Origin of the sequence: Bacteroides intestinalis DSM 17393, from assembly GCF_000172175.1 — a bacterium.
GTDB classification, from domain to species: Bacteria; Bacteroidota; Bacteroidia; order Bacteroidales; family Bacteroidaceae; genus Bacteroides; species Bacteroides intestinalis.
In genome coordinates this window covers 1,555,725-1,613,395 of the sequence record NZ_ABJL02000008.1, presented here as the reverse complement: position 1 = coordinate 1,613,395, position 57,671 = coordinate 1,555,725, and the positions used below count along the sequence as shown (strand labels likewise).

The following is a 57,671-nucleotide window of genomic DNA, read 5'->3' as shown; positions in this document are numbered from 1 at the left end:
GAGTGAGTTTGATGCACTGGATGAAATGCTTGACAAGCAGATACAGACTTTGAAAGCAAAATATAAATAATCTCCGTTCTTTAACTTCTTTTTAGATATTACATTGCAGCATTCTACGGAAAGCTGCGTCTAACTAACAAACGACGCGAAGAGGCGTCCGTAAAAAATAGCACTGACATTGGAAAATGAAATAGAACTGATAGAGGGCTGCCGGGCAGGAAAGGATTCCGCACGTAAGGAGCTGTATACCCTTTATTCCAAGCAGATGCTTGCGGTATGCTACCGCTATACGGGCGATGAAGATGCCGCTCATGACGTATTGCACGATGGGTTCATCAAGATCTTTACCCATTTCACTTTCCGGGGCGAATGTGCGTTGGCAACGTGGGTAACAAGAGTAATGGTGACACAGGCAATAGATTATCTGCGAAAGCAGAAGCGTATCACCCAACTGGTGGTAAACGAAGAACAATTGCCTGACATACCCGACGAAGCAAGTATAGCAGATAGCGGTAGCCGCCTCTCTGAACAGCAGTTGATGGCATTTGTGGCAGAATTACCTGATGGATGCCGAACCGTTTTCAACTTGTATGTGTTTGAAGAGAAATCACACAAGGAAATAGCGGAAATGCTTGGGATTAAGGTACATTCATCCACTTCGCAACTGCATCGCGCCAAGAATTTGTTAGCAAAAAGAATTAAAGAATATACAGAGTATGAAAGGAAATGATGAAATAACCGGTTTGTTCCGTAATCGCCTCTCTGGTGCAGAGATGACGGTGCGGGATGGCTTTTGGGAGGAGCTGAAAAGCGACCTGTCAAGAGTTGAAACCGATGCAACCAATACTTCTGCAGCTGTTGCTTTCGGACAGAAGCAGAAACGTTCCGTCCTTACTCCACGCTTCTACCGGGTGGCTGCGGCTGCTTCTGTAGTATTAGTGCTTGGAGCTGCTTCCGCTGCATTCTGGTATTTCTCTCCGAAAGATGAGATTCAGGAAGCATTCACCAAGGTGGCTACGCTGACACCGGAAGGTAACCTGAACGGAGATGTGGTACAGGAAAAATTCCCCTCTATTCATGAGCCTAAACCTACAGCGCAGACTCCGGGACATAAACATCTGGCACCAGCGTCATCCGGTACCATACTTGTTGCGAATGGTGATGATGAAGAGACTGTATCTGTTACTGTTTCCATTACAATTTCCCAACGCGTATATGGCAATCACCACCAAGGTAATGGAATGTATGGTCAAACAGCTTCAGCTTCATCAAGGAATGAAAATAATCATCGTGCCACAACTACTGATCCTACTGCTACAAATTCCAATACAGAATTTGGCTCAGATTCCGATAAAGTACTCCCCGTTACCAATGCGGGTGGTTCTGCTAAAAAATGGGCTTTCAAAGCAGGCATAGGTACATCGTTGCCAAAGGGAGATTTCGGAATGCCGTTCACCGCAGGAGTTTCTGCCGAGCGTCGTTTGAGCAAACATTTTTCTCTGGAGGCAGGTTTGCAATACAACCGTCTTGACGGAGATCATACGATACATACACTGGCTGTTCCGGTGAAACTGAATGCAATACTGGCAAGCAACTCTAGAGTAGATTTTTACGCTACATTGGGTGGTGCTGCCGAGAAATGCATATCCGGAGCCAGGGACAATGGTTTTGAAGCAGAGCCTGTACAACTTTCCGTTGCGGCAGGTCTGGGAGTCCGTTATAAGTTGAACGACCGGATTGCTCTGTTTGCAGAGCCTACGGTATCTCATCATTTTGATACGGATTCGCAAACAAAAACGCTGCGAACGGAACGTCCAACGAACCTTAATCTACTTTGCGGTGTTCGTATGACATATTAACCTTAATACAATGCAACAATGAAAGCAATTTCTAATATACGTGCCGTAATGGCCATTTTGATATTCTTCTTTTCTCTTTCTTTTGTGTCATGCACGGAAGAGACGTTGGACTACAATAATCCTGACGTGGATTTATTCGTTAAGCAACTGAAGGCCGGAAAATATTCTGTTGAAAGTCCGGAAGGGCTGAACACTATCCCTCGGTTTACTGTTGATGACATAGGGGACTTGTTGAAGTATGCCGAAGATTTGACGGTAATTCCTTCTTTTCCGCTGGCTCCGGTTTCTTATTCCGCAGGTGGTAAGCTTCGTTTAGGTGAATGTATCTTGTGGACAGTAGAAACAATCCGTCTGGGGCAGAATGCTTCGATGGGATGCAAAATGGTACATGCGGATGCAGAGAATTATGAAGGCATTTACTTCTTGTCGGATGATGAAGTTTTGGATGCTTCTGCCCGTTATCGCCGCTGGTGGGAAAACCGCAAATACCCTCGTACGATGTGGACCATAGATCCTTGTTATGATGAACCGCTTTGTGGAAGCGGATATATGTGGTGGTAAGAAAATAAATAAATGAGAATATATTGCACTATAATCGGACTGCTTTTAGTAGTAGTCCTTCCCGTTTGCGCCCAGAACTGGACACCTCAGGACTCTCTGCGATTGCGCCGTCTATTGGACGGAGAAGGAGAGATTAAGCTGAATCCGGAAGTACTGAAAGAAATGGGAGTACAGGAGCCTCTGGGCAAACAACAGATGTCGCTGGAAAGACAATGGCTGGATTTCAATACAACACTTCCCGAAATACCAAATACACCGAAGAAGAAAGTTATTCTTACCTTGCGTCCATATACAGCAAATACGAAGTATAACTGGGATCCGGTGTATCAGAAGAAAATTAAAATAGATAAGAACACGTGGAGAGGAGATCCTTTTTACGAACTTAAAATGCTTCGTATTTATTCTGATTGGGCGAAGACTCCTTTAGAAAAGGGTATCCGTAAAAGCATAGATGAGATAGAAGCAACCGGATTGCGTTATCGAGTGACGGAACGTGCAAATAATATGGCCGTGGGTAGCTGGCAGGGTGCCAGTGGCGGTTCGGGATTCTCCGGTGATTTTATGACACCTTTTACAAAAGAATTCTGGAATGTCAAAGGACGTAAGCGCCGTGCCCGTACTCTGGAAGTGCTCCGTGCATACGGGGACTCGACTACAGTGTTGATTAAAGAGCCTGTCAAGGCGATTAAAAATTAGGATTTGTATAATTTGTACATCTGGCGATACCTATGTTGTAGATTCATATTTTTGGCTGTGTTTTTTATTACAATTCGTCTTTTCTTCCGAACCTTTCATACATTTTTCTTGTTTCTTCCTAATAATCCCTAAACGGAAAAACTATGAACAGAATTACTTCCCTTTTCGGAATTCAATATCCAATAATCCAAGGTGGTATGGTTTGGTGCAGTGGCTGGCGCTTGGCGTCGGCAGTAAGTAATGCGGGTGGATTGGGCTTGCTTGGAGCAGGTTCTATGCATCCTGAAATGTTACGTGAGCATATCAGTAAATGCCATGCTGCTACACATAATCCTTTTGGAGTCAATATTCCATTGATGTATCCGCAGATTGAAGAAATCATGCAGATAGTGGTAGAGGAAGGAGTCAATATAGTTTTCACTTCCGCCGGAAGCCCTGCCAAATGGACGGGATGGCTGAAAGAGCGGGGAGTGACAGTGGTGCATGTGGTCAGTTCTTCCCGCTTTGCGATGAAAGCCGAAGAGGCGGGTGTGGATGCTGTTGTTGCTGAAGGCTTCGAGGCCGGCGGGCATAACGGAAGGGAAGAGACTACCACTTTGTGCCTGATACCTGCCGTGCGTGCCGCTACTACCTTACCATTGATTGCTGCTGGAGGAATTGCTACGGGTGAGGCTATGCTTGCTGCACGGGTGTTGGGAGCAGAAGGAGTACAAATAGGTACGCGTTTTGCATTGACTCAGGAAAGTTCAGCTCATGAATATTTCAAGGAATATTGTTTGCGTTTGCAGGAGGGGGATACCCGGCTACTGTTGAAGAAGCTTGCTCCGGTACGTTTGGTGCGGAATAATTTCCGTGACGCTGTAGAGGCAGCCGAAGCCGTGGGGGCTACACAAGATGAACTTCGTATTCTTCTGGCTCATGGACGTGCCAAGAAAGGGATTTTCTATGGAGACCTGGAAGAGGGAGAACTGGAGATTGGCCAGGCCTCTGCACTGCTTTACGGTAAACAGATAGAGACGGTTGCTGAGGTGATGCAGGAACTGACGGAAGGATATAGAAGAGCGTGGGATGCGCTAAAGGAATAAGAATTTAGCTATATGAGACGACGAAATGCGTCCCAAACAAACCACTTTCTTACCGTCCAAAATAAAAAATGGGGCTGTACGTCAATCTGTACAGTCCCATTTTTATGTTTTCCGATTACGCCCCTATGATTTAGGTGTACCGGAATTATTTGTTGTACTAGTTGGATTTACGGTAGGATTTGCAGTTGGTGTTGCCGTAGCTGTGCTTGTTGTGCTTGCTGCAACTTTTGGTTGTTCTTCCCAATGGAAGGGCTCAAAGTTAGTGTTCGGATCAACCCAAGTCGGTTTCTTGCAAGCGTAAATGATGAACGGAGCTGCCACTACAACAATGGCACCGATAATCAATACGGAGAACCAAACTGTATTGCTACCCGTTGAAATCTGACTGGGCGGGATAAAACTCAGGATGAATGCCAACAGAGAACCACAGAAACCGAGTCCGCCGATGAACCACATCAAACCGTTACCACCCTTACCGATACGGAACGGACGGTTCAACTTCTTCATCTTGTAACGCAATACGATAGCTCCTGTAAACATCAACATATACATGATAAGGTAAAGAACTACTGTCAACTGTGACAGGATCTGATAGAAACTCTGTACGGAAGGCATTACTACGAACAAGAGGCTCAATACTGTTACAGCACCACCTTGTACGAACAGGATGTTCTTCTGTACACCCAGTTTGTTTGTCTTCTGGAAGAACGGGGGCATGTAACCTGCCTTACCTACGGCAAAAATACCTTTGGACGGACCGGCAACCCAAGTCAATACACCTGCCAGCACACCGAATGCAAGAGCGATAGCGATGATCGGTGATAACCAGGAAGCATGGATGTACTTGAAGTAATTGTCGAAACCAACCAGCAAGCTTTGTGTCAGACTGATGTCTTTGGCCGGAATGATAACACCCAGTGCGAAAGTACCCAGCACGAAAATGATAACTGTGATAGCTGCACCGATAAATACTGCTTTCGGATAATTCTTGAGGGATTTTCTATATCCTTAACGTGGATACCGCCCATTTCCATACCGGCATAAAAGAGGAAGATACTTGCGGCGAGTACGACGTTGTCGAAGTTCGTCAGATCGGGGAAGAAGCTGCTGTGAAAGTCCAAATTGGAGTGTCCGCCTGTAGCCAGATAAATGATACCTAGGATAATCAGCAAGGCTGCCGGGATAATGGTACCAACCATACCACCGACTTTGGCAACTTTACCTACCCATCCCATACCTTTCAATGAGATGAAAGTGGCGAGCCAATAGATGATGAGCACTACGGCGAGTGTGTAGTACTTGTTACTTGCCAACGACATATCGTGCGCGTCGTTCATTCCGATGAAGGCGATGGATACGGCACCGAATGTCAATACGGTGGGGTACCAGATGGTACTTTCAATCCATTGCACCCAGATGGCAAGGAAACCGAGCCGCTTACCGTAGGCTTCGCCTACCCAGCGGAACACACCACCTTGTTTGTCCTGGAACATCGCAGCCAATTCCGCAGCGACAAGTGATGTCGGTATAAGGAATACGATAGCTGCAAATAAATAGTAAAAGGCCGAACTCATTCCGTACACGGCCTCGGCAGGTAGTCCACGTAGGGATACTACTGCTGTTACATTCATGATTGCGAGGGTGAACACACCCAGCTTCACTGTTTGTTTAATATTTGCCATAAGTTAAGGTTTTAGGTGAAAAATATGTTTTAAAATCAGTCTCTATAACAACGACCCGGTAGAGTTGTTTTCGGGGATAAAGTGAAAGTTGGTAAATTAACACTTAAACAAATGTCTTGTGCAAGACGTTTTAGGGCAATCAGACAGAAATCAGTAATATATTAAATCAGAATAAATAATAGGTATTATTATGAAAATGGCTCTTTCAGAATTTGCATTACGAGAGAAGGGAATTTATGGTGTCTTACACATTGTGATTCTGTTACTTTCGTTGTTTTTAGTGGTTAGTATTTCAGTAGATACATTCAAGGGTATTCCTTTCTATACTCAGACGGTATTTATGAAGGTTCAGTTTGCGGTGTGCGTATTGTTTTTGCTGGACTTCATTTTGGAGTGGTTTTTAGCAAAGCATAAAGTACGTTATTTTGCCACTCACTTTGTTTTCCTTCTGGTAGCCATCCCTTACCAGAGTATTATTTCTTGGGCCGGATGGACGTTTTCCGAAGAAATCACTTACTTATTGCGTTTTATTCCTTTAGTGCGCGGCGGTTATGCATTGGCCATTGTGGTGGGGTGGTTGACGTATAACAAGGCATCCGGTCTGTTTGTTACCTATTTGACGACTTTGCTTGCTACGGTTTATTTCTCCAGTCTGGCTTTTTATGTTATGGAGCATGGGGTGAATACATTGGTTACAGGCTATGGGGATGCCTTGTGGTGGGCGTTTATGGATGTAACGACAGTTGGTTCCAATATTATTGCTGTGACGGTGACGGGGCGTGTACTGTCAGTTCTGCTGGCAGCATTGGGGATGATGATGTTTCCGATATTTACGGTGTATGTGACGAGTCTGGTGCAGAGGAGGAACCAGAAGAAACAAGAGTATTATAAGGAGTTGCAGGGAGGGGATATAAAGTAATGTTGTGTGTGTGTACTTTTTCTTTCGGCTTGTCCCGAAAGAAAAAGATACCAAAAAGAAAGGGACCCCGGCTACGTCTCCGGTGCTACTCCGACACTGCCATTCGCAGACGGGGCTCGAACTCGCTTCGCTCAAACAGATCGCCCCTTACCTGCGCCTGACAGTGCCTACGCTTACGCACCTGCGCCTATGCCGGAGGGCTGCGCGGTGGTAGGAGTTTGTGTTTGTACGGAAATGAGATAGATTACTGATGAGGTTTTGTTAGTTTGTTGATAATCAACAGATAATATTTACCGATTGTTTACTGCCTAATGTAAAAGCATTTACTGCCGTATGTAACGACCTTTACCACTTATTGTAACGCTCTTTACCTCGGTATGTAACGACCTTTACCTCGGCATGTAAATGGAGTTACTGTGTGGGGTTAACAAAGTTACCATTTGGGGTAAACAGAATTTCCATAATAGGAAGTGACTTACTTTACGCCGCATGGTCTCCCGACCTCACTGTAGGTGCGTAGGCGTAGGTGCTGTCAGACGCAGGTAAGGGGCGATCTGTTTGAGCGAAGCGAGTTCGAGCCCCGTCTGCGGATGGCAGTACCGGAGTAGCACCGGAAGTGCAGCCTTGAGTTTTTCTTTTGGTATCTTTTCTTTTGTCTCAAGACAAAAGAAAAGTACAAGCGCCGCCTATCCTCTCCGGACTGACGACGCCTTTTATTTATGAAAAAGAGAGATTGTCTTATTCTACAATAGTCACACGGTCACCATTGAACACGCCCAAACCCAATTTGTTCATGATATACTTGATGGCGAGTTGTGATTTAACAGAATTCCCTGCTTCGTCCAAAGGAGGTGCGAATGCAGCTGCGCCGAATACACCGGGCAGTACAGACATAACTCCACCACCTACACCGCTCTTGGCAGGTATGCCGGCAGTGTACATCCAGTCACCTGAATGTTCGTAGAAACCTACGGTAGAAATCATGGAAGTAATTTTCGGAGCTAATGAAGCTTCAAACACTTCTTTCTTGGTGACAGGGTTTACACCACTGTTGGCGATGGTTCCGGCAGCAATCGCCAGTTGTCCAGCAGTGATACCTAATGAACATTGACGAGTGTACAGGTCGAGTGCCATATCCGGATTATCGTAGATACGGTTGTAGTTCTTCAGTAACCATGCAATAGAGCGGTTGTTGAAGTTCGTAGCCGTTTCCGACTTATACAGCTCATCAATCAATTGTGGAGCTGAACCGCACAAATCAGTAATATTCTGAACGATAGCTTCCCATTTCTTATCCGAATTGCCCACAGGCTCAACCATGGAACATGCTGAGATGGCACCCGCATTTACCAATGGGGTAGAAGGGTGATCATTCTCCAGCAAAATGGCGATGATTGAGTTGAAAGGTAATCCTGTAGCATCTGCACCAATCATATCCAGCACCTTCTGTGCTCCGTATTGACGGAGGATAAGGATGGCTGTGTGTACTTTGGAAACAGATTCTATACCGAAGCGGTAGTCAGTGTCACCTATATTAATGATTTGTCCGTTCATCAGACAGATGCTGATGCCGAACAGATTCTTGTCGATGTTGGCAAGGTAGGGGATGTAATCGGCATTTTTTCCCCCGGTGTTACCCTTTACCTGTTCATAGGCTTCCTGGGCAACCTCTTTTAGTTGAGAGATTGAAATCTTTTTATCCATAAGTTTTCTTTTTAGAATTGACAAGGGGACGAGTTGGCTTGTCCCCTTGTTGATTGGTTCCCTTAATTATTTCGCTGCTTTGTGAGCTTTACAACCGTGATTGAACACTTTAGCTTCTACCGGCAAGTTCTTTTCCTGAGCCATGCGGGTAGGAGTAGGATAATCCAATTTCTCCAGTTCAGTGATAGCATTCTTGATGTCGCCCAGCAACATGTCTGCCATGTCGCGGCTGAAGCCCTGGCGTACTACCACACGCATTACGACGTAGTCGTCCAGTTTAGAAGGCAGGGTATAAGCCGGTACCATCCAACCATGTTGCGACAGTTTATCCTGAAGGTCGTACAACGTCCATTTAGCATTCTTGGCGTACTCCGGTTTCATGTACCAGATGAACAACGGGTTCACCACTTCTTCTGAATAGTTGACGAACGGTTCCATCTTGGCGATTTCATCATGGATATACTTCGCAATGGTCAGCGAATTATACTGCACTTCTTTATATCCCTGGAATCCTAAGCGAATGAATTGGTAGTACTGACCCAGGATTTGAGCAGCAGGACGGGAGAAGTTCAAGCCGACCTGAGTAATGTTTGCACCGAGGTAGTTTACGCTGAATGACATTTCTTCGGGCAGATATTCTTTGCCTTTCCAGCAAACCCAACCCAGACCCGGATAAACGAGACCGAACTTATGTCCGCTGACACTGATAGAAAGAACCCACTTCAAACGGAAGTCCCATTTCGTTTCAGGATAGAGGAACGGCAGGATGAAACCACCACTGGCAGCATCTACATGGATAGGAATATCGTAACCGGTCTTGGCGTTGTAAGCATCGAGAGCTTTGTCCAGTGCTTCTACGTCATCGTTCAGTCCGGTCCATGTCACACCCTGAATAGGTACGATACAAATGGTGTTTTCATCACACATCTTCAAGGCTTCTTCCGGATCAAGAGTAGTCTTGTCAAGGGTCAAAGGCACTTCACGCATTTCAATCTGCCAGAGCTGGGCGAACTTTTCCCATACTACCTGGAAACCGGTTGAGATAACGAAATTAGGTTTATCGAACGGTTTGCCCTGAGTCTGGCGTTTCTTGCGCCAACGCAGCCAAGCTGCCACGCCACCCAACATACATGCTTCACTTGAACCAATGGCCAGCGCACCTGTTTTCCAAGTATCCTTTTCAGGAGAGTTCCACAAGTTTGCTACGATGTTGATACATTTTCCGTTCATCACGGCGATACGGGGATATTCCGTTTCGTCAATGTAGTTAATGTTGATCGCCTCGTTCATCAGCTTGGTGGCATAGTCGTCCATATAAGTGGTAACGAATGTAGCCAGATTCAGACGGGGTTGAGTTTGAGCGAAAGTTTCGTCTTTTACCATCTGATAAGCAATCTCGGGAGTAGTAGGTCCGTCAGGGATCTTCTCTACCGGAGAGGGTTGCAACATTCTGTTTGATCCAAACACTTCTGTTTTGGCATCACCTTTTCTGAAATTTACATCTTCCATTTTACTAATATTTTAGTTTAGGTTTAGGCGGCGAGGATTTTCCCCGTCGAATTTCCCAGAACAACGGCGTTTGCAGAGGAAAGTTCCGGGGTTTTACATATTTTGGCGTTTATTAAACAGTTACGGGCTACGAGCTATTTGAACTTTCTATAACCATAATTGTTTCTCTTGCACTATTTCAAACCCTATAATATATATGTGTATATGAAAATCAATACCGGCCGGGGAACCATTCCTCTTATTACATTGATCGGCATCTGGTCTATTTCTGCATTGACCTCTTTGCCGGGATTGGCTGTTTCTCCTATTTTGGGACAGCTTTCCACTATTTTTCCGGATGCTTCGGAACTGGATATTCAGATGCTTAGTTCTTTGCCGTCGTTATTGATTATACCTTTTATTTTGTTGGCGGGCAAGTTGGCTGAGAAACGCGACTTTGTCCGTCTGTTACGCGCGGGGCTCTGGATGTTCGCCGCGAGCGGGGTGCTGTACCTGTTTTCCACAAAAATGTGGCAATTAATAGCTGTCAGCGCCCTGCTGGGAATTGGTGCGGGACTGATTATTCCGCTTTCTACCGGATTGATATCCCGTTATTTTACAGGAACCTATCGGGTAAAGCAGTTTGGATACAGTTCCGCCATTACAAATGTTACGCTGGTGGTGGCAACCGCTGTTACCGGCTATCTGGCAGAAGTGAATTGGCATCTGCCTTTCCTGGTCTATTTACTACCTTTGGTAGCCATCATACTCACTATCCATCTGAAAGACGAAAATATGGGTGGTGAAGCACAAGTCACGTCATCGGATAAATCTCCTGCCGATACTTCTTCATCGGTAGAAACGGCTGCTCCCGCTATCCCCGGTAAGTATGGTATTCATGTCCGTCATCTGCTACAACTGATGCTTTTCTACGGGCTTACCACTTATATCGTATTGATCGTGACGTTCAACCTTCCGTTCCTGATGGAGGCACATCACTTTTCCAGTGGGAACTCGGGGATGATGATTTCCCTCTTCTTCCTTGCTATCATGGCACCCGGTTTCTTTCTGGGGCATGTTGTAAAGTATCTGAAGGAAAAGACGAAGTTTTACAGCCTGCTGTGTATTGCACTGGGGTTGGCACTGATATGGATTTCTCCCAAAGAATGGCTGATCATACCGGGCTGCATACTGGTGGGATTGGGCTATGGGGTTATCCAACCGTTGATTTATGATAAAACGGTGGATACGGCTGTTCCCCAGAAAACCACGCTGGCACTGGCTTTTGTGATGGCAATGAACTACCTGGCTGTGCTGCTTTGTCCGTTTATTGTAGATTTCTTCCAATCATTGTTTCATGTACGTTCGCAGGAGTTTCCATTTATCTTTAACCTTTGTATTACGATACTTGCATTGATATGGGCATATAGGAGGAAGAAAGATTTTCTGTTTGGGGATAAGCTGTAAATCGCTAGTTTCACTTCAATGACTGATATCGACGGTTGAATAGCTAAAATAGCCGGTTCAGCATATAGTCACTCTGTGTATAATTCGGATAGTTTACTTTTGTGGAAAAACCAAAAGTATAAAACATGTTCGACGCTATCCTTCGATTCTCAGTAAAGAAGAAGCTTTTTGTGGGGCTTACCACTTTGTTTCTTTTGATTGGTGGAATTTATTCCATGTTGACACTTCCTATAGATGCTGTTCCGGATATTACAAATAATCAGGTACAGATTGTAACCGTGTCACCAACTTTGGCTCCACAAGAGGTGGAGCAACTTATCACAATGCCCGTGGAAATCGCCATGAGCAATATCATGAATGTCACTGAAATCCGTTCCGTCTCCCGTTTCGGGCTGTCGGTGGTGACGGTAGTCTTTAAAGAGAGTGTACCTACTCTGGATGCCCGCCAGCTGGTGAACGAGCAAATACAGAGTGTGGCTGGTGAAATTCCTTCCGAATTGGGTATGCCCGAAATGATGCCTATCACCACCGGGCTGGGTGAGATATACCAATATGTATTGAAAGTGGAGCCGGATTATGAAGATAAATATGATGCTATGGAGCTTCGTACCATTCAGGATTGGATTGTGAAACGGCAATTGTCAGGTATTCCAGGAATTGTTGAGATAAACAGTTTCGGAGGCTATCTGAAACAATATGAAGTAGCGGTTGATCCGGATGTACTTTTCTCTCTCAATATCACCATCGGAGAGGTGTTCGAAGCTTTAAATAAGAATAATCAGAATACGGGTGGCAGCTATATCGAGAAAGTAAATCGTGCTTATTATATTCGTTCCGAAGGAATGATAAGCCGCATTAAAGATGTGGAACAGATAGTAGTAGCTAATCGTAATGGTATTCCTATCCGTATCAGTGACATTGGTACAGTACGCTTCGGAGCACCCAAACGTTTCGGAGCCATGACAATGGACGGTAAGGGCGAATGTGTGGGTGGCATTGCTATGATGCTGAAAGGAGCCAATGCCAATGTCGTAACCGGAGAACTGGAGAAAAGGGTGGAAAAGATACAGAAGATATTGCCGGAAGGTGTTACTATCGAGCCTTATCTGAACCGCTCTGAATTAGTGAACCGCAACATTTCTACTGTTATCTACAATCTGATAGAAGGCGCGATCATCGTATTTCTGGTATTGATTGTTTTTCTGGGCAATGTACGTGCCGGACTGATTGTGGCTTCCGTCATTCCATTAGCAATGTTGTTTGCATTCATTCTGATGCGTATCTTTAATGTTTCTGCCAACCTTATGAGCTTGGGGGCGATAGATTTCGGTATTGTTGTCGATGGCTCCATTGTTATATTGGAAGGTATATTGGCGCATATTTACAGTAAGAAGTTTAAAGGACGTACTTTATCGGCAAAAGAAATGGATGCGGAAGTAGAGAAAGGTGCTTCAAGTGTGGTACGGTCTGCGACATTTGCTGTATTCATCATTCTGATCGTCTTTTTCCCTATACTGACGTTGACAGGAATAGAGGGGAAGTATTTCACGCCGATGGCTAAAACCCTGGTATTTTGCATTATCGGCGCTCTGTTCTTATCATTGACTTACGTTCCGATGATGGCTTCCCTGTTCCTGAAACATCATATTGTGACAAAACCGACTTTTGCTGATAAATTCTTTGAAGCACTGAATAAACTCTATGCCCGTGCCTTGTCATTTTGCTTGCGCTTTAAGTGGCAAACTGTTGCAACTGCGTTTGTGGCTCTGGTTATTTCTCTCTTTCTTTTCACCCGTCTGGGAGCGGAGTTTATTCCTACGTTGGATGAAGGGGATTTTGCCATGCAGATGACGCTTCCGGCCGGCAGTTCGTTGAGCGAAAGCATCGAAGTATCCAATGAAGCGGAGAAACTCCTGATGGATAAACTCCCGGAAATAAAACATGTGGTAGCCAAAATAGGTACGGCGGAAGTTCCGACAGACCCGATGGCAGTGGAAGATGCCGACGTAATGATTGTCATGAAGCCTTTCAAGGAGTGGACCAGTGCTGCCAGTCGTGCCGAAATGGTAGAGAAGATGAAAGAGGCTCTTGAACCGTTAGCTAACCGTGCGGAGTTTAATTTCTCCCAACCTATCCAACTTCGTTTTAATGAGTTGATGACTGGAGCCAAAGCAGATATTGCCATTAAACTTTATGGAGAAGACACACATGAACTCTATCAGAAGGCAAAAGAAGCTGCTGCTTTTGTAGAAAAGGTATCTGGGGCATCGGATGTGATTGTAGAACAGACAATGGGGTTACCTCAGTTGGTAGTAAAGTATAATCGTGGAAAGATTGCCCGCTATGGTATCAATATAGAAGAATTGAATACTATTATTCGTACAGCCTATGCCGGAGAGGCTAGTGGAGTAGTCTTTGAAAATGAGCGTCGCTTTGACTTGGTGGTTCGCCTGGATCAGGATAAAGTGGCTGATTTGAATCTGGATAAACTCTTTGTCCGTTCCAATGAAGGCATTCAGATACCGGTCAGTGAGGTAGCTACCATTGATTTGGTGAATGGTCCGTTACAGATTAACCGGGATGCAACCAAACGTCGTATTGTAATCGGGGTCAATGTGCGTGGAGCGGATATTCAGCAGGTGGTGCAGGATATACAGAAGACGCTGGACAAGAATATTCAATTGAAGCCCGGATATTATTTCGAATATGGCGGACAATTTGAGAATTTGCAGAATGCCATCAACACTTTGCTGGTTGTTGTACCGGTAGCTCTGATGCTGATTCTGTTACTATTGTTTTTCGCTTTCAAGAATGTTACTTATACATTGGTGGTGTTCTCTACCGTGCCTCTTTCATTGATTGGCGGTATTCTGGCACTATGGCTACGCGGTCTTCCATTCAGCATTTCGGCGGGAGTAGGCTTTATTGCCCTCTTCGGCGTAGCGGTTCTCAATGGTATTTTAATGATTAATCACTTTAATGATATAAGAAAAGAAACTATGTATGCTCTTTCCACCAGACGGGTGATTGCCCGTGGAACCGCTCATCTGTTGCGGCCTGTTTTCTTGACAGGACTGGTTGCTTCCTTGGGATTTGTTCCTATGGCCATTGCCACCTCGGCCGGCGCCGAAGTGCAGCGTCCGTTGGCTACTGTAGTTATTGGCGGGCTGATTGTATCTACTGTATTGACACTGCTTATTATTCCTGTTTTCTATCAGATTGTAAGCTATACAGTGGTATGGAAACGCCGTTTCTCTGCCAAAAAGTTCTTGTTCTTCTTTCTGTTGTTGGCTGTTATGTTGCCCTTTACGGCGAAAGCTCAGGAGAAAGTGACGATGGAGCTGGCTATAGAGCTGGCAAAGCAGAACCATCCCCGTTTGAAAATAGCTTCTGCGGCAATCCGCCAGGTAAAGGCGGGCAGGGGAGAAGTTTTGGAATTGTCTCCTACCGAGATGAACTATTCATGGGGACAACTGAATGGTGAACTTAGAAAAGACAAGCAGTGGGAAGTAACCCAAGGCTTAGGCTCTTTGTTGACTCCTTTTTATAAGAATGCTTTGGTGAACAGGCAGGTTGAAACGGGGACTTTCTACCGGCAGATCGCTGAAAAAGAAGTGGTGGCGGAAGTGAAGCGTGCATGGGCATATTATCTGTATGCTTGCAATCTTCGTGCCTTATATAGTGACCAGAACAAATTGGCCGGGCAATTACAGCGTATGGGTGAGTTGCGTTATCAGCAGGGAGAAATAACTTTGCTGGAGAAAAACATGACCACCAGTATGGCTGTGGATATGAAGAATTGCCTTTTTCAGGCACAAGAAGAGGAAAAATTGGCTTTGTCACGCCTGAATTGGGTCTGTTATGCAGACCGGCCATTGATTCCGGCAGATACGGCATTGGTACTATTTCCGGTAGATTATCAGGTGCCGTCTTTTTCGGAAGTCCATCTGAATTATTTTCAGAGTCAGGCTAATGAGGCTAAAGCACAATTGAATGTGGAGCGAAGCCGATTTTTCCCTGAACTTTCCTTCGGTTACGTACGTCAGGATATACTTCCACTGAAAGGATTGAATTCGTGGATGGTTGGAGTTTCCTTTCCGGTTTATTTCTTGCCGTGGCATAGCAAGATAAAGCAAGCGAAAGTGGCTGCCGTCATAGCAAGAACTGAAGCTGAGGCTAATACACAGAATCTATATAACAAAGTTTCGGAAGCTGTTGCCAGTTTGCGCCGCCAGTCTGAAAGTCTGCGCTATTATACAACATCGGCATTGAAAGAAGCGGATGAACTGTTGAAGGTGGCCAACCTGCAGTTGCAACATAGCGAAACTAATATAACTGAATTTATACAAGCCGTTAATGTGGCGCGTGACATTCGTCGCGGATACCTCGAAACGGTATATCAATACAATATAGCAGCCCTTGAATACGAACTTTTTAAATAGAATAATGACGATGAAAAAGATAACTTTCCCCTTAATTCTGCTGGTGCTGACAGCATGCGGCGAGAACAAAGAAGTACAACCGGCAGAAGAGGCTACTGCTGTTGCCGTAGCAGAAAACGTGACAGATAGCATTCAGGTAGATGCTATCACTTCAGCTACTTCTAAACCCAATCAGGTATCATTTAACGGTACAATGGTTATTCCTCCACAACGGATGGCGACGGTTTCGCTTACGATGGGTGGGGTTATTAAAAGTACTTCTTTGTTGCCCGGTGAACCTGTACGGCAAGGGAGTGTATTGGCTACTCTGGAAAATCCCGACTTTATAACTTTACAACAGACATATCTGGACAGTCATGCACAGACTGAATTTCTGGAAGCGGAATACCTTCGCCAGCAAGCTCTTTCTGCCGAACAAGCAGCCTCCCAAAAGAAACTTCAGCAAAGCAAGGCAGATTACCTTTCAATGAAAAGCCGTGTGGAGGCGGCAGCTGCACAGTTGAAATTACTGGAAGTGGAACCTGAAGTCTTGCTGAAGGAGGGTATTCAACCTTTTTTGCAGATTAAAGCTCCGATCAATGGCTATGTGGCAGATGTGAAAATGAATGTCGGTAAATATATGAATGTAGGAGATGCCCTTTGTGAAATAGTAGATAAAAGTCGGACTTTACTCAGATTGACAACCTATGAAAAGGATCTGGCAGATATGAAAGTGGGAAATCCGGTACAATTTCGTGTAAACGGAATGGGAAAAACAGTATTTAAGGCTACTTTGATATCTATCGGGCAGAAAGTGGATGAAGATACACGCTCTGTTGAAGTCTATGCCAGGGTAGATACTGTGGACAATCAATTCCGTCCTGGTATGTATGTCACAGCAAGGATTATGAAAGAGCAGGCTTCGGCTGAACAATAAGGTTCCTTATCTTTGAAAAAATAAGGATGTGATGGAATAAAATGTATCTTTGTATGTAAAATACTGCAAGCATGAAAAATCGGTATACTCTGTTCATACTCATCGTTTCCATTTCCGTGGCAACATTGATTCATTTTCCGGAATTGGTTTCTCTCTTTGATGTCTTCGAGAGCCAGACACTGTTTCCGGGCATGAGGCCTGCTGATGTGGCAAGTGAAGTGTTTTTCACTTTCATCTCTCTTGTGATTCTGTTTGAGGTGAACATTTTGCTGTTCCACTTTAACCAGCCGGCTGTAAAAATTACCTGGCAGAAGATGATATTGTCATTGATACTGACTTGGATTTTAAGCAGTTTGTTAGGGAAATGTTTTGTATTCCTGCATCACACTTTCGATATTCCGGCCATTGATGCCATGGTACATCATTATCTGCATCCTCTGCGTGATTTTATAATAACCTGTACCGTATCGGGAAGTTGCTATATATCCTACCTTATCCGGCGCCAGCAGGAAGTCGTTATAGAAAACCAACAATTGCAGGCCGAGAACATCCTGAACCAGTATGAGGCTTTGAAGAATCAATTGAATCCGCACATGCTTTTTAACTCTCTGAATACTCTCCGGTCACTGGTACGCGAAGACAAGGATAAAGCACAGGAATACATTCAGGAACTTTCCCGTGTTTTGCGCTACACCTTGCAGGGAAATGATTCGAAAAGTGTGTGTGTGAAGGATGAAATAGAATTTGTGTCGGCTTATATCTTTTTGTTGAAGATGCGTTTTGAAGATAATCTCTCTTTTGATATTTGTATTGATAATAAATATGCCAATTATTATTTGCCTCCTATGGCAGTCCAGATGCTGATAGAGAATGCAGTGAAACATAATGAAATAAGCGACAGGCATCCATTGAATATCCGTATTTATACCGAAGGGGAAGAATTAATCGTTACCAATCCGGTGCAGCCTAAACTGACTGTTACTACCGGAACTGGCATAGGACTGGCAAATCTTGCAAAACGCTATTATTTGCTTTACAAGCGGGAGATACAAATCAGCGAGAACGAGCAGTTTACCATACGTATTCCTTTAATACCGAGTGTTTCATGAAAGTAATTATTATAGAAGATGAGAAAGCGGCAGTTCGCAACCTGAAAGCTTTGTTACAGGAAGTGAAGCCGGAAGTGGAAGTAGAGGCTGTTTTGGACAGTATTGCAGCTGTGTTGGATTGGTTTGCCGTACATTCTATGCCGGATATGCTCTTTATGGATATTCATTTAGCTGACGGATCAGCCTTTGAAATCTTCGATCATGTAGATATTACCTGCCCTATTGTTTTCACTACGGCCTATGATGAATATGCTCTTCGTGCGTTCAAAGTGAACAGTGTGGATTATTTGTTGAAGCCTATTGGAAAGAGTGATATTGAGAAGGCTTTCCATAAGTTGGAGCAGTTGCATGGTTCGGAACAAGGGAAATCCCCTGACAATGCTTTGTTGCAATTAATTCATTCGCTGAAAAAGCAGGAAAGTTATAAAACGCATTTTCTCATTCCGGTGAAGGGTGACAAGTTGCTACCGGTTTCGGTGGATATGATTCTGCTGTTTTATATTCAGGACTGCAAAGTGAAGGTGGTTCTTGCCGATGGTAAGGAATATACATTTCCACAAACACTGGATGAAATAACAGAGTGTATCGATCCATCCCTGTTCTTCCGTGTCAACCGGCAATTTCTGATTTCCCGTGAGGCTATCAAGGATATTGATTTATGGTTCAACAACCGTCTGTCTATTAATCTTCGTTGTAAGGTATCGGATGAAAAAGTGCTGGTAAGCAAGGCACGTGTGCAGGAGTTTAAGGATTGGTTTTCCAAAACACATTGAGCATGTCGTGAAGAATTACAGGGAGAAAAAGGACATAAAATAATGTGCCAATCAATTCAACCGACGTTACATGAGCTACAAGCTACAAGTTACAAGTACTTTGCAGCGTGATAGCGCAGCCACTCGTAGTTCGTAACTTGTAGCTCCTATCTATTACCACTCTATCGGTTCATATTCCAGTCCGAATACATCCGCTACAGCTTTATAAGTAACTTTACCTTCTACTACGTTCAGTCCTAGTGCCAGAGCGGGATCGCCTTTACATGCTTTTTGCCAGCCTTTGTCTGCCAATGCCACGGTATAAGGTAGTGTGGAGTTCGTCAGTGCCATAGTTGAAGTGAATGGCACTGCTCCCGGAATATTAGCTACCGCATAGTGTACGATGCCATCCACTACATACGTTGGTTCACTGTGGGTGGTAGGATGAGAGGTTTCAAAGCATCCGCCCTGATCTATGGCAACATCCACGAGAACGGTTCCCGGTTTCATCAGCTTCAGCATATCTTTGGTAATCAGATGTGGAGCTTTATCTCCCGGAATCAGTACGGAACCAATCACGAGGTCTATGTTAGGCAGTTCCATCCTGATGTTATGCATAGAAGAATATAGAGTTTTTACATTCTTTGGTAACACTTCGCTAAGGTAGCGCAGGCGTGTCAGATTAATATCGGTGATCAGTACTTCCGCACCCATTCCGGCAGCCATCTGTGCAGCATTGGTTCCTACTACACCGCCCCCCAGAATTAATACACGTGCAGGACGAACGCCGGGTACACCACCCAGTAATTTCCCTTTTCCGCCTTGCGGCTTTTCCAGGAAACGGGCACCTTCCTGTGTAGCCATACGTCCGGCTACTTCACTCATGGGAGTGAGCAATGGGAGAGAGTGGTCTTCCTTCTCTACGGTTTCGTAAGCGATGCAGATGCCACCGCTCTCTATCATGGCTTCGGTAAGTATCTTATCGGCGGCGAAGTGGAAATAGGTAAATACCACTTGCCCCTTTTTAATCAGTTTGTACTCGGGGGCGATAGGTTCTTTCACCTTTACAATCATTTCAGCTGCGGCATACGTAGCTTCGATGGTTGGCAGCATTTTCGCACCCACTGCAGTGTACTCTTCATCAGGAAAACCGCTGTTTGTACCGGCAGACGCCTGTACATACACTGTATGACCTCTTTTCACCAACTCGGCTACTCCGGCAGGGGTCATTCCTACACGGTTCTCGTTGTTTTTGATTTCCTTAGGTACTCCGATAATCATAACCTTACAATTTTAATTGGGGGTTAAACATGTCGCAATGTAGCGATTTCCGTGTTTCGATGTACTTTGAGAGTAGGTGTTTTACAACAGTATTTTTATACAGGTTTTAATCTGAAATAATCGGATGCCCGCTGAGTTTCAATATTTTGCTCAGGAGGTTGTTCATGTATGAATATGAAATGATTAGTGCCTGTACCAGTCATATTTTTTTTCCTGGTCATCTGTTTTATTCTCTTTTTGCAGTTGCTTTTGTGCCTTGTGTAAACGACGTATGGTGATAATCATTATTATAAAGCCTATGGCAATAAGTATTGCTAAAACAAGGCATGTGTAGGTGAAAGTTGTATGGGTCATTGATGTTTATATAAGTGCTTATTATATAGTTTGCGTTGCAAAGATATGTCTTTTGGGGAATTATGCAAGTACAATTATGATATTTATTGCGGCAAAGATGGGGATATTTTTTATCTTTGCCTGCGTTTAAAAACAAAGATTACACCTATGAATAGATATACCAAATCTACTATATATTTATCTTTTTTATTTTTGTTCGGTGGGGTGCAGATTCCTGCCGCTGTTCATGCACAGGATGCTACCTTTACTCCGCCTTTCGATTTCCCCATTACTTTTTCCGGGAACTTCGGTGAAATACGTGCCAATCACTTTCATGGCGGACTGGATTTTAAAACAGGAGGCACTATCGGTAAGCCGGTGCATGCCTTGGCCGAAGGATATATTTCGCGTATCCGTGTCACACATGGTTCGGGTTATGTGCTTGATGTAGCCTATAATAACGGATATAAAACCATCAACCGACACCTTAGTACTTTTGTGGGCGATGTAGCCCGTAGGGTAGAAGACTTGCAATATGAAAAGGAGTCATGGGAAGTGGAGATTACACCCGAACCGGGTGAATATCCTGTAAAGGCAGGGCAAGTTATCGCTCTGAGTGGTAACACCGGTTATTCTTTCGGTCCACACCTGCACTTGGATGTGTTTGAGGCGGATACGGACGATTATATCGACCCGTTGCCCTTCTTTAAGAAGAAAGTGAAAGACAATACGGCTCCTCGTGCCGAAGGCATTATGCTCTTTCCACAGCCGGGCAGGGGAGTAGTGGGAGGAAATCAGAGGCATCAGGCTTTTCCACTTAATCCCAAACAGCCGATTACTGCCTGGGGACTGATAGGATCAGCTATTCGTGCCTATGATTATATGGACGGAGTGAGCAATCGTTATGGAGTACATACTGTCATTCTGGAAGTAGATAGTGTGGAAGTATTCCGTAGTGTGGTAGACCGTTTCTCGGAAAACGAAAACCGGATGATAAATTCGTGGACGTACGGGCAGTATATGAAGTCTTTCATCGAGCCTGGAAATACATTGCGTATGCTGCATGCTCCCAATGGTAACCGGGGATTGATTGAGATCAATGAAGAACGTCCCTATCACTTTGTTTATACGCTGAAAGATGCATTGGGAAACACTTCAAGAGTGCGTTTCACCGTACATGGAAAGCGTACGGAAATAAAACCTGTGGAATACCGGGAGAAATATGTTTTTCGCTGGGATAAGGTGAATATTCTGCAAGAACCTGGCTTGAATCTGATCATCCCCCGAGGTATGCTCTATGACGACGCATACCTGAATTATACTGTACGGGCTGATAGTGGGGATATCGCTTTCACCTATCAGTTGAATGATACACGCATACCTCTGCATGGCCGTTGCGAATTGAGTATCGGACTGCGTCATCGTCCGTTAGAAGATACGACGAAATATTACGTGGCAGGTGTGAGCAGCCGTGGCAAGAAGTATAATATCGGTGGCAGATATGAAGATGGTTTTATGAAAACCACTATCCGTGAATTGGGTACTTACACTGTTGCCATTGATACCATACCGCCTAAAATTACTCCGCTTAATCCGAAACAATGGGGAAGTACAGGGCGTATCGTATTCAAAGCAAAAGATGAAGAGACTGGTATCAGCAGTTACCGCGGAACCATAGATGGCAAGTATGCCTTGTTTGGTAAACCCAATTCTATCAGTGGGAATCTGGTGTGTAAGCTCGACCCGAATCATGTAAAAAAGGGAGGCAAGCATGTTGTGGAAATGACTGTAACGGATGGATGCGGGAATCAGACAACAGAAAAGTTTGAGTTTGTCTGGTAAATAACCCTGTGTCTGAACTTTGTCATCTCCGTACCATCTCCGTGTCTATAACTACGGACTTGACACGGAGTTGGTACGGAGTTGATACGGACTTGGTAGGTAGCTGCTTGTATGCGACATTTGATTTAATAATTAATATAACTGAAGTATGAAAAGTAAAAGACTGACTCTTTCCGTCTTAGGTATGGTAGTAGCCGTGGCAAATGCATTGGCTTGTACCAATCTTATTGTAGGTAAAAATGCCTCTACAGACGGTTCTACCATCGTTTCTTATTCTGCCGACTCCTACGGGTTGTTCGGTGAGTTATATCATTATCCTGCCGGTGTACATAAGAAAGGCACTCTGATGGATGTGCATGAGTGGGATACCGGCAAATATCTGGGCCGGATAGAGCAAGCTCGCCAGACTTACAATGTTATTGGTAACATCAACGAATTCCAGCTTACCATTGCCGAGACTACTTTTGGAGGTCGTCCGGAATTGGTGGATACTACTGGTATTATTGATTACGGTAGTCTGATTTACCTGGGATTGCAACGTGCCCGTACTGCCCGTGAAGCCATTAAGGTGATGACCGATCTTGTACAGGAATACGGCTATTACAGCAGTGGTGAGTCTTTCACTATTGCCGATCCTAATGAGGTCTGGATTATGGAAATGATAGGTAAAGGCCCTGGTGTGCGTGGTGCCGTATGGGTAGCTGTACGTATCCCGGATGATTGCATCTCTGCTCATGCCAACCAGTCCCGTATCCATCAGTTCGATATGAACGACAAGAATAATTGCCTTTATTCTTCCGATGTGATTTCTTTTGCCCGCGAAAAAGGTTACTTTACCGGCGTGAATAAGGATTTCAGTTTTGCAGATGCATACGCTCCTCTGGATTTCGGTGCACGTCGCTACTGTGAAGCCCGTGTATGGAGCTATTTCAATATGTTTACCGACCGTGGAGAAGAATTTCTTCCGTATATAGAAGGTAAAACCGATCAGCCAATGCCGCTTTATCTGAAAGCAAACCGCAAAATCTCCGTACAGGATGTGAAGAATGCCATGCGCGACCATTATGAAGGTACTCCGCTGGATATTAGCAAGGATTTCGGTGCAGGCCCTTACCACACACCTTATCGTCTTTCTCCACTTTCTTTCAAGGTGAACGACCAGGAATATTTTAATGAACGTCCTATTTCTACCCAGCAATCCGGTTTTGTTTTTGTATCTCAGATGCGTTCTTCTATGCCCGACGCTATCGGTGGTGTACTTTGGTTCGGTACGGATGATGCCAATATGACGGTGTTCACACCTGTATATTGCTGCACGGATAAAGTGCCTGTATGCTACTCACGCGTAGATGGCGCCGACTATATCACTTTCTCCTGGAATTCTTCTTTCTGGATTTTCAATTGGGTGGCGAATATGGTTTATCCTCGCTATGATCTGATGATTGAGGATGTACGTGCAAGCCAGTCGGAGATGGAAACGACTTTCAATGATGCGCAGGAAGGTATTGAATCAGCGGCATCCAAACTATATGCCAAAGATCCTGCCCAAGCAAAAGCATTCCTGACTAACTATACAAATATGACTGCACAAAGCACTCTTGATACCTGGAAACGTTTGGGCGAATTCCTTATCGTAAAATACAATGATGGTGTAGTGAAGCGTATGAAAGATGGTAAGTTCGAACGTAATTCCATCGGTCAGCCGGCAGGTGTGATACGTCCCGGATACCCGAAAGAATTCCTGGAAGAGTATGTTAAACAAACCGGTGACCGCTATAAAATGCCGGAATAATGCCCTGTTGCAGATTTCACAGGAACTTCATTTCTCCTGTGAAATCTGTACAATACAGTGTAAATCTTTCATGAAAATGTAGGATATTTGAACTTATTCGCCTACATTTGTGTCTTACAAATAACAGATATATTTTAACCTCTAAAATAACAATAATTATATGGAGAATCAGGAACTTATCAAACAGGTAACTGAGAAAGCCCAGAGATGGCTCACCCCGGCATACGATGCCGAAACTCAGGCGGAAGTGAAACGCATGTTGGAGAACGAAGATAAAACCGAACTGATAGATTGCTTTTATAAGGATTTGGAATTCGGAACGGGTGGTTTGCGCGGCATCATGGGCGCAGGAACCAATCGTATGAATATTTACACGGTAGGTGCTGCTACACAGGGACTTTCTAACTATCTGAACAAGTGCTTCAAGGATAAAGAGCAGATTTCTGTGGTGGTAGGTTATGACTGCCGCAACAACAGCGACAAGTTTGCTCAGATTTCTGCAGATATCTTCTCGGCAAACGGTATCAAAGTATATCTCTTCGATGATTTGCGTCCTACACCGGAAGTTTCTTTTGCTATCCGTCACTTCGGTTGCCAAAGTGGTATTAATATCACTGCAAGCCACAATCCGAGAGAGTACAACGGTTATAAGGCTTATTGGGATGATGGTGCACAGGTACTTGCTCCGCACGATACCGCTATCATCGATGAAGTAAATAAGGTGACTGTTGCCGACATTAAGTTTAAAGGTAACAAAGACCTGATTCAGACTATCGGTGCTGATGTGGATAAGATCTATCTGGATATGGTTCATTCCATTTCTATTGATCCGGAAGTGATCAAGCGTCAGAAAGATCTCAGCATTGTTTATACTCCGCTGCATGGTGCAGGTCGTGTTTTGATTCCTGCCTCTCTGAAAGAATGGGGATTTGAAAATGTAAATTGTGTACCTGAGCAGATGGTGAAGGATGGTAATTTCCCGACAGTGGTATCTCCAAATCCGGAAAATGCTGAGGCACTTTCTATGGCTATCGCTTTGGCGAAGAAGATCGATGCTGATATCGTAATGGCCAGCGACCCCGATGCTGACCGTGTAGGTATGGCTTGTAAAGATGATAAGGGTGAGTGGGTACTTATCAATGGTAACCAGACTTGTCTGATCTTCCTGTATTATATCATCAAGAACCGTATTGCAATGGGTAAGATGCAGCCGAATGACTTCATTGTGAAGACCATTGTAACTACTGAACTGATTAAGGCTGTAGCTGATAAGAATAAGATTGAAATGCGTGATTGCTACACTGGTTTTAAGTGGATCGCACGTGAAATCCGTTTGAGCGAAGGTAAGCAGCAATACATTGGTGGTGGTGAAGAGAGCTATGGTTTCCTGGCAGAAGACTTTGTTCGTGATAAAGATGCCGTTTCTGCTTGTTCACTGCTGGCTGAGATCTGTGCATGGGCTAAGGACCAGGGCAAGACATTGTATGACGTACTGATGGATATCTACGTAGAGTATGGTTTCTCTAAAGAAACGACTGTAAACGTAGTGAAACCCGGTAAGAGCGGTGCAGATGAAATCAAAGCCATAATGGATAATTTCCGTGCCAATCCGCCGAAGGAAATCGGAGGTTCACCTGTTAAACTGATTAAGGATTATAAGACGTTGAAGATTACTGATGCCGAGGGAAAGGTTAGTGAACTGGATATGCCGGAAGCTTCAAATGTGCTGCAATACTTCACAGAAGACGGTACAAAGATTTCTGTTCGTCCGTCGGGTACTGAACCGAAAATTAAGTTCTATATTGAGGTGAAGGGTGAAATGGGTTGCCCGAAATGCTATGCCAGTGCTGATGCGGAAGCAGAAGAGAAGGTGGTAGCAGTACGCAAGTCACTCGGTATTTGAGAAAGATAAACTGCTGATAGGCAGAAGGGAAGGTGTAATCCTGCGAAGGGTTGCACCTTTTCTGTTTTTTATCCGTTAGCGTGGACATTCTTTCCGCTTTAAGGTTCTTTTGCTTTCTTTAAGTCAACTCTGAAATCATTCTCTGTTAAATGCCGTTTTATATGCAACGTATGAACCTAACCTAAACCTTAGTTAATAGCCATCAGGATGGTAAAAGGGGATTTTGGCAATTAGTGGCGTAAGAACGTTTTCAATAGTGAAAGCACCAGTTGATATAAATTGCCATTATCCTCTTTTGTTTCTGATGGATATATTTAGAATGATTTGATGAAGGTCGGATGACCGGGAGATGAGAAGATATACAGATTGCGGTTGCATGCTAATTGGTTGATGTGAATGAGAGTCGTTTCATTCGTAGTTGTTCGTTTGTTGAATGCATGTCCTCCGCAATCTGTTTTTATTTGAATGTTTTTTGTCTTTTAATTATTGCTTAGCCACCAGTCTATCATCTTTCGTGCTATGCTCAATTTCCGTGGAATTTCCGGCATATTTTCTTTCGAATAGAATGCTCCGGCACTGAGTTCGTCTTTTTGCAACTTGATTTCTCCACTTTCATAATCGGCAATAAAACCTACCATTAGCCCGCTGGGATAGGGCCAGGGCTGGTTGCCGAAATAAGTGATATTCTTCACTCGCAATCCGGTTTCTTCCATTACTTCACGTTGTACACATTGTTCCAGAGTTTCCCCTACCTCAAGAAAACCGGCTACCAAGCCATAGAATGTTCCGCGGAAGTTATGGGCATGTACCAGTAAGATTTCTTCTCCGCGACGTATCAATACGATGATAGCTGTAGAAATAGGCGGATATATTTCATAGGCACACGAAGGGCACTTCTTCATGATAGGTGTCTTGTGTTCCGTAGGCATACCACATGCAGGACAAAAACGGCTGTGTTGGTCCCAATACAATATCTGATATGCTTTTCCGGCAGCTTTATATTCATCCAAGGTGATATATTCATAGGAACCCCGGAGATTGACCATAACCCATTCTTCCGTTTCCACAACGAGTTGTTCGATGGCGAATGTGCGTACCATTTCATCCGTAGGTAGAAATACTTCGTGAATCGTACTACCTGTACCGGGATTCAACGGTAGTTCTGTACCGTAAGGTACTCTGTATTTTATTTCTCCTTTTTCTGTTTTTTCCTTTTTCAGCAGCAGTTGGTCTTTAAAAAAGACGAACCACTGCGTAGGTTCTTGTTTCTCCGTATCTTCCATTATTCTATGATTTTTCTGTTTTTTGATTATTTATTCTGTGTATAACAGATTTATGTGAAAGCAATTATTGTTCAGACTATCTTTTGATATGCGATTCTTGCTGTACCATTAGATACATACACGATTCCACAGCGGATAAAGCCATTTCTTGTGAGCAGATTTTGCATGATAATATTGTCTTTATGTGTGTCCGCACGTAAATTAGGATGTTGCTTGGCGCACCAGTTTAAACAGATATCGCCGATACCTTTGTAACTTCCGTCGGAGGCGATGCGGTGAATCACATAATAGGAATCATCATTCAACCAGGCTCCGTCTTCGATAATGGCATAAAAGGGATCGGGACTCGGAACAAAACAGAATGTGCCGACGATTTTTCCGTGCTTATCTTCACATGCATAGCAATGTCCGTCGGTGATTTCTTTGGCAATCAGCTCACGTTGTGGGTAGCCATTGATCCACTGATTTCCATTTCCTACAGATGCCATAAATTTGCGGGCATGATCGAATATCTCCATCAGGCGGTCTAAATCTGAAAGCTGGCTGGGGCGAATTTGTATCATATCTGTAAACCTGTTAAGTTGCTTATTCCGGAATACAAAAGTACGTGATTATTTTGAAAAATGATAATTTACACTCTATCACCTCACCACTTTATCACTCTTTTCTTTTTCCTTTCATTAGAAATTCTTCAAAGAATGTATCGCGGTAGCTGTTACCTATGGCAATCTCATAATTACCTATGTAAATGTCATTGTTATCAAATGAATCGATGTGACGGGTATTGACGATATAGGACTTGTTTACCCGTAGGAACAGATCCTGGGGCAGGAGCTCGGAGATGCCTTTCATATTCATGCGGGTAATGATGCGCTGCTCCGGGAGTTGAAGAATTACATAGTCTTTCAATCCTTCGATGAAGAGAATATCAGTGTAGTTTACTTTGAAGTATTTCCGTTCGGATTTCACGAAGAAATACTCGGAAGAAACATTGGTTTCAATGGCCTCTTTCTCCTCTTTCATCAATAATGAATGATAGGAGAGGGCTTTCTGTACTGCCTTTTGGAAGCGTTCCGGTTCTATAGGCTTCACCAGATAATCGATAGCATCGACTTCATAGCTGTCCAATGCATATTCCGTATAGGCGGTCGTAAAGATGATGAGGGTTCGTTTGGAGACGGTATGTGCGAACTCTATGCCGGTGATACCCGGCATCTGAATATCCAGAAAGATAAGGTCGACAGAATGTTCTTCCATAAACTGTGTGGCGGATACGGCATTATTGAACATGCCCAGTAAGCAAAGCTCTTTATTTTCTTGCACCAGCATTTCCATGGCTTCGCGTGCTAGTGGTTCATCATCTATTATAATACAATTCATAAATCCAGTTTTAAAATTACTACATACTTATTTTCTGTCTCGGCTACTTCCAGTAAATAGCGACCGAGGTATAGGAGCTCAAGCCGGCGTCGGATATTAGTTAGTCCGATTCCCCCCACATGGCTTTTGCCTGTTGCTACGGCAGGCTTGGAGTTCTCACACTGGAATTCCAATTGATTATCCTCGACCTTAAAGAAAAGGTGAACGTATGACGGATGTTCGCTGTCGAAATTATGTTTCACCGCATTCTCTACAAAGGGAATGAATAGCAAAGCCGGTAATTGTATGGCATCGATATTACCTTCCTCTGTGATATTGTAATCAAAGTGATCGCGCCGTACCTTTTCCAGATTCAGATAGTCGTTCAGGAAATGGATATCGGAGCGGAGAGGTACATGTTCGCGGAAGTTATCATTCATCTGGTAACGCAATAAATCTTCCAGTTTGAATAAGACTTTGGATGCCTCCGCGGGATTTTTCCGAATGAGTACATTGGCATTATTCAGCATATTGAACAGAAAGTGCGGATTTATCTGATTTTTGAGAAATCTCAACTCAGAATGCAAGGTAGTAGATTGAATTTCATCTACCCGCTGATTATAGAGCATCCAGTGACGAAGCAGGAGTATGGCGGGCATCCCGGCTACGGTAAATCCCATGGCCAATACTCCCGATATGGCATTTACCACGATAGGCAACAGATTGTTATCGGATGCGGGCACTGAAATGTCGATGGTGAAAATTTGGAATATAGCTACAGCTATAATGACTATCAGACTTACTCCGGACACACCGAGCGCATATATCAACAGGCGGTTTTTCAGCAGGAAGCGAGGGAATAGCCAGTAAAGATTGATATAGAAAACTGCATCAATGGAAATGAAATAGATGGTCCATCCCAATAACCTTTGAGGGAAACTGAGGGGACGCATGGGGACATTCCAGAGTATGTTCACTGTAATCATAAACACTACGAATTGCAGAAACAAATGTCTTGCCGTACGGTAACGTGGAGCAAGCAGGAAACTGGTAAAACGGTTATTAATCATTTTCCACCTCCTTTCAATTCAAGCTGGATGTTCTGGCCGGTTAATTCCAACCGGTAATTCTCACCGTATTGCAAATCGAGGCGTTGCCGGATTTTATTCAATTCCTGCTCCGGTTCCAGGCAAGGCATGGATACCTGACAGTTGAACAGAATGGTCTCATCTTCCGCTTGCAAATGAATTTCAATGGATGCGGATTGTTCTTCCTGAATTTCTATTTGCTTTACTGTGTACTGGATAAAAGGTATAAAGAGCAATGGGAATACAAATGTACGCCCTGTCTCTCCCGAGGCACTCATGTGGAAATCAAATTTATTCGAAACAAGTTGTTCCAGTTCCAGATAATTGGAAAGGAATTTGATTTCCGTATTTAGCAGCACTTTCTCCCGGTTACAGTCATACAACTGATAACGGAGTATCTGGCTCAGTTTCATTAACATTTCCGACGCTTTTCCCGGATTTACCAGTGCCTGTTCTCCTGAATAGTGGAGTACCCGGAATAACATGGAGGGGCTAATTTGTTCTTTCAGATGTTCTATTTCGGACTGTAACCTGATTTTTTCTAGTTGCATCACCCGTTGGTTTTCCAGTATCCAGAGCCGCAACAAGACAGTCATACCGCCGCCCATGATGCTGAGAAGGGTTAATGGGAAAGAGGAAAGATAATCCATAACAAATGCCACCTTAGAATATCCCACGTAAATATTAGGTACAGAGAAGATATCGGATACAATATACTCCTGTGTAGCTTGAAAAATAAAAACTATGATTAAAGCACCTGATAGGGAAAGAATATACGTCAGATATCTTTGTTTGAGCAAGTAACGGGGCACCAGATAGAGCAAATTGAAATAAAAAATGCCACCGTAGAGCAGAAACATGTTGAAGATGAGAAGATAGATCCACTTTCCCAACATCTCTATATAACCCTGACAGCTGAATAATACCAGATTACAGGCTATGACAAACAGTGCCACGACGACAGTGGTATGTCTGGCTACCCGGAAGCGTGAGCTGACGAGGAAGCGGTATAGAAAAGAATCATCATTGCCTATAATTGGTATTACTTTCATGGGAGTATCTCTCATTTGAGGTGACGAAGATAGAATAAATTCATATAAAACACTGGATTATCCTGAATTAAAACTCTATTTTGTAGCTGATATTGGTCAGACCGGTTTTCTGTTCACTTGCCTCTATCTTTCCTGTTTTTATGTTATAGAGGTGCTGAATGAACTCTTTGCTGCCTGTAAAGTTGAGGCCTTTCACGGAGAATTCATGAGATACACGGCGTTTATTGATGCGGTAGCTTACCGTATAATTGCCAATCAGCATCGGAGAGCGTTGAATGGAATATGCCCGCGTTTCATCATACTGCACTTCTTTGTCGGGGTGGGCCATCGTTGCTTCCACATCTATCGGAGCATAGCGTTCTCCACTTTGCAGGGTAAGCTTCAGGTTGACACTGAGAATGTTTTGTTTGTTGCGTCCCAGCATCCACTCTTTACCGATCAGTCCGTTCAATACATATTTCCGGTTGAAGCGTGTGTTGTGCCAGATACCATCGCCACCGCAATAACGGGAATCGAACAGGGAAGCGGTTATCATATAATAGAGTCCTTTGTTCAGTGCCCGTTCCCAAGTGAAGTCTACACCGAAGTTGCGTCCTCGTCCTTTGTTCACTAAAGCGTTTTCCACGAAGAATTCATCTCGGTTAAGTACCGAAAAGGAGCTGTCGCGCATGACGGGTACATCGTATAGAAACTGAATGTAAGGTTCCACTTTCAAGCTTATATTTTCTGAAACCTTATAGGCGAATGAAAGCATCAGATGGTGTGCTTTGGTAAAATCGAGGTTTTTGTTTACTGACCGGTCACCGGTGCTTTGCGTCTTTACGAAGTAAACGTCCATCTTTTCCATACGGCTGTACATACCGTAAGCCAAAGCAAAGGAAGTTCGGGCATTGGTTTGCCATTTCAGGCTGGTGCGGGGTTCAAGGGTCCAGCGGTTATTTAGCGTGAGCAGTTGGCCGTGCAATCCGAAGTTCAGGCTTAGTTTGTCGTTTATTCCCCATGCAGAGCTGTTGTAGGCTGAAATCAGGCTGGTGTTTCCATCTCCTTTTGAGATTGTTTCCAACGGTTGATCGATGAATGGAGCAAGCTCGAAATTCATATTGTAGAACATTTGTGTAAAGGTGAATCCGGTTTTGTTGGTAAAACGGTTGCTTACTTTCCGGTTCAGTGACGAAGTCAGTATCAGGTTCGTGTTACTGCTGTTCTGTTCGATGTAAGGTGAAGAATTAAATTCTCTGTCGTAAGTGGTTTGAATGGCCTCTTGGTCGGAATAAGTTCCGGCAAGTGTGGTTTTCAGTAAGGTGTTTTCATTAAAGAAGTAGCGATGGGTAACACCTCCGGCTGCCATGTACTGGGTGGAACGCCCCTGTCCGGCATCTTCCAGGTAATCCCATTTATCCGGATTCTCTTCGAGTGAACTTTTGTATTTGTCAAGCAATGCAGTACCCCATACGGCAAAGGTACCTGCATGGCGGGTGGGGAAGTTTAGTTTGAAGTTCAGGTCCTGATAGTCCATCTTTCCACCTAAGTCAACGTTCAGTAGTCCCGTAGTGGAGTAGCGGTAATTGAAGATATATGAGGCTTTATGTTTCTTGCTTAACGGACCTTCGGAAGCGAAATCTATTCCCATGATGCCTACCTGGAATGTATTTTCATTTCGTTGGTTGTTCCCGTTGCGTAGCTTCATGTCGAAGACACCGGAAACGGCATTGCCGTATTCTGCCGGAAAAGCACCCGTGAAGAAGTCGGAGTTTCCTAAAACCTGTGCACTGAGTGAGGACAGAATTCCACCTCCCAAAGTGGCGATATCTGCGAAATGGTTTGGGTTTGGAATTTCCACATCTTCCAGTCGCCACTGCAATAAATGCGGTGCATTGCCGTGGATGGATATACCATTATTGGAAACGCTTGGCGTTACTCCGGCAAATGAGGCAACCAGTCGGGCCGGATCATCAAATCCGCCTGCATAGCGGCTTGCTTCCTCTACACTGAGCATACGTGCTCCTGCGACAGCCATTTTATTCATTGCTTCGTTCCGGTTGTGTGCATGCACCACTACTTCGCTCAGTTCGTTTACGCTTTCCTGCAAAGCTATTTCCAGATAAACTTCTTTAGCGGAAGTCACCAGAATCTCCCGTACGGTTGCCGGCTCGTATCCCATAAACGAAGCCTGCACGGAATGGCGGCCTACCGGAACTTTGGGAAGTGCGAAACGTCCGAGACTATCGCACATCATCCCTAAACCCGGAATGTCCGTCAACTGTATCGTTGCATAAGGGATAGGATGCCCCGACGCCCGGTCATTAACCACTCCTCGTAGTGTTTGTACAGGGCGCCCACTACTTTGTGGGATATTCTCATCATCGACTGATGCTTGTCCGGGGATATTAGATATTTCCTTTCCGAAAGAGCAAATTGAAATTAGTAATGCGGCTATTACTAATACTTTAGTTTTATCCATCTTTATCGTTTTTTGTTTAATGCGACAAAGATAGGTCTCTGCTATGCGTTACTTTTTTATTTGAGACGAACCGGATGGGTTTGTAGACGAAACTCGGAAATAGCAGCTAAAGCTTGCTCTGCTTTTTCTATACTTACTATCTTTCTAACTTAACCCATGATTTACAGTTTATTTCTTTCAGGAATTCCTTATCATGTGATATGGCAATCACCGTTCCTGTATAGTCCCGGATGGTTGCCGTAATAATCTCGATGCTTTCAATATCCAGATTATTGGTCGGTTCGTCCAGTATGAAAACATCCGGGGTATTATCTGCAATCATCAGACAACAAAAGGAGAGACGCATCTTTTCTCCACCACTAAGCAATTTGCAAGGCTTGTTCCATGTAGCTACTGGAAAAAGGTAACGGTTCAATATCGTTTTCAGTTCATGCTCCGGTAGATGACGACGGTTGAAATGGTCCGCCTGTTCCAGAATGCTATATTCATTATGGATAAGAGAGTATTCCTGATCCAGATAAACAGTGCTGAAATCAATGCGGTCGAGTGTTCCGTTGACGGCAGCGAGTTCGCCGCAAATCAGCTTTAGCAATGTAGTTTTACCACTGCCGTTATTGCCTTCAATATAGAAGCGGTCGCCACTCCGTAACTGAAAGCTTAACGGTGTTGTCCACATGGGGTGGGGAACATCCGGATATTGAAAGTTCATTTCTTTTGCAGTAGCCAATATTTTACCTTCGTGCAGAGTGGAGGCATTGAAGTTTGTTTTTAGTTTCTCTGCAAGGGGAAGAGTACTTTTTATGTTTTGCATATCCTGCTGTAGCTTTTCTGCTTTCTCGGTATGTACACTTTTTAGTTTATTGGTACTTACTTCTGCTCTGTTTTTCATGGCACCCATCATAATGCGGGGGATGCCTTTTTTGATGGCGGCCTTTTCGCCCCGTACATTCTGTTTTGCCTTTTGTTCCGCCAATTCACGGGCAGTTTTCCGGGCAAGCCGCAGGGCTTTTTGTTTTTCTTCCAGTTGCTCTTGCAGGGCATTCAGTTGGATTCCCTTTTGCTCCTTAAAGAAATCGTAATTGCCGCCATAGAAAGTTAGTCCGTTAGAGGATAATTCACAAATGGCAGGTAACCGGTTTAGTAAGGCGCGGTCATGGCTGATGACGAGTACAATGGCCGGAGTGCGCCGTACAAAGTCATATAACCGTTGCCGCCCCATTGCGTCCAGATGGTTTGTTGGCTCATCCAGCAGAATAGCGACAGGTGAATGTAATTCCATGCCGGCGAGGAAGATACGCGTTTTTTCTCCCCCGCTTAATCCGTCCATCAGACGGGAGAGGGGAATGTCATTCATTCCCCAGGCCGACAGGGCAGCTTGGGCACGTTCTTCAATATTCCAGTCATCATTCAGTGTGGCAAAATGCTTTTCGGATACATCTCCGTTCAGGATGGCATGCAAGGCTTCCAGTTTGCCATCTATTCTTAAAGCCTGTGCAATGGTTCGGTCATCATATTGCCCGAAATGTTGAGGCACATAATAGAGATGTTCCGGGTGGCTGACCGTTCCGGTTGTAGCAGATAAATCACCTGCAATAATCCGCATTAAAGTGGATTTTCCGCAACCGTTGTTTCCGGTTAGCGCCATTTTATCTCCCGGGTTGATAACAAGGTTCAAATGTTGGAATAAGACTTCTTTGTCGGAATGGACATAACTAAGATCTCTGATAATAATACTCATGGTAAATACTGTGTTTAAAGAGGTGAATACACTGTACCAAAAAGTGCTTTGGATACAATAAAATCTCGATTGTGGAGGGAATAGACAAACACAGTATTGGCTAAACATTCACGTTTGTGATGCTCAGCGTTCTGAATTATAAAGCATGTAAAAAGTGATGTTTACCGAAATGTTTGTCTTTACTTGGAAATTCTCATCGTAGTAATTATTAGTTAGTGGGTGCAAAGATAGGTATTTCTTTTGGATATTGCAATATTACTATCAAAAGGGGGATATTCTGAGTGCTTCGATAAGCTTTCGATTATTAGCCTTTTAGGTAAAATACCGTTTTTAAGAAGATTTTCTTAAATTGTAGAATAAAACCATATATTTGCCAAATAAAACTATATATTTGCAAAATATAAGGTGTATCTCGGCAGAGAACAATTAATCATTATATTTAATTTATCTCAATAAATCTCGTATGAAATCTACTGATTCCGAACAAGAAGGAGTCGGCATGGAACTGGAACAGTACCGTAACCGGCTCGAACAAATGGTCGAAGAAAAATCTAAGGACCTGATTGCCATTCAAGAGAATCTGGAAGCAACCAACCGGCGGCAGGCATTATTCATAAAAGTGTTGCAAATATTACAACTGGAACCGGATATACCTACAGCCATGAATATGGCACTTGCTGAAATAGGCCGTTATACCGGTGTTGACCGATTGGCAACATGGGAAAACCATCTTGACGGGGTCACATACGGATGCACCAACGAATGGTGCAACGATGGTATTGAGCCGGCCATAGATTACCTGCGGAGTATGACCATTGAAGCGGGAAAGCCGTGGTTTGATATGCTCGAAAAGAATCATATCATCTGTACGTCCGATATCTATTCGCTCGATCCCTTTATTACCCAGATGCTCGAAGTACAGGGTGTAAAAGCCATTGCCGTTTTTCCTCTGTCGCAGTTAGGGGTGCATTTCGGTTTCCTGTCATTTAACTTCTGCTGGAATAAGCAGTGGGATGAAAAGGACGTGGAGTTAATGAGTCAAATATCGCAAATTGTATCCACTGCTACAAAACGCTGGCAGGTAGAAACGTCTCTGCAATTGTCTCAACGAACTATGCAAAAGGTATTGGATAACATCAATGCCAATATTTTTGTTTGCGATTATGATACACAGAAGGTACTCTTTGCAAACAAACCTTTCCGCGAAGAAGCCGGACAGGTTTCGGAAAATGCAGAATGCTGGAAAATGCTGAATGCAGGACTGAATGGTTTGTGTGCGCATTGCCCGAAACCACAGTTACTCGATGCCAACCGTAAGTTCACAGGTGTTCATTTCTGGGAAGACTACAATCCCGTTACCGAACGCTGGTATACCATTCAGAGTATGGCGATAAAGTGGCTCGACGGACGATGGGCAATCATGGAATTGGCTACTGATATCACTACCCGTAAGCAGGTAGAATTGGAGTTGATTCAGGCTAAGGAAAAAGCAGAAGAATCAGATAGGCTAAAATCGGCATTCCTTGCTAATATGAGCCACGAAATACGTACTCCTCTGAATGCTATTGTGGGCTTCTCGAGCTTGCTTGCCGAAGCCGATGATGATGAGCGTGAATCGTATATGTCTTTAGTAGAGGAGAACAACGAACTGTTGCTCAACCTTATTTCTGACATTTTGGATATTTCTAAAATAGAGGCCGGTACGGTGGAACTCACTATAACAAGGGTGGATTTACCCCGACTTTGCCGTGAGGTAATTTCCACTTGTTCACACAAAAAACATGAGGAAGCGGTAGTACTGTGTTTTGACGAAAGCTCACCACAGATAATGGTTGATGCCGACAAGAACCGAATCATGCAGGTACTTTCTAATTTCGTAACGAATGCCTTGAAATTTACGACCAAGGGATCGGTTACTCTTTCCTATAGATTGGAAAATGACACTCAGGTGCGTTTCTGTGTGACGGATACCGGTAAGGGTATTCCTGCTGAACAGCAGCATGAGATTTTCAATCGTTTTGTAAAACTCGACTCATTTTCGCAAGGTGCTGGTCTTGGATTGTCTATATGCCAGAGTTTGGTAGAGCGAATGGGAGGAGAGATTGGAGTAGAATCCCGTGAAGGAGAAGGTTCGTGTTTCTGGTTCACACATCCATATACACTTGATGCCTCATTGGACTCGGATACTGTAATAAAGGGTGGTGACCAGGTTATAAAGATCATCTCAAGAAATTATAAACCTCTGATTCTGGTGGCCGAGGATATAGACAGCAACTATTTATTGATCGAGGCACTTCTCAGAAAGGATTATCGTTTGCTGAGAGCACATGATGGTAATGAGGCTATAGAGCTTTTCAATACTCAATCTCCTGATCTTATATTTATGGATATGAAGATGCCGGGTATGAACGGAATAGATACAGTCGTTATGTTAAGGGAAGGCGGTGCCCGGGTACCCATCATTGCACTTACGGCATTTGCTTATGACGATGATAGGGCATTGGCACTCAATGTGGGTTGCAATGACTTTTTGACCAAACCTGTTTCGCCACTTGAGTTACGCAGGATGGTCAGTAAATGGATAGAGAAAGAAACTAAATAAATCAGAAGGATTACTCCATGGAAGATGCGTCGAATGATAGAGGTAACAAAGCACCTACATTCTTCATTTCATAGATACCTTTTTTCCCGAAAAGTAAAATGCGCATGGGATGCTTGAATCGTTTTTCCGTTTCAAGCATTACCTGGCGGCATGCACCACAGGGAGGAATCGGATCATCCAGGAAATCCCGTTCATTGCATGCGGCAATGGCAAGAGTTTCTACTGCCTGGTCAGGATATTGGGAGTTTGCATAAAATAAAGTGGTACGTTCGGCACAAAGTCCTGACGGGTAAGCTGCATTCTCCTGATTGGTACCTGTGACAACTGTACCGTCTGCCAACCGTGCAGCGGCGCCTACTGAAAAGTGTGAATAGGGGGCATAGCTACGCCGGGTAGCCTCGCGCGCTGAATCTATGAGTTGGCGGTCGGCATCATTTAATTCACTATAATCGTATATTTTAATGTCAATTTGTAAGGTCAAATCTTTCATAAGGCAGTGATGTATATTGTAATTAATGTTACAAAGTTAGAAAAGAGATTGGTAATTCCAATTCTTTTTAAGATTTTTGTACCTCAACTTATATTGCTATGAATAGAATGAACGCTATCAGACTCACTGCAATCCTGGCACTTCTGGTTTGTACCGTTGCCGCTCAGGCGCAGCGCAAGAATGCCCGTTACGTGGAATATATAGAGAAGTATGCTCCGCTTGCCGTACAACAAATGAAGGAACACAAGATACCTGCCAGTATTACTCTGGCTCAGGGACTTCTTGAAAGTGGTGCCGGACAAAGTGCATTGGCACGCAAAAGTAATAACCATTTCGGTATTAAGTGCGGTAGTAACTGGCGTGGACGCACAGTGCGTCATGATGACGATGCCCGCAATGAATGTTTTCGGGCTTACAGTAATCCCAGAGATTCTTATGAAGATCATTCTGCTTTTCTGAAGCGGGGTGCACGTTATGCATTCCTGTTCGATTTGAAGGTTACGGACTATAAAGGTTGGGCACGTGGTTTGAAGAAAGCCGGATATGCTACTGATCCCTCTTATGCGAACCGTCTGATAACGATTATAGAGGATTATGAACTTTATAAGTATGACAGTCGCGGTATGAGTAATCGTGAAAACCGTAATTGGGAGAAAGAACTGAAGAAGAAACCCTGGCTGGCTAATCCGCATCAGGTATATATAGCTAATGATATAGCCTATATCGTAGCTCGTGACGGTGATACTTTCCGCTTATTGGGCAAGGAGTTCGATATCAGTTGGAAGAAGCTTGTGAAGTACAATGACCTGCATAAGGATTATACGTTGGAGGCGGGTGATATCATCTATCTGAAAGGTAAGAAAAAGAAAGCTTCTAAGCGGCATACTGTTTACATCGTGAAAGATGGCGACTCCATGCATACCATCTCGCAAAAGTACGGTATACGGTTGAAGAACCTGTATAAGATGAACCGGAAAGATGATGAATATATTCCTGAAGTGGGAGATAGGTTGAGGCTGAGATAACAGGCATTTCTGATTGGCATAAAAGGGGAATAGAATCTACTTGCTACGGATTAGATTCTATTCCACTAATTATTAATCTCCGTACCGCATCCAACTAATAATTAATTTCCTAATTATTATTCTTACAATATCTGTTGTAAGAAACTTATATAATTATTGTATGATACTTTTATATCTGTTGTAAGAAAGAAAAATATTTGTGGTAAGAATAGTTTTTAGTATCCGTGATATTAGTTTGTAGGCACTCCGATATTAGTTTCTAGTATCTTCGAAATTAGCTTTTAGTATCTTTGAAATTAGCTTGCTTCGTTGCCATTCAAAGGCTTATTGATTTATCCGAAAATGTACAGGGTGTTCGATATCGGACACCATTCTTTTTTCTCTATCTTCTTGTTTTCAGCTATTTACGTTTTTGGCACGCATTTAGTATATATAAATAATGTGAATAATATGCCTGTTCGTTTTTGAAAGCGGGCGAAGGCTGAAAACTTATAAAATAATAAATAACTCAATATTCAACATGGACAGAGAAATACCAAAAGCAGTGCGTAACAAAGAACGCAACAAGAAAATTATCCGTTACGGAGGCATCGGCGTGGCAAGTATAGTCGTTATCAGCGTACTCATTTCATTGATGCGTACGGGAGTGAAAGCAAAAGACCTGGTACTTTCCACAGTAGATAAAGGCACGATTGAAGTCAGTGTAAGTGCATCCGGAAAAGTGGTACCGGCTTTCGAGGAGATTATCAACTCTCCTATCAATACCCGTATCGTCGAGATATATAAGAAAGGTGGCGATAGTGTGGATGTAGGTACGCCGATCTTGAAACTTGACTTGCAAAGTGTAGAGACAGACTATAAAAAATTGTTAGACGAAGAGCAGATGCGCAGCTACAAATTGGATCAGTTGCGCGTGAACAACCAGACCAAACTGAACGACCTGTCTATGAAGATTAAGGTTTCCGCCATGCAGTTGAATCGCAAGAAAGTGGAGTTGCGTAATGAGCAATATCTTGATAGCCTGGGTTCGGGAACTACGGATAAAGTGCGCCAAGCAGAACTTAGCTATAACGTAGCCCAGTTGGAATACGAACAGCTGAAACAACAATATGATAATGAGAAAGAAGTGCTTGCTGCCGAATATAAAGTTCAGGAGTTGGATTTCAGCATCTTCCGCAAAGGTCTTGCCGAGATGAAGCGAACGCTGGATGATGCACAGGTTCGTTCTCCGCGCAAAGCTATCCTTACCTATATTAATAACCAGATCGGTGCACAGGTTTCTCAGGGAAGCCAGCTTGCCGTGATTTCTGATCTTAGCCATTTCAAGGTGGAAGGTGAAATAGCAGATACGTATGGTGACCGTGTGGCTGCCGGTGGCAAAGCGATTGTGAAGATTGGCAGTGAGAAACTGGAAGGTACGGTCAGCAGTGTGACGCCGTTGTCAAAAAACGGAGTGATTTCTTTCACTGTACAACTGAATGAGGATAATAACCGTCGTTTGCGTTCGGGATTGAAGACGGATGTATATGTGATGAATGCCGTGAAAGAAGATGTGATGCGTATCGCCAATGCTTCTTATTATGTAGGACGTGGCGAGTATGATCTCTTTGTGTGTGACTCTGATAAAGAAATCGTGAAACGTAAAGTGCAACTGGGTGATAGCAACTTTGAGTTTGTTGAAGTTATCAGTGGCTTGCAGCCGGGTGACCAGGTGGTGGTGAGCGACATGAGCCAGTATAAAAATAAGAATAAACTGAAGTTGAATTAGCTACAAGCTACGAGTTACAAGTACCTTTTGGGGTGAGGGTTGCAGCAACTCGTGGCTTGTAACTTATAGCTTGAAAATAAGAAAGATATGTTGAGGATATATTTGAAGCAAGCGTGGAGTCTGCTGAAAGAAAATCCGTTGGTTAGCGGACTTTCTATTGCCGGAACAGCATTGGCTATAACTGCTGTAATGATGATTATTCTTGTGATACAGGTGCGCCTGGCAGAGTATGCACCGGAGACAGAGCGTAGTCGTATGTTGCACATAATTGCAACCCGTTCTTTCATGAAAAGTAATGATGGGAACTGGAATAATGGAGGAATGGGAAAACGTGTGGTACGTGAGCTTTTCTATAATCTGAAAACTCCGCAGGAGGTGAGTGGCTATACCCGTAACACGGTATCCGTTAGTTCCGTTGCCAAACGTACCTTTACAAAATACCGGGCTACCTATACAGACGAACGTTTTTGGAAAATATTCGATTACACATTTCTGAATGGCGCTCCTTTTACATGCGAAGACAATGAAAGTGGCATTCGTAAGGCAGTTATCAGTGAGAAACTGGCACGCCGCCTCTTCGGTAAGACGGAGGTAAAGGGACAGAGATTACTTGTTAATCGGACAGAATACACGGTATGTGGTGTGGTGAAAGATGTACCTCGTACTGCCCGTTACGCCTATTCGGATGTATGGTTGCCCTATAATTCGAGTGCTGCTATGGAGACGGCTGCCAATGTGTATGAGGGGCTGGTAGGTCCTTTTAATGTTGTGATGCTGGCACATGACACCGATGATTTTACCGCTATCCGTGCAGAGGTGGATAAGGTTACCAAACAACTGAATACGAATACGTCGGAATATGCTGTCAGTTTCTTTAACGGACCGATGACTAATCTGGATCTGTTGGTTACCAATAATAGCGGTTTTGTTAATGAAATTCCCTATAGCAATTGGGTTTTGCAACAAGGCAGTTTCATGTTTTTCCTATTGCTGCTTCCGGCGCTCAATATGATTGGCATTACACTGGCTAACTTTCGTAAACGGCGTGCAGAGATAGGTGTTCGTAAAGCGTTTGGAGCGAGTGCAGGTAATGTTTTCCGTCAGGTCCTCGATGAGAATCTCATAATTACTTTCATCGGTGGTATATTCGGACTGATGTTCTCCATCGGTGTCTTGTTACTGACACGTGATATCTTCTTTCCGTCAGGTACGGAATTCAACGCGGAGATGCTGATACGTCCGGAAACATTTCTGGTGACTTTGCTTTTCATCTTCCTGCTGAACCTGCTATGTGCCGGCATTCCTGCCTGGCGTGCCGGAAAGTATAACATTGTCAAATCGTTGAACAATCAAGAATAAACCATGATACGTCATCTTATCACTCTGATATGGAACCAGCGCAAACAGAATGGCTGGATATTTGCCGAACTGGCATTGGTTTTACTGGCTGTCTTTATGATTACGGATGGCGGGTATAGTAAATACACTCTTTATAATGAGCCTTTAGGTTATAACATCGATCGTTGCTGGCGGCTTCATCTGGAGGAAATGGAATCTGATAACGAAGATTATACAGGCGAGGACGAGCGTGGAGCCAAATGTTGGGAACGTATCACGGAATTGACTCGACGACTGATGAATACCGGTGAGGTGGAGGCTGTGGGATGCAGCTTTTACAGTTGCCCCTACAGTCAGGGAAATTCGTGGACGAGCGTTGAACCGGCAGGTGCGGATAGCGTCAATGCTTATTCGGAATCTTTGCACCGCCAACTGGGTGATGTCGGTTTCTTTGAAGTTTTCGGCATTCATGACGTGAATGGAAAACATATCCGCGAACTGGAAAATCCGGCAAAAGATGAGGTTATCCTGACGGAGAAGGTAGCGCAGAAATTTTTCGGTGGGAAGGAACCGCGCGGGCGGTTGGTAAATACCGGCGAATTGGACGGGACGCCTGTACTGGCTGTTGCCCCTACTATTCGTGAGAATGATTTTGAACCGGCTACTCCCACGTTTTATATCAAAGCTTCCGGTTCTACGATGGAGGAGCTTTTCGAGTGGTATCGTCCTTCTTCATTGGAATATTCGCTACGCATGAAGCGTGACATGACACAGACTGAGATGGAAGAATGGCTTGCTTCTTTGGGTGAACGGTTGACGTCCGGCAATATCTATGTAAATGCTGTAACAGGTTTTAAAGAAATGCGTGCCGATCGTATAGATTATGTGATAACGGATTGGCAAATGGTACAACTCATTGTCGCCTTCTTGTTGCTGAATGTGTTTTTCGGCGTTACCGGGACTTTCTGGATGCGTACACAGGCACGCCGTTCGGAAACGGGATTGCGTATGGCTGTCGGTGCGTCGAAGGGGCGGGTTGTATTCTGGCTCAATACGGAGGGATTATTAATTCTGTTACTGGCGTTGATTCCTATCATTATTATCGTGTTCAATTTCCATCACATGGATTTATTGAGTACTAAAGTTCCTTATACGGCAGGTCGCTGGATTGTAGATTTTGCTATTTCATTGGGAACTCTCGCAATGATGATTGTATTGGGCATTGCGGTGCCGGCACGCTGGATTATGAAAGAGCAACCGGCGGAAGCATTGCATCACGAGTAGACAAATAACTTAATATATTCAGGGATGGTAAAAATCTATTTGAAGCAAGCATGGGTCTTGTTGAAGCAGAATCCGCTTTTCAGTACCCTTTATATAGTCGGTACAGGGCTGGCTATTGCTATGACCATGATTGTTGCTGTGATTTACTACGTTAAAGTAGCTCCGGTTTATCCGGAGGTGAATCGCATGCAAACGCTTTATCTGACTTCTGCAAGCTTTCAAAAAGGAACGGAGCAGAATAAACAGACTTTTCAATGGGCCGTTTCTTATCAGGCATTACAAGAGTGGTTTTATCCGTTGAAGAATGCTGAGGTTGTTTCGGGGTTCATGAATAACAGGTCAGATGACAATTATATTCAACCGGTCGACCGCAGTGGGGATTTTACAGTAAGTTTAAAGTTGGTTGACCCGAATTTCTTTCGCATCTATCCATTTAATTTCTCGGAAGGTAAGCCTTTTACTACGTCCGACCTTGAAAGCGGTATCTGTACGGCTGTCATAACAGAAGAACTGGCTCGTCGTCTGTTTGACACGGCCGAAGGTGTGGTGGGACGCTCATTCAGTTTGGATTATGTCAATTATCGCGTTTGTGGTGTTGTGCGTAGTGCAAGTTATCTGACTTCGGATTCATACGCTCAAGTCTATATTCCTTATAGTGTAATTCCTAAATATCGTGACTCCAATTATGGAATACCTTATTTAGGTGCATTTGGTGTTACTTTTCTTGTAAAGGACGATGCGCAAGCCGAAGCGTTGCGTGCCGAAATTCAGGAAATTGTCCGTAAGGAAAATCTGTTGCATGCGGATGAATGGCAGGTGAATCTTTGGGAGCAACCTACTTCCCATTTGCAGCGATTGTTTAAACCTTATCCTAGTATGACAACCGGTGCATGGGCACAGATACGTTATCTCCTTTTAATATTGCTGGTGCTCCTGCTGGTTCCTGCCTTGAATTTGAGCGGAATGATAGCGAGCCGTATGGAAAGCCGCTTGTCGGAGATGGGAGTGCGTAAGTCATTCGGTGCCGACCGTGGCGGATTACTTTCACAAGTGATGTGGGAGAACCTCTTATTGACATTGTTGGGTGGTGTATTGGGATTATTGTTGGCGTGGTTCGCCCTGTATACTTGTCGTGAGTGGGTATTTATGATATTGGAAGACTGGGCCGAACCGGTTCCGGAAGGAGTGAATGTGCTGGTTTCCGGTGAGGTGCTGTTTGCCCCGGCGGTATTTGTTGTTGCTCTTTTGTTCTGTATCTTGCTGAATTTATTATCAGCATTGATTCCGGCATGGTATGCACTGCGGAAGCCGATTGTGTATTCATTGAATGAAAAAAGATAAAGAATATGCTGAAACTTATATTAAAGAACCTGTGGGCACGCCGTCGCCGTAATGGCTGGTTACTGGCGGAATTGATTCTGGTCAGTATTGTTACGTGGATTATCCTTGACCCGGTTATCGTGACGACGTATGACCGCAGTATTCCTTTAGGCTATGACACCGACCGCCTTTGTCTTGTTACTCTCAGTACCTTGCAGCCACAAGCGCCCGGTTATGATGAAGAGGCTGAGGATTCGGCCATGATTATGAAATCTTACTTCAATCTGACGCGACTGGTTAAGGACTATCCCGGCGTAGAATCGGCTACTCCGGTATTGGGTTTCGCTTATCCCAATTCTACGGGGAATGCCAATACATCTATTCGTGCGGAAGGTGACACATTGGATTTGCCGGTAATGATTATGGAATTTATACCTCATACGAATTTCTTCGAAACTTATGGTTTTCGTTCCGGACGAGGCAGGACACCGGCCGAATTATCGGACTATGACTATACGGAAAATGACATCGTAATAACTGAAAATACGGCTGAACATTTGTTCCACACTAAAAATGCGGGTAATAAGCGTTGTTGGTCCAGAGAGGGGAATGATACAATTTATTCGCCGGTTATTGGTGTAGTGGGAAACTTTAAGGCAACCAGTGACTCCCGTCCGGCTCCTGTCATTTTTCGTCCTTTGATATCTATCGATATGGAAGATGCTTACGATGATATGCGGATATTGCTTTGTCTGAAAGAGAATGTGAGTATGAAGCGTTTCTTGCATGATTTTCAACCGTGGATGGTGAAAGAGTTGCGGGCCGGTAATCTTTTTGCCCGTAACGTCCGGTCTTATGAAGCATTGATAACGAAAAATGAGTCTTATGATGTTACGCCGATGTATCGGCGTAATCTGGCAATGGCGGCATTCTTTTTAATTAATCTTTGCTTGGGTGTTATCGGTACTTTTTGGTTACAGACACGTACTCGCCGCGAAGAAGTGGGAGTGATGCTTTCCTTTGGCGGTACGCCGGGATATATTGTCCGCTTGTTGATGGGTGAAGGAGCGGTGTTGACGTTTGTAGCTGCACTGACGGGCTGCTTGCTTTATTTGCAATATGCTGTCAAAGAAGGACTGGAGAGGGGGAACAATTGGAGGCAGATTATTAATGAATGTTGGGTTACGGATTTCACGCAGCATTTTCTTATCGTGTCGTTCATTGTTTTCTTTATCCTGTTGGCGGTGATATTGATCGGGATCTATATTCCTGCTCGTAAGATTAGTCGTATTCCACCGACAGAAGCATTACGTGATGAATAAATAAAACACAATATTATGATTAAACTTTATCTGAAACAAGCTTGGACGCTGATAAAGCAGCATCGTCTCTTTACCGGCATCTATGTGGTGGGTACAGGGCTTTCAATAGCTCTTGTCATGACAATGTTCATCATCTTTTATGTGAAGTTTGCGCCTATATATCCCGAATATAATCGCAATCGGATGATCGTATTGAAAATGATGAAATCTTATCCTAAGGATGATGATAAGAGTTGGAATTGCTCCAGCGTCAGTTACGATGTGGTGAAAATGTTACAAGAATTGCCGCACTTGGACGCTATCGGTGCCGCATCAGGCAGCTATCGAGAATATTACGTGGAAGTTCCTGACAATAATGAGCCTATTGGCATTACTCCGCTTTATGCCGATGCAGGATTTTGGCAGGTCTTTACCTTTCGTTTTCTGTATGGAAAGCCTTTCACACAAGCGGATATCGATGCGAAACGCAGGGAAGTGGTAGTTCCGGTAAGTCTGGCAAGGAGGCTGTTTGCTGCAGATGATGTGGTGGGCAGACGCTTTAAGATGGATGCGCAGGAATACCGGGTTTGCGGTGTGGTAGAGGATGTTTCTGCTGCTACGCCTTCTACCGTGGGAGATTTATGGATGCCAATAACGCTTAACTCTTGGATTAAGTCGGACAATTCCGAAAAGTTGGTTGGTAGTGCGGATATATATATGACGGCTCCCACTGCTACCGACAAAGAAGCTTTGAAGGAAGAAGTGCGTGAGGTTTTTCGGAAATTTAATCTTGCTGCTCCTAAATATATGAATGACCTTATGGGACAACCCGATGACTACTGGGCCAGCACATTCCGTGTAAATTCTTGCGGAGCCCCTGACCTGGCATCCGAGTTGAGGGGATATCTTTATATGTTGCTTGCTCTGCTTTTCATCCCTGCCATGAACCTGAGCGGCATGATGTCTTCGCGCATGGACGAACGCCTTTCCGAGTTGGGAGTACGCAAAACATACGGTGCTACCAACGGAAGCCTCATAAGGCAAGTGTTGTGGGAGAATCTTCTGCTCACCTGTATCGGTGGTTTGCTTGGCTTGCTAATTTCTTATCTGATAGTGCTGACGGCAAGCGATTGGATACTGACCCTGTTCGACAGTTATACGGATGCTGGGAAGACTCCTTTCCTCTCGTTTGAGATGCTATTTAATCCGATGGTTTTCTGTACGGCATTCGGACTTTGTGTGCTGTTGAACCTCATTTCTGCACTTATTCCTGCAATATGGGCATTGCGCCGCAACATTATTCAATCGTTGAACTCTAAACGTTAAGATGCTATGATAAAGATAATAAGACACCAGTTATGGAATCAGCGCCGGCAAAATGGGTGGATATTTGTGGAATTAGTCATCGTGAGCTTTTTCCTCTGGACGGTAATTGATCCTATCTATGTGCTGACTTCCAATCTTGCCCTTGACCCCGGTTATGATGAAGAACGGGCATACGCGCTTTATATGGATTATTATGATGAACTGCATGGTAAGTTTGACAAGGCACAAGATAGTGTTGCCATCAGGCAGGAAAATCTTTATCGCATTACCCGCTTGGTAAAGAATTGTCCCGAAGTGGAAAGTTTTGCCTTGGTGACTAATGCTAGTTTCCCAAATTGTAATTCGTGGAATGGCGGACAATACTTCAATGACACACTGAAGGTGCATTCGCAGTATTACCAGTTTGTGCAGGCAGAGGGTGGCGATGTATTCCGTACATTCGGCATGAAAGATGCCAAGAGTGGGCAGATCATGTCTTTGCCCGAAGACTGTGCTGCCCGTGAGGGAGTGTTTGTATCCGAACGTATGGCAAAGGAGCTTTTTGGCACTGCAGATGCAGTGGGCAAGAGGGTGCGATATGGCGACAGTACTTTCCATGAGGTGATGGGGGTGTTGCAGGACTATAAACATCGGATTAATGAACAGCCGGGTAACCTGTTGATACAAGTGAATGGCAAGATTCCAAACCATAACTGGATTCAACGGATGTATATGGTCACTTTTCGGTTAAAGCAGAATGTGGATGTTGCTGTTTTTGAGAAGCGCTTCAAGGCGGAAGTGGTTCCACAACTCAATGTCGGTAATTTCTATTTCACGAAGTTGGGACGCTTCGCTGATATTCGTCGTCAATATGAAAATGAGAGTGGGGTGACGAATACTTTACGTCTGCAATATTCATTGGCGGGATTTGCCTTGCTGTGCGTGTTTCTCGGTATGGTGGGCACGTTCTGGATACGTTGCAATGCACGGAGGCAAGACATCGGGCTGATGCGAAGTATGGGAGCTACCCGGAAAGGAATCTGCAATCAGTTCCTCACGGAGGCATGGCTGCTGGTGACGGTGGCATTTGTTGTTTCCCTGCCATTGACAATACACCGTGTCTATGCATCCGGTTTTGCCAATCCTACTATGGATGGAAACCCCGATTACTGGCAAAATCAGCCGTATACGCATTTCTTTATTGTCAGCCTGCTGACTTATGTGGTATTGCTCATAATTGCTTTATTGGGTACTTATGCACCCGTCACCCGGGCAGCGAAGATATTGCCTGCTGAGGCTTTGCGTGATGAATAGGACAGAAGCGGACAATTGAAAACGAACAGGGTGTTCATTTTCGGACACATGCTTGTGAACTTAATTGGCTGATAATGAGTATATGTCTTTTTTGGCATATCATTTGATTAATATATGTGAAGAACAAATAAATAGGAATTGAATCAATTAATAACAATTAAATACTTACCATTATGATTAAATTGACTGAGATAAACAAGATTTATCGTACGAATGAGATTGAAACCGTGGCATTGGAAAATGTAAACCTCGAAGTAGAGAAAGGTGAGTTCCTCAGTATTATGGGACCTTCCGGTTGCGGAAAATCTACGTTGCTGAATATTATAGGCTTGCTGGATGCCCCTACAAGTGGTATTATTGAGATCGACGGTACCCGTACGGATGGTATGAAGGATAAGGAACTGGCCGCTTTCCGTAACAAGAAGTTGGGTTTTGTATTCCAGTCTTTCCACTTGATTAACTCATTGAATGTGCTCGATAATGTAGAACTTCCTTTATTATATAGAAAGGTGTCCGCAAAAGAACGCCGCCGTTTGGCAGAAGAGGTATTGGCAAAGGTGGGTTTGAGTCATCGTATGCGCCACATGCCGACACAGCTTTCCGGTGGTCAGTGCCAGCGTGTGGCTGTGGCCCGTGCCATCATTGGTAATCCTGAGATAATCCTCGCCGATGAGCCGACCGGTAACCTGGACTCTAAGATGGGTGCTGAAGTAATGGAACTACTGCATCAGTTGAATAAGGAGGACGGACGTACCATCGTGATGGTAACCCACAATGAAGAACAGGCAAAACAGACAAGTCGCACGGTACGCTTCTTCGATGGTCGCCAGGTGGAATGACGGGGCAAATGAAAGAGTGAAAAGTGAAAGAATGAAATAGTGAAACAATGAAACTATGAAAGGAAGGATATAATGATGCAAACGATTCGTCAGGCTTTTACGATTCTGAAGCAGAATCCGTTATTGAGCACTATATCCATACTGGGTACGGCTTTCGCCATTACCATGATTATGGCTATCGTGATTACCTGGCAAACGAAATATGCTGATCTGGAACCGGAAGTGAACCGGAGCCGTTGTCTTTATTTCTCTGCTATGCATGTACAGGGAAAGGAGAATAAGGATTGGAACAACTTTGGCAAGCCTTCGGCTGCATTTATGAAGGAGTGTATACAACCGCTTCCGGAAGTAGAAGCCTGTACGGCTTTCAGTACAGCAGATGTGGCGCTGGTATCTCTGACTGATGGGAACAACCGTTTGAAAGTGGATGCCATGAGTACTGATCCCGATTTCTGGAAAATCTTCAAACTGCAGTTTCTTGATGGAAAAAGTTTCACGGAGGCGGAACGGGGAGGAGATATGCAGTCAGTGGTTATTTCCGCTTCTGTTGCCCGTAAGCTATTTGGAACGACGGAGGCGGCGGGACGGCAGATGTTGTTGAACAGGGAGGTGGTACGGATCATTGGAGTTGTGAAAGATGTTTCGGTTACGGCTAAGGACGCTTATGCACAAGTATGGAGCATGTACCATTCCAATGAATTGAACGTGACCGGTTGGTGGAGCTATAATGGAAATAGGACTATTGCCGTATTGGCGCGTACTCCTGATGATTTCCCTGCTATCAAACAAGGAGTCGAGAAACGGGTGAAAGACGTCAATGCCGGTTTGGAACAGAGGCAGATAGATATTATGGAACAACCCGATAACATTGTAGCACACGTAAACCACGTATGGTCTAATATAGGACCCAACTTGCCGATGCTTTATCTGCAATATGGAATTGCCTTGTTCATTATCCTGCTGGTACCCTCGCTCAATCTGTGCGGGCTGAGTAATAGCCGCATGCAACAACGTGTCAGTGAGTTGGGTGTGCGCAAAGCTTTTGGAGCTACGGATGGTACACTTGTCCGTCAGATATTGAATGAAAATCTGGTATTGACATTGATAGGAGGTGTGGTAGGTTTGATATTCAGCTACCTTGCTGTTTACGCCATGCGTACGTGGTTGTTTACCAACAGCGATAACATTGGTACGGCGGGCGATTTCAGTCTGAGTATGGGTGCATTGTTCAGTCCGGCGGTGTTTGTGCTGGCCTTTGTCTTTTGCCTGTTGATAAATCTGCTGAGTGCAGGACTGCCTGCCTGGCTTGCCACTCGCCGCACGATTGTGGACTCATTGAACGATAAATAAGAAAAGGAGATCTTATGAAATTTATATTACATAATTTACACATGATTTGGTCGCGCCTGCGCAGTAATGGATGGGTGTTGGCTGAACTCTTCCTGGTATTCATCGTGATGTGGTTCCTTTGCGATTCTCTGGGCTGTCTCAAGTATACTTTCTACCGCCCTTTGGGCTATAGCATAGACCACGTTTACCAGCTAAACACAATTATAGGAGGTGCCACCAGTGACACCACCTTGACGAATGCCGACAGATACCTGCGTGCATTGCGGAAATTGGAGCAGGAACCCAGCGTTGAGGCGGCTGCCCTGTGTTATTGGAGCCTGCCGATGAGCGGAAACAACAGCGACAACTCACTGGCCGCGCAGGACACCATCGGAGTGAATGCACGCATTATCCTGACTACCGGCGGATATATTGACGTCTTCCGCATGAGTGACGACCCGCAACGCCCCTTTGCCAAGACTCCTGCGGGGGAGAACAACGTGATGCTGAGCCAGGCAGCTGTGGACCGTTTCAAGAAGAGAATGCCGACCTTCTCACTGGATACACCGCTGAGTTACTATGGCGATACCACGTCGGTCGTTACGCAAGGCGGAAAGATAGAAGCCTTCCGTAGCTATCGTTACGGAAGCGATGCCTCGTGGTTTTTCTTTCGTCTGGACGAAAACCTGATTAAAACGCGGTTTGCCGACAATTGGGCGCAAATCGTTTTTCGTGTGAAAGCTGTTGCCGATGGCTCGGACTACCGTGCGAAGTTTATCCGTGAGATTGCACCACGGCTGGATGTAGACGATTTGTTTGTGGCTGATGCCGTGCCTTATACCGAACAGCAGTTACAATTTGAAGTCATGAATGGAGATACGGACAAGGTGAACAGTCAGGCAATTGTAGTGCTTTTCCTGTTGGTAAATGTATTCCTGGGATTGATCGGAACGTTTTGGTTCCGTACCCGTCGCCGCCGTGGTGAGATAGCTTTGCGCTTGGCTATGGGTAGCACAAAGAATCAGGTATTCCGCCTCCTGACAGGCGAGGGACTGTTGCTGCTTGCACTGGTGACGTTGCCCGCAATGATTATTTGCTATAATATAGGTATAGCGGAGTTTACCGTCGGACGGTCGGAACTGATTTCCACATGGCCTGTAGAGTGGAGTTTTCTGCGCTTTCTGTTTGGTTCTTTTGGGGCATGGCTGCTGGTAGCTTTGATGGTAACGATTGGAATTTGGTTTCCGGCACGGCAGGCGATGAAGATACAGCCGGCCGAGGCATTACATGAAGAATAAGAAATAAATTGGTATTAATCATTAATATGAGAAAGATTATGAAGGCTTTATTTATAACCCTGAGTTTATTATTTGCCGCAGTAGCCGGTACAGTTTATGCAGCTAACGAAAAGGACCCGCAGGTTAGTGAAATTCGTAAAGTGGAGGCTTTCTCTTCTGTTGAGGTGACGTCTGTAGCAACAGTGTACTTCACGCAGGGCAATAACTATTCTCTGAAAATAGAAGGAAGGGAAGAATATGTCACCACCACGACTACGGAAGTGAAGAATGACTGTCTCATCATCGGTTTCAAAAATAAAAAGGATGGTAACAACAACCGTAATAAAGGCGTGAATATCTACCTGACTGCTCCCGACCTAAAAAGTGTGAAATTCAGTGGTGTCGGTTCATTCAACTGCAATGAAGCTCTGAAACTGGATGATGTGAAGTTTGAGATAGAAGGCGTAGGCAAGGTAAATGTGGAAGATCTGACGTGCAATTCACTTGTAGTAAAAATGGAAGGTGTAGGCAAGGCTGATATTCACGTGAATTGTGACCGTCTGCGTGCCAGTATGGAAGGTGTAGGCAGCGTTACGTTGAGCGGACGCGCCGGACAAGCCGATATTTCAAAAGGCGGTATCGGTGGTGTGAATACACGTAACCTGAAAGTAGGAGAGTGACAATGGTCATTGTAAACTGTAAGCAAATAATATGATTAAACAATATTTTACGCAAGCATGGGCGCAGCTACGGCAACAGCCGATAATCAGTGCTGTCAGCATAGCCGGTACGGCACTTGCCATCTTTCTCATCATGTTGGTGGTGATGATGCAACAAGTCAAAGTGGCACCTTTTGCACCGGAAAGCAACCGCGACCGCTTCCTGCACGCCCATTATATGAGCATTACAAACCAAAATTGGGGGGGCGGAAGCAGCAACGGTCCTATGAGTGCGAAGACTGCACGCGAGTGCTTTCAGATATTGAAAACTCCCGAAGCAGTAACTATTTATACTTGTATGGTAATCTCCACTCCGGTCAACCTTCCGGGACAACCTTCCATAGGTATCGACCTGTTGCAGACGGATGATATTTTCTGGCGTGTGTTCGATTTCTCGTTTATCGGCGGGAAGCCTTATGATAAGGCAACGTTCGATGCTGGGCTGCCGGTGGCGGTTATTACGGAAAGTGTGGCAAAGAAACTGTTTCAAAGTACGGATGTTGAAGGACGTGAGTTTCTGTTGAACCATGCACCTTATAAGGTAATAGGAGTAGTGAAGGATGTTTCTACCTTGGCTACAACCGCATACGGACAAGTATGGGTACCTTATACCTCGACAGAGATAACGAAAGATACGTGGAGTGATGAGCATATGGGCATGATGAGTTGTACCATCCTAGCACGTGATCGCGACGACTTTGATGCCATCCGTGAGGAAGCGGAACGGCGCAGACAGGAGTATAATGTGTTGATTGGTGCCGATGGTTACGAGTTGATTTACCGTAATCGCCCCTACGACCAGGAGAAAAGTGCAATAGCCTTTGCTGCCAATCTGGAACCGGACGTGGATCAGGCACGCAGGCAGAGACTGATAATCTTTGTTATCCTGCTGATAGTGCCTGCTATCAATCTGAGTAGTATGACGCAGAGCCGCCTTCGTCAGCGTGTGGCCGAAATAGGCGTGCGACGTGCATTCGGCAGTACACGGTTGGAACTGATGGGACAAATCATTGCCGAGAATTTTGTAGTGACCCTGATGGCTGGTGTACTGGGACTATTGTTCAGTGTGGCATTTGCTTATTTAGGTAATACATTATTGTTTGCACAGGAGTTCAGTCAGACTCTAAGCCCTCCGGCAGTGAATACTAGCATATTGTTGCATGCTTCTACCTTTGGCTGGGCATTGTTGTTCTGCTTCATATTGAATTTATTGAGTTCCGGTATTCCGGCATGGCGTGCATCGAGAGTAGGAATTGTAAATGCATTGGGCGGACGTCTGCATTAATCACTTATCACTAAACATTAATTACTGAAAGAAATGACTAAGAAACTTCTTACACAGATAAAGAATGAATGGCTCTCAAACCTATGGTTGGCGTTGGAGTTGCTGGTGGTGAGCGTAGTGATGTGGTATGTGGTGGACTACCTCTATACCCGTGCTGCCACTTACCTGGAACCGCGAGGCTTCAACATAGAGCACTGCTATCTCATTGAATTGGGAGAACTGACACCCAAGAGTCCAGATTATATGCCTGATAAGAGTAGGGACGACACACATGCGGATATTGCTGAATTGGTAGAGCGCTTACGTCGCCGTCCGGAGGTGGAGGCTGTCAGCCTTTCGCAAAATTCGTATCCTTATAATGGAAGCAATAGTAGCGGGGAGGTGCGTTATGATACGCTTCAGTCACCCGAATGGACTATCCGTAGAATGGTTACTCCGGACTTTGTGCGTGTCTTCCGCTATCAGGGTACACGGGGGGAAACGCCCGAACAATTGGCGGAGATGCTGGAACGCGGTGAATTTCTGGCTTCTGATAATCTTTATAGAAAGTACGACCATAAGTTGACGGAGTTTGTAGGCAAACGTTTCCAACTTTTCGGTGACACGACCAAGACGTATCAACTGGGAGCAGCCTTGCAGAATGTACGCTATCATGACTACGACCAGGCTCGTTCTTCGTATTGTTTCCTGGCCAAACAATCTTTCTATTATGTAGGTCTGGAACTCTGTGTCCGCGTCCGCGAAGGGCAGGATAATAATTTTATTACAAAATTGAAGGAGGACAGTGAAAGCCAGTTCCGTATAGGCAACCTCTTTATCTCGGAGATTCGCTCGTTCCACGATATACGCCGCAACTTCCAGCAGGCATGGACCAATGATATCCGTAACTATGTGATGGGTATGGGATTTCTGCTGCTGAATATCTTCCTTGGACTGCTTGGAACATTCTGGTTCCGTACGCAGCAACGCCGTTCGGAGATTGCATTGCATAAAGCACATGGGGCAACAGACGGTGCTATTTTCCGCCGATTACTCAGTGAAGGCTTGTTGCTGCTGGCGGTTGTTACACCTATTGCACTGGTCATTGACTGGAACCTGGCGCATCTGGAACTGAATTCATGGCGTAACGGTACAACGCTGGAATGGGATAGATTATTACTCTGTGCGGGTATTAGTTTTGTATTGATGGCGTTGATGATTGCCATTGGTATCGGTATTCCGGCACGTAAGGCAATGAAGGTACAGCCGGCTGAAGCCTTGCATGACGAATAAGTTTTTAAGATAAAACGAAATATTATGATACGACTCTACTTTCTTCAGGCATTTTACCATTTGCGCGAGAACCCAATCATTACCTGGGTGTCCATATTAGGTACGGCAATGGCAATCTGCATGATTATGGTGCTTGTTATTACTTTCCAAGTGCGACTCGTGGATTGTGAACCTGAAGTGAATCGCTCGCGTACACTTTATGTCCCTTATATGTCTGTAAAGCAAAAAGGAAATTCAGACAATGAGTCCGCCAATGCTTCCATGTCCGTGCGTACTGGGAGAGAGTGTTTCCGTGCATTGAGTATGCCCGAAGCTGTAACGTTAGCCAGTGGTGTCTATAGAGTTCGTGCTTCTGTTCCTTCCAGATCGAAAGCGACGGCGGATATGGTGCAAACCGACGAAGCATTCTGGACAATTTTCAGTTTTCATTTTCTGAGTGGCGAGGCATTTACCAAGGCTGACTGTGATGCCGGATTAACGCGTGCGGTGCTGGATGCTACTACAGCCCGCAGGCTGTTTGGCACTACGGATGCTGTGGGACATACAGTGCAACTGGATTATGTTGATTATACCGTTGCCGGAGTGGTTGCTGATGTCTCTATGCTTGCTACGGCTGCTTATGCACAGATATGGGTGCCTTATACTGCTGCGGGCGCAGAAGCTATGTCCTGGCAGAATGACACGATGGGGCCTATGCATGCTATTATCCTTGCACGCTCGTCTGCGGACTTCGATGCCATTCGTGAGGAAACTGAGCTGCTCCGCAAAAAGTATAATGACGGGTTGCAGGATGTAGAAGTCTTTTATCGCGGTCAGCCCGATACGCAACTGGCTTATCTTTATCGCCGCTGGTATGCAGAACCTGATGTCCCGGGAGTGATGTTGCGCTATGCTATTGTTGTCATCATATTACTTCTTGTTCCGGCGGTTAACCTGTCCGGCATGACCCTTTCGCGTATGCGTCGCCGTATGGCTGAAATTGGGGTACGCAAGGCTTTCGGTGCTACGGGCGGTGAATTGATGCGGCAAGTCTTTTTCGAGAATCTGGTGTTGACGTTGCTGGCAGGTATCGTTGGTTTGGCTTTAAGCTACGTTGCTGCTTTTGCGCTGAACGGTTTTCTTTTCAGCAATTCGATGAATGCTTCTCTGAGTGGTGAGACTGCATTGACACCGGGAATGTTGCTGTCACCGTGGGCATTTATTGCAGCATTTGCATTCTGTCTCCTGATGAACATACTTTCCGCAGGTATTCCTGCATGGCGTGCTTCCCGGATGAATATTACTGATGCTATTAATCAAAGATAGATATGAAGAACCTGCTAACACAAATAAAGAATGAATGGCGGAGCAACCTTTTCCTGCTTGTGGAGTTATTGTTGGTTTTCGCTGTGTTGTGGTATATCGTTGACTGGGTTACGGTTACTGCACGTGTTTATCATACTCCGATGGGGTTCGATACAGAGCATTGCTACAATTTGTCTTTTAATAGCCTGCCTCCCAAATCTGCATTATATAATCCGGCTTTTACAGCCGAAGACGATGTGGATGCCCTGCTTGAGATTGCTGAACGTTTACGTCACCGTCCCGGCGTGGAGGGGGTTACTGTTTCACAGAATTGTTACCCATATAATGAGGGGAGTAGTGGAGCATTTTTTTATTTACAGGATACTATCTGTGTCACTGCTCATCAGATTTGGTCCGATCCGGATTTCTATCGCGTTTTTCGTTACCACACTGTTGATGGTGGTGGTCCGGATAAACTCGCTGCTGCTATTTCCGACCAAACTTTAGTTGTTACTTCCAATGTCACCGACAGGTATCCCCAACTGAATATGTCCGATGCCCGTTCTTTGCTGAACAAGGAAGTTTCTTTGACTTATCCCGACCGTGGTTATCATCGGCGTATTGCCGCCATTGCCGCCCCTGTGCGCAGTTCTCATTTTGAAACATCAAATGAGTGGGGTGGAGCATTTATCGGTCATAATCTAAATAGGGATGCCCTTATCAATGATTTGGGCAATGTGCGTTATGCCCAGGTCAGCCTGCGCGTTTCACCCGATGCGGACCATGACTTTGTGGATGCGCTTATGGAGGATGTGGACCGTCTTTATCGGGTAGGCAATGTTTACTTGCTTGATGCGCTTCCTTTCAGTGACATTCGCTACGTCCGGGAACTTGAAGATGTGAATGAGGTGAAGACACAACTTTGCATCCTCTTCTTCCTGATGCTGAATATATTTCTGGGGGTTATCGGTACTTTCTGGTTTCGTACACAGCACCGGTGCCGTGAAGTGGCGTTGCGTATGGCAATGGGATCCAGTCGTCGAGGTGTGTTCTTACGCCTGATGGGTGAGGGGTTGTTGCTATTATCGGTCGCTGCCGTTCCTGCTC

The 57,671-nt window shown here is 44.6% G+C and carries 43 protein-coding genes and 1 pseudogene (2 of these 44 cut by a window edge); 32 read left to right on the top strand and 12 right to left on the bottom strand.

The features are described from left to right. The 6 genes from BACINT_RS15845 to BACINT_RS15820 form a co-directional block, all read left to right on the top strand. Nucleotides 1–70, top strand: partial view of a hypothetical protein gene (locus BACINT_RS15845; protein ID WP_007664825.1) — the 3' portion only. 635 nt of this gene lie to the left of the window's left edge; only the last 70 of its 705 coding nucleotides appear in the window; its start codon lies off the left edge, out of view; its stop codon occupies nt 68–70. Nucleotides 71–178: 108 nt separating this feature from the next. Then, on the top strand, nt 179–730 hold the full coding sequence (locus tag BACINT_RS15840) for an RNA polymerase sigma factor (protein WP_007209685.1): 552 nt from the start codon (nt 179–181) through the stop codon (nt 728–730). Beyond that, the gene (locus BACINT_RS15835) at nt 717–1,859 is read left to right on the top strand and encodes an outer membrane beta-barrel protein (protein ID WP_007664824.1); all 1,143 of its coding nucleotides are present in this window, start codon (nt 717–719) and stop codon (nt 1,857–1,859) included. Before BACINT_RS15840 ends, BACINT_RS15835 begins: the two co-directional genes overlap by 14 nt. 18 nt (nt 1,860–1,877) lie before the next feature. Then, nucleotides 1,878–2,420, top strand: a complete 543-nt coding sequence (locus BACINT_RS15830) for a DUF4943 family protein (RefSeq protein WP_007664823.1) — start codon at nt 1,878–1,880, stop codon at nt 2,418–2,420. Between the two features lie 12 nt (nt 2,421–2,432). After that, nucleotides 2,433–3,116 (top strand): DUF4858 domain-containing protein, encoded by a 684-nt coding sequence (locus BACINT_RS15825; protein WP_007664821.1) that lies wholly within the window; start codon nt 2,433–2,435, stop codon nt 3,114–3,116. 143 nt (nt 3,117–3,259) lie between these two features. Beyond that, nucleotides 3,260–4,201 carry an NAD(P)H-dependent flavin oxidoreductase gene (locus BACINT_RS15820; RefSeq protein ID WP_007664820.1) on the top strand — a complete coding sequence of 314 codons (942 nt, stop codon included), beginning with the start codon at nt 3,260–3,262 and terminating at the stop codon, nt 4,199–4,201. A gap of 123 nt (nt 4,202–4,324) precedes the next feature. On the opposite strand, the pseudogene gadC reads toward BACINT_RS15820, so the two are convergent. After that, nucleotides 4,325–5,883 (bottom strand): annotated as a pseudogene (gene gadC, locus BACINT_RS15815) (putative glutamine/gamma-aminobutyrate antiporter GadC). Between the two features lie 190 nt (nt 5,884–6,073). On the opposite strand from gadC, the gene BACINT_RS15810 reads away from it, so the two are divergent. After that, on the top strand, nt 6,074–6,802 hold the full coding sequence (locus BACINT_RS15810) for a potassium channel family protein (protein WP_007664817.1): 729 nt from the start codon (nt 6,074–6,076) through the stop codon (nt 6,800–6,802). 738 nt (nt 6,803–7,540) lie between these two features. Here BACINT_RS15810 and glsA read toward each other — a convergent pair. Then, nucleotides 7,541–8,506, bottom strand: coding sequence for a glutaminase A (gene glsA, locus BACINT_RS15805; RefSeq protein ID WP_007664815.1), 966 nt, complete (start codon nt 8,504–8,506; stop codon nt 7,541–7,543). Nucleotides 8,507–8,572: 66 nt separating this feature from the next. Further along, nucleotides 8,573–10,015, bottom strand: coding sequence for a glutamate decarboxylase (locus BACINT_RS15800; protein ID WP_007664813.1), 1,443 nt, complete (start codon nt 10,013–10,015; stop codon nt 8,573–8,575). 204 nt (nt 10,016–10,219) lie between these two features. Between BACINT_RS15800 and BACINT_RS15795 the strand changes: the two genes are divergently transcribed. The 5 genes from BACINT_RS15795 to BACINT_RS15775 all read left to right on the top strand — a co-directional run bounded on the left by BACINT_RS15795 (nt 10,220) and on the right by BACINT_RS15775 (nt 18,701). Further along, nucleotides 10,220–11,461: an MFS transporter gene (locus tag BACINT_RS15795; protein ID WP_007664808.1), complete on the top strand. Its 1,242-nt coding sequence runs from the start codon at nt 10,220–10,222 to the stop codon at nt 11,459–11,461. A gap of 125 nt (nt 11,462–11,586) precedes the next feature. After that, nucleotides 11,587–15,903, top strand: coding sequence for a CusA/CzcA family heavy metal efflux RND transporter (locus BACINT_RS15790; protein WP_007664799.1), 4,317 nt, complete (start codon nt 11,587–11,589; stop codon nt 15,901–15,903). A 10-nt stretch (nt 15,904–15,913) separates the two neighbouring features. Further along, nucleotides 15,914–16,819, top strand: a complete 906-nt coding sequence (locus tag BACINT_RS15785) for an efflux RND transporter periplasmic adaptor subunit (protein ID WP_021967070.1) — start codon at nt 15,914–15,916, stop codon at nt 16,817–16,819. A gap of 71 nt (nt 16,820–16,890) precedes the next feature. After that, the gene (locus BACINT_RS15780; protein WP_007664795.1) at nt 16,891–17,928 is read left to right on the top strand and encodes a sensor histidine kinase; all 1,038 of its coding nucleotides are present in this window, start codon (nt 16,891–16,893) and stop codon (nt 17,926–17,928) included. Next, the gene (locus BACINT_RS15775) at nt 17,925–18,701 is read left to right on the top strand and encodes a LytR/AlgR family response regulator transcription factor (RefSeq protein ID WP_007664793.1); all 777 of its coding nucleotides are present in this window, start codon (nt 17,925–17,927) and stop codon (nt 18,699–18,701) included. The genes BACINT_RS15780 and BACINT_RS15775 overlap by 4 nt, the downstream gene beginning before the upstream one ends. 153 nt (nt 18,702–18,854) lie before the next feature. Here the strand turns inward: BACINT_RS15775 and ald are convergent, their stop codons facing one another. Continuing rightward, on the bottom strand, nt 18,855–19,961 hold the full coding sequence (ald, locus tag BACINT_RS15770; protein WP_007664791.1) for an alanine dehydrogenase: 1,107 nt from the start codon (nt 19,959–19,961) through the stop codon (nt 18,855–18,857). Nucleotides 19,962–20,462: 501 nt separating this feature from the next. Here ald and BACINT_RS15765 point away from each other — a divergent pair. The 3 genes from BACINT_RS15765 (at nt 20,463) to BACINT_RS15755 (ending at nt 25,831) form a co-directional block, all read left to right on the top strand. Then, entirely contained in the window at nt 20,463–22,136 is a 1,674-nt protein-coding gene (locus BACINT_RS15765) for a M23 family metallopeptidase (RefSeq protein WP_021967501.1), read from the top strand. 148 nt (nt 22,137–22,284) lie between these two features. Beyond that, nucleotides 22,285–23,928 (top strand): C69 family dipeptidase, encoded by a 1,644-nt coding sequence (locus tag BACINT_RS15760; protein ID WP_007664785.1) that lies wholly within the window; start codon nt 22,285–22,287, stop codon nt 23,926–23,928. Between the two features lie 160 nt (nt 23,929–24,088). Beyond that, a complete protein-coding gene (locus BACINT_RS15755; protein WP_007664783.1) occupies nt 24,089–25,831 on the top strand; it encodes a phospho-sugar mutase in 1,743 nt (580 codons plus the stop codon). A gap of 479 nt (nt 25,832–26,310) precedes the next feature. On the opposite strand, the gene nudC is transcribed toward BACINT_RS15755, so the two are convergent. The 7 genes from nudC to BACINT_RS15720 all read right to left on the bottom strand — a co-directional run bounded on the left by nudC (nt 26,311) and on the right by BACINT_RS15720 (nt 34,812). Further along, a complete protein-coding gene (gene nudC / locus BACINT_RS15750; RefSeq protein WP_007664781.1) occupies nt 26,311–27,114 on the bottom strand; it encodes an NAD(+) diphosphatase in 804 nt (267 codons plus the stop codon). A 71-nt stretch (nt 27,115–27,185) separates the two neighbouring features. Continuing rightward, complete coding sequence (locus BACINT_RS15745) at nt 27,186–27,677, bottom strand: GNAT family N-acetyltransferase (protein ID WP_007664779.1); 492 nt, start codon at nt 27,675–27,677, stop codon at nt 27,186–27,188. Between the two features lie 94 nt (nt 27,678–27,771). Beyond that, the gene (locus tag BACINT_RS15740) at nt 27,772–28,494 is read right to left on the bottom strand and encodes a LytR/AlgR family response regulator transcription factor (protein WP_007664777.1); all 723 of its coding nucleotides are present in this window, start codon (nt 28,492–28,494) and stop codon (nt 27,772–27,774) included. Next, entirely contained in the window at nt 28,491–29,543 is a 1,053-nt protein-coding gene (locus BACINT_RS15735; RefSeq protein WP_007664774.1) for a sensor histidine kinase, read from the bottom strand. The genes BACINT_RS15740 and BACINT_RS15735 overlap by 4 nt, the downstream gene beginning before the upstream one ends. After that, nucleotides 29,540–30,613, bottom strand: coding sequence for a sensor histidine kinase (locus BACINT_RS15730; RefSeq protein ID WP_044155076.1), 1,074 nt, complete (start codon nt 30,611–30,613; stop codon nt 29,540–29,542). Before BACINT_RS15730 ends, BACINT_RS15735 begins: the two co-directional genes overlap by 4 nt. Nucleotides 30,614–30,680: 67 nt before the next feature. After that, entirely contained in the window at nt 30,681–33,074 is a 2,394-nt protein-coding gene (locus tag BACINT_RS15725; RefSeq protein ID WP_007664767.1) for a TonB-dependent receptor, read from the bottom strand. A gap of 136 nt (nt 33,075–33,210) precedes the next feature. After that, nucleotides 33,211–34,812 (bottom strand): ABC-F family ATP-binding cassette domain-containing protein, encoded by a 1,602-nt coding sequence (locus BACINT_RS15720; protein ID WP_007664765.1) that lies wholly within the window; start codon nt 34,810–34,812, stop codon nt 33,211–33,213. 463 nt (nt 34,813–35,275) lie between these two features. On the opposite strand from BACINT_RS15720, the gene BACINT_RS15715 reads away from it, so the two are divergent. After that, complete coding sequence (locus BACINT_RS15715; protein ID WP_007664756.1) at nt 35,276–37,414, top strand: GAF domain-containing hybrid sensor histidine kinase/response regulator; 2,139 nt, start codon at nt 35,276–35,278, stop codon at nt 37,412–37,414. 10 nt (nt 37,415–37,424) lie between these two features. On the opposite strand, the gene cdd is transcribed toward BACINT_RS15715, so the two are convergent. Then, nucleotides 37,425–37,904, bottom strand: coding sequence for a cytidine deaminase (cdd, locus tag BACINT_RS15710; protein ID WP_007664754.1), 480 nt, complete (start codon nt 37,902–37,904; stop codon nt 37,425–37,427). Between the two features lie 98 nt (nt 37,905–38,002). On the opposite strand from cdd, the gene BACINT_RS15705 reads away from it, so the two are divergent. The 16 genes from BACINT_RS15705 to BACINT_RS15630 all read left to right on the top strand — a co-directional run. Beyond that, nucleotides 38,003–38,929 (top strand): glucosaminidase domain-containing protein, encoded by a 927-nt coding sequence (locus tag BACINT_RS15705; protein WP_007664752.1) that lies wholly within the window; start codon nt 38,003–38,005, stop codon nt 38,927–38,929. A 520-nt stretch (nt 38,930–39,449) separates the two neighbouring features. Beyond that, nucleotides 39,450–40,697: an efflux RND transporter periplasmic adaptor subunit gene (locus BACINT_RS15700; RefSeq protein ID WP_007664743.1), complete on the top strand. Its 1,248-nt coding sequence runs from the start codon at nt 39,450–39,452 to the stop codon at nt 40,695–40,697. An 87-nt stretch (nt 40,698–40,784) separates the two neighbouring features. Continuing rightward, nucleotides 40,785–42,056, top strand: coding sequence for an ABC transporter permease (locus BACINT_RS15695; protein WP_007664742.1), 1,272 nt, complete (start codon nt 40,785–40,787; stop codon nt 42,054–42,056). Between the two features lie 3 nt (nt 42,057–42,059). Further along, nucleotides 42,060–43,319 carry an ABC transporter permease gene (locus tag BACINT_RS15690; RefSeq protein ID WP_007664740.1) on the top strand — a complete coding sequence of 420 codons (1,260 nt, stop codon included), beginning with the start codon at nt 42,060–42,062 and terminating at the stop codon, nt 43,317–43,319. Nucleotides 43,320–43,343: 24 nt separating this feature from the next. Then, the gene (locus tag BACINT_RS15685) at nt 43,344–44,660 is read left to right on the top strand and encodes an ABC transporter permease (RefSeq protein ID WP_007664738.1); all 1,317 of its coding nucleotides are present in this window, start codon (nt 43,344–43,346) and stop codon (nt 44,658–44,660) included. Nucleotides 44,661–44,665: 5 nt separating this feature from the next. Then, on the top strand, nt 44,666–45,961 hold the full coding sequence (locus tag BACINT_RS15680) for an ABC transporter permease (RefSeq protein ID WP_007664737.1): 1,296 nt from the start codon (nt 44,666–44,668) through the stop codon (nt 45,959–45,961). Nucleotides 45,962–45,976: 15 nt separating this feature from the next. Further along, nucleotides 45,977–47,266, top strand: coding sequence for an ABC transporter permease (locus BACINT_RS15675; protein WP_007664736.1), 1,290 nt, complete (start codon nt 45,977–45,979; stop codon nt 47,264–47,266). Nucleotides 47,267–47,272: 6 nt separating this feature from the next. Then, nucleotides 47,273–48,559 (top strand): ABC transporter permease, encoded by a 1,287-nt coding sequence (locus tag BACINT_RS15670; RefSeq protein WP_007664735.1) that lies wholly within the window; start codon nt 47,273–47,275, stop codon nt 48,557–48,559. A 173-nt stretch (nt 48,560–48,732) separates the two neighbouring features. Next, on the top strand, nt 48,733–49,398 hold the full coding sequence (locus tag BACINT_RS15665; RefSeq protein ID WP_007664733.1) for an ABC transporter ATP-binding protein: 666 nt from the start codon (nt 48,733–48,735) through the stop codon (nt 49,396–49,398). A 75-nt stretch (nt 49,399–49,473) separates the two neighbouring features. After that, entirely contained in the window at nt 49,474–50,748 is a 1,275-nt protein-coding gene (locus BACINT_RS15660; RefSeq protein ID WP_044155311.1) for an ABC transporter permease, read from the top strand. A gap of 14 nt (nt 50,749–50,762) precedes the next feature. Continuing rightward, nucleotides 50,763–52,025 (top strand): FtsX-like permease family protein, encoded by a 1,263-nt coding sequence (locus BACINT_RS15655; RefSeq protein WP_007664729.1) that lies wholly within the window; start codon nt 50,763–50,765, stop codon nt 52,023–52,025. Nucleotides 52,026–52,051: 26 nt separating this feature from the next. Continuing rightward, complete coding sequence (locus BACINT_RS15650; RefSeq protein ID WP_007664727.1) at nt 52,052–52,684, top strand: GIN domain-containing protein; 633 nt, start codon at nt 52,052–52,054, stop codon at nt 52,682–52,684. Nucleotides 52,685–52,715: 31 nt separating this feature from the next. Then, nucleotides 52,716–54,008, top strand: a complete 1,293-nt coding sequence (locus BACINT_RS15645; protein WP_007664725.1) for an ABC transporter permease — start codon at nt 52,716–52,718, stop codon at nt 54,006–54,008. Between the two features lie 33 nt (nt 54,009–54,041). Next, nucleotides 54,042–55,280, top strand: coding sequence for an ABC transporter permease (locus tag BACINT_RS15640; protein ID WP_007664722.1), 1,239 nt, complete (start codon nt 54,042–54,044; stop codon nt 55,278–55,280). Between the two features lie 24 nt (nt 55,281–55,304). Beyond that, complete coding sequence (locus tag BACINT_RS15635) at nt 55,305–56,585, top strand: ABC transporter permease (protein ID WP_007664721.1); 1,281 nt, start codon at nt 55,305–55,307, stop codon at nt 56,583–56,585. A gap of 2 nt (nt 56,586–56,587) precedes the next feature. Continuing rightward, a protein-coding gene (locus tag BACINT_RS15630; protein ID WP_007664720.1) for an ABC transporter permease crosses the window boundary here: on the top strand, nt 56,588–57,671 show its 5' portion. Its footprint extends 191 nt past the window's final position; only the first 1,084 of its 1,275 coding nucleotides appear in the window; the start codon lies at nt 56,588–56,590; its stop codon lies off the right edge, out of view.

Excerpts from the sequence above, each read along its gene's own strand:
- BACINT_RS15835 (WP_007664824.1), top strand. The coding sequence starts at position 717 with ATGAAAGGAAATGATGAAATAACCGGTTTGTTCCGTAATCGCCTCTCT.
- BACINT_RS15830 (WP_007664823.1), top strand. The coding sequence starts at position 1,878 with ATGAAAGCAATTTCTAATATACGTGCCGTAATGGCCATTTTGATATTC.
- BACINT_RS15825 (WP_007664821.1), top strand. The coding sequence starts at position 2,433 with ATGAGAATATATTGCACTATAATCGGACTGCTTTTAGTAGTAGTCCTT.
- BACINT_RS15820 (WP_007664820.1), top strand. The coding sequence starts at position 3,260 with ATGAACAGAATTACTTCCCTTTTCGGAATTCAATATCCAATAATCCAA.
- BACINT_RS15810 (WP_007664817.1), top strand. The coding sequence starts at position 6,074 with ATGAAAATGGCTCTTTCAGAATTTGCATTACGAGAGAAGGGAATTTAT.
- glsA (WP_007664815.1), bottom strand. The coding sequence starts at position 8,506 with ATGGATAAAAAGATTTCAATCTCTCAACTAAAAGAGGTTGCCCAGGAA.
- BACINT_RS15800 (WP_007664813.1), bottom strand. The coding sequence starts at position 10,015 with ATGGAAGATGTAAATTTCAGAAAAGGTGATGCCAAAACAGAAGTGTTT.
- BACINT_RS15795 (WP_007664808.1), top strand. The coding sequence starts at position 10,220 with ATGAAAATCAATACCGGCCGGGGAACCATTCCTCTTATTACATTGATC.
- BACINT_RS15790 (WP_007664799.1), top strand. The coding sequence starts at position 11,587 with ATGTTCGACGCTATCCTTCGATTCTCAGTAAAGAAGAAGCTTTTTGTG.
- BACINT_RS15785 (WP_021967070.1), top strand. The coding sequence starts at position 15,914 with ATGAAAAAGATAACTTTCCCCTTAATTCTGCTGGTGCTGACAGCATGC.
- BACINT_RS15780 (WP_007664795.1), top strand. The coding sequence starts at position 16,891 with ATGAAAAATCGGTATACTCTGTTCATACTCATCGTTTCCATTTCCGTG.
- BACINT_RS15775 (WP_007664793.1), top strand. The coding sequence starts at position 17,925 with ATGAAAGTAATTATTATAGAAGATGAGAAAGCGGCAGTTCGCAACCTG.
- ald (WP_007664791.1), bottom strand. The coding sequence starts at position 19,961 with ATGATTATCGGAGTACCTAAGGAAATCAAAAACAACGAGAACCGTGTA.
- BACINT_RS15765 (WP_021967501.1), top strand. The coding sequence starts at position 20,463 with ATGAATAGATATACCAAATCTACTATATATTTATCTTTTTTATTTTTG.
- BACINT_RS15760 (WP_007664785.1), top strand. The coding sequence starts at position 22,285 with ATGAAAAGTAAAAGACTGACTCTTTCCGTCTTAGGTATGGTAGTAGCC.
- BACINT_RS15755 (WP_007664783.1), top strand. The coding sequence starts at position 24,089 with ATGGAGAATCAGGAACTTATCAAACAGGTAACTGAGAAAGCCCAGAGA.
- nudC (WP_007664781.1), bottom strand. The coding sequence starts at position 27,114 with ATGGAAGATACGGAGAAACAAGAACCTACGCAGTGGTTCGTCTTTTTT.
- BACINT_RS15745 (WP_007664779.1), bottom strand. The coding sequence starts at position 27,677 with ATGATACAAATTCGCCCCAGCCAGCTTTCAGATTTAGACCGCCTGATG.
- BACINT_RS15740 (WP_007664777.1), bottom strand. The coding sequence starts at position 28,494 with ATGAATTGTATTATAATAGATGATGAACCACTAGCACGCGAAGCCATG.
- BACINT_RS15735 (WP_007664774.1), bottom strand. The coding sequence starts at position 29,543 with ATGATTAATAACCGTTTTACCAGTTTCCTGCTTGCTCCACGTTACCGT.
- BACINT_RS15730 (WP_044155076.1), bottom strand. The coding sequence starts at position 30,613 with ATGAAAGTAATACCAATTATAGGCAATGATGATTCTTTTCTATACCGC.
- BACINT_RS15725 (WP_007664767.1), bottom strand. The coding sequence starts at position 33,074 with ATGGATAAAACTAAAGTATTAGTAATAGCCGCATTACTAATTTCAATT.
- BACINT_RS15720 (WP_007664765.1), bottom strand. The coding sequence starts at position 34,812 with ATGAGTATTATTATCAGAGATCTTAGTTATGTCCATTCCGACAAAGAA.
- BACINT_RS15715 (WP_007664756.1), top strand. The coding sequence starts at position 35,276 with ATGAAATCTACTGATTCCGAACAAGAAGGAGTCGGCATGGAACTGGAA.
- cdd (WP_007664754.1), bottom strand. The coding sequence starts at position 37,904 with ATGAAAGATTTGACCTTACAAATTGACATTAAAATATACGATTATAGT.
- BACINT_RS15705 (WP_007664752.1), top strand. The coding sequence starts at position 38,003 with ATGAATAGAATGAACGCTATCAGACTCACTGCAATCCTGGCACTTCTG.
- BACINT_RS15700 (WP_007664743.1), top strand. The coding sequence starts at position 39,450 with ATGGACAGAGAAATACCAAAAGCAGTGCGTAACAAAGAACGCAACAAG.
- BACINT_RS15695 (WP_007664742.1), top strand. The coding sequence starts at position 40,785 with ATGTTGAGGATATATTTGAAGCAAGCGTGGAGTCTGCTGAAAGAAAAT.
- BACINT_RS15690 (WP_007664740.1), top strand. The coding sequence starts at position 42,060 with ATGATACGTCATCTTATCACTCTGATATGGAACCAGCGCAAACAGAAT.
- BACINT_RS15685 (WP_007664738.1), top strand. The coding sequence starts at position 43,344 with ATGGTAAAAATCTATTTGAAGCAAGCATGGGTCTTGTTGAAGCAGAAT.
- BACINT_RS15680 (WP_007664737.1), top strand. The coding sequence starts at position 44,666 with ATGCTGAAACTTATATTAAAGAACCTGTGGGCACGCCGTCGCCGTAAT.
- BACINT_RS15675 (WP_007664736.1), top strand. The coding sequence starts at position 45,977 with ATGATTAAACTTTATCTGAAACAAGCTTGGACGCTGATAAAGCAGCAT.
- BACINT_RS15670 (WP_007664735.1), top strand. The coding sequence starts at position 47,273 with ATGATAAAGATAATAAGACACCAGTTATGGAATCAGCGCCGGCAAAAT.
- BACINT_RS15665 (WP_007664733.1), top strand. The coding sequence starts at position 48,733 with ATGATTAAATTGACTGAGATAAACAAGATTTATCGTACGAATGAGATT.
- BACINT_RS15660 (WP_044155311.1), top strand. The coding sequence starts at position 49,474 with ATGCAAACGATTCGTCAGGCTTTTACGATTCTGAAGCAGAATCCGTTA.
- BACINT_RS15655 (WP_007664729.1), top strand. The coding sequence starts at position 50,763 with ATGAAATTTATATTACATAATTTACACATGATTTGGTCGCGCCTGCGC.
- BACINT_RS15650 (WP_007664727.1), top strand. The coding sequence starts at position 52,052 with ATGAGAAAGATTATGAAGGCTTTATTTATAACCCTGAGTTTATTATTT.
- BACINT_RS15645 (WP_007664725.1), top strand. The coding sequence starts at position 52,716 with ATGATTAAACAATATTTTACGCAAGCATGGGCGCAGCTACGGCAACAG.
- BACINT_RS15640 (WP_007664722.1), top strand. The coding sequence starts at position 54,042 with ATGACTAAGAAACTTCTTACACAGATAAAGAATGAATGGCTCTCAAAC.
- BACINT_RS15635 (WP_007664721.1), top strand. The coding sequence starts at position 55,305 with ATGATACGACTCTACTTTCTTCAGGCATTTTACCATTTGCGCGAGAAC.